Source organism: Acetomicrobium sp. S15 = DSM 107314, assembly GCF_016125955.1.
Classification (GTDB): domain Bacteria; phylum Synergistota; class Synergistia; order Synergistales; family Thermosynergistaceae; genus Thermosynergistes; species Thermosynergistes pyruvativorans.
The window spans coordinates 1-57671 of the sequence record NZ_JADEVE010000127.1 but is presented as its reverse complement, the minus strand read 5'-3'; the positions used below and the strand labels follow the sequence as shown (position 1 = coordinate 57671).

Genomic DNA, 57671 nt, shown 5'->3' with positions numbered 1-57671 from the left:
CCTCACCGTTGACAACAAGCGCGTTCACTTCGACCCAAATCCTGAGACCCATGCTCACTATCACTGTATTCACTGCGGCAGGATACATGACATTCCCCTCAGCGAACGAACGGTGGGAGATATATTACAATGCGCAAACTTCCAAGTAGATCAAATCCAGATCTATCTTTATGGCACTTGCCCCGAATGTTTAAAGCATTTGACCCAATAAAAAAAGGCCTTTGACGTTTGTCCTGTTTATTCCTGTAATTCTCGCTGCTTTGGCTGTGTTCTTGAGCCTATGGAGTGCTCGGCGAAGCACCCGCATCATAAAGTGCGCTTTCTGGTTCTTATTGGTGTCTATGCTCTTATCGGTCATCATAATTACGGCAACAATGGCGCCCTTGTGGGTTGCAGCAGCGCCATTGTTGCCATTGGCTTTGTTTTTAGTTATAGCTCATCGCCTTTTTAGGAGGACAAGATAGCTGCCTTTTTTATTCTACTGTCACACTTTTTGCCAGGTTGCGAGGGGTGTCAATTTCACAACCTCGCTTCTTTGCCATATGATAGGCAAAAAGTTGAAGAGGAACCACTGTCACAAAGGGAGAAAACTCCTCAATGGTATACGGAACGGAAAGTACGTAGTTTGCCTCCTGCGCCAGCCGTTCATCATCGTCAAAACCGACGGCTATGATGGGTGCATGTCTTGCTTTGGCCTCCTGAATGTTGGAGAGCGTTTTTTCATAGAGGCTGTCCCTGGGCGCAATCACAACCACAGGCACCTTGGGCTCAAGAAGCGCTATGGGGCCATGTTTCATCTCGCCTGCCGCATATGCCTCTGCATGAACGTAGGATATCTCTTTGAGTTTGAGAGCACCTTCCATGGCTATTGGGTACGATATCCCCCTTCCTAAGAAGAGGAAATTATTGCTATCGGCAAATCTGGAGGCCAACTCCTCTACAACAGGCTCCCTGTCGAGGACAGTTTCGATTTTATAGGGAAGTTGAATGAGCTCGTCTATCAGCTCCATCTCCTGTTCGACATGGAGAGTTCCCCTCAATCGCCCGATGTAGATAGCCAACAGATATAAGGCTGTGATTTGCCCCATAAACGTCTTCGTCGCAGCAACGCCTATCTCAGGACCGGCTTTGAGGAGAAGGACGTCGTCACAATCGCGGGCCAAAGTCGAGCCACGCACATTGGTAACGGCCAGACAATAAGCCCCCATCTCCCGCGCTTTCCTTTCGGCGGCTATGGTATCGGCCGTTTCGCCGGACTGGGAGACAAAGATGACGAGCGTGTCAGGCCCGATCTTGCCCTGACGATAGCGGTACTCTGAAGCGATATCTACCTTCAAATCCAGATCGGTCCAACGCTCAAAAACTCTTTCGGCCACGAGAGCCGCATAGTAGGAGGTGCCACAAGCTACGAGATGAACCCCCTCGAAGCGGCTCACAACTTTCTCGTCCAGAGAGATCTCATTAGAAAGGTCCACTCTACCGCCTATAAGCCTGTCTTTCAACGTGGAGCGGCATACTCCTCCCTGTTCGTGGATCTCTTTGAGCATGAAGTGAGGGTAACCGCCCTTTTCAGCCATAGACACGTCCCAATCCACGAAAAACGTCTTCTTTTGCAAGGACGATCCTGATTTATCCCACAGAGCGATTCCTTGGGGAGAAAGCTCCGCGATCTCGCCGTCGTCCATGTAAATAACGCGCCGCGTATAAGGAAGGATCGCCGGGATGTCGGAAGCACAGAACGATTCTCCTTCTCCCAAGCCTAAAACCAGGGGCGGACCATTGCGGAGGCAGTAAATGTGGTTAAAATCATCCCTGTCGATGATGGCAAGGGCATAAGATCCCTCAAGGCGTGCCTGCAAAGCCGTAAGTGCTCTGAGGATATCTCCGTCGTAGAGCTTGGACAGCAGTTGAACTATCACTTCTGTATCGGTCTCAGAGCTAAACGAGATACCATCGGCCAAAAGGGCCTCTTTCAACTCATGGTAGTTCTCTACTATGCCATTATGCGCAAGGACAAATCGCCCCATTCCGTCCACATGGGGATGCGCATTGACCGCAGATACGCCGCCATGGGTAGCCCAACGCGTATGTCCGATCCCCTGACGGCCCTCAAGGTCGAGCCCAACAAGGATGCGCTCGAGATCCGAAACCTTGCCCACTTCCTTTATGACTTTAATCCCTTCGCCATCGCGAACCGCCAGACCAGCCGAATCGTATCCCCTATACTCAAGTCGCTTAAGCCCATCTAAAAGCACACTGCAGGCCTTTCGATGGCCTACGTAGCCTACAATCCCACACATAAGTATCTTTCATCCTTTCTAAATCCTACCACACGGAAGAATTGCCGTCCCCTTTGTCCCTCAGATCGCTCCGCGGTTTTGTAGGACAGCTTAGTGGCCTATCTTCCATGGCCATGGGGGCACCCGCCGACAATTTCGATTATCCCCCAACCTCGTCAGCTGGTTAAGAGCCAGCCCAGGCGCTTACCATAACGCTACAAACAACCTCCGCCATCTCTTTTCTACACGTCCATCAACCCCCTTTGTCTCAAAAGAGAAAACAACGCCTCCCTAAGCGTGCCGTTCTCGAGCGCCATCGTGACTGTGGCCTTAAACCATCCCTCCTTTGTGCCGCAATCGAGGCGCAATCCATTATACCGCAGCCCCCACACTACCTCCTCGCCGAGAAGTGACTTTATGGCATCTGTAAGCTGTAGTTCACCGCCGGAGCCCGGACGAAGGTTGTGTAGGTGATGAAATATCCTGGGCGATAGCAGGTAACGACCTACCACTGCCAAACGGCTTGGAGCCTCATTAAGAGAAGGTTTCTCAATGAGATCGAGGATGCGATAGACTCCGTCTTCTTGAGGTTCAACTCTCGCTATGCCATAACGAGATACCTCTCCGGGCGACACTTCCTCCAAAGCGACGACCGACCCACCAAGCCTTTCGTGAAGCTCTACAAGTTGACGCAACACAGGCGTATCCGCAATCATGACGTCATCGGGCAGGATGACGCCAAAAAACCCGCTCTCGCAAAATTGCTCACCGCAGAGCACCGCATGTCCCAAACCTAAAGGTTCCGACTGGCGAACATAGGCGAAGCGCGCCATCTCGCTCACAGCCACAACCATATCGTAGAGTTCCTTCTGACCGCGTTCTAAGAGTATGTTTTCCAATTCTATTGATCTATCAAAGTAATCTTCAATGGCTCGTTTGCCGCGACCGGTCACGAATACAACATCTGAACAGCCAGAGTTTACAGCCTCCTCGACGCCGTAATGAATGATGGGGCGATCTATGAGAGGCAGCATCTCCTTCGGAATCTCCTTAGTTGCCGGCAAGAAACGCGTCCCCAAGCCAGCGGCAGGAAATAAACATTTCGTAATGGACCCCATCTCAATTCCTCCTTCTGTAAGAAGTGCTACTTCGCGTTCAACTTAGCGTCAACTTCTTCGATACAACGAGCTAGTTCATCGGCCAACGACACGAGATCCAGATCGCGCGCCTCCAAGAGTATGCGCACCATCGGTTCCGTTCCAGAGGGGCGAACGAATATCCTCCCTTTGCCCTTGAGTAATGATTCCGCCTCTTTTATCTTATCTCGTACGGCATCCTGCGATAGGATAAAGTGCTTATCACATACGCGGACGTTCTTCAAGAGTTGAGGGTAGCGACGAAAGCGATCTGCCAAACTCTCGACTTCTTCGCCCAGCGAATCGCACGCCCTTAAAAATAACAAGGCCGTGCCTATGCCATCGCCGATCGCTCCATAGCTGCGCACGATGACGTGGCCAGATTGCTCGCCGCCCAAAAGGGCTTTCTCGCACTCCATGACCTCGAATACGTAACGATCTCCGACGGGAGCGCGGAAACAGGGAATGCCATCTTCGGCCAATAGTTCTTCAAGAGCCATATTACTCATAACAGTAGCTACGACGCCCGAACCCAAACGTCCTTCCTTCTTTAGCCATCGGGCAAGCACCCATAATACTATGTCTCCGTCTAAGACTTGACCCTTCCGATCGACGAAGAGTACTCTGTCACCGTCACCGTCAAAGGCGATCCCCAAGTCGGCGCCCTCTCTTTGTACCCATCCTTTCAGGTGTTCCATGTGCATAACGCCCACACCTTCATTGATGTTCACGCCGGTAGGATCTGTCCCTACGAAAAACACTTCATCGCCCAATATATCCAAGACATTTTTTGCTATAACAGTGGTGGCACCATGGGCGCAATCTACGATTACTTTGCGCAACTTGGGTTTCCGCTCACCCATTAATCCTTTTAAGAAATGGACATAACTTTCGATGAACGAAGATTTCTCATCGACAACACCTATGGAAGCACCAGTGGGTCGCCATTCATCGAGGAGATTGTCACTCAAATACTCCTCGATAGCGGCCTCGTCGTCGTCGCGCAATTTGACGCCGCCGCTGTCGAAAAGCTTAACGCCGTTGTATTCGGCTGGATTATGAGACGCGCTCACTACAGCACCCCCGTTGGCGCCGACTGCCCTAACAGCAAAGCCCACTCCAGGGGTAGGAATAACTCCAAGGGCATAAACATCTGCTCCAGCCGAGGTAAAGCCGGCAAATAGCGCTGCCTCGAGCATAGGGCTCGAACGGCGCGTATCGCGCCCTACCACAATCTTAGGGCGAGGTGCCCCTCTCTCGGCAAGGAATAGCACGTGGGCTCTGGCTATGCGAAGGACCACCTCTGGCGTCATGACCCCTCTGTTGGCTACATCCCTAACGCCATCCGTCCCAAAGAGGCAACGCACCTTGTTCGACAATGTCCTCATCCCCACTTTCTGTCAGACTAAACGCTCAATCATCGGCATAAAGCATGACTTGCGGCGGTTCTATCTTTAGAACTCGCACGTTTACACCCTGGAGACGCACTTTTGGAGCTGTCGATATCTGCTTAGAGACGACATTGCTTGTATCAACATAGACCTCGATCGGCAGTTCTTTCGGATTTAGCTTCTCTATCACAGAGGGTGGACCCTCCAGGACAATATTTACCCGATCGGGATCCAATCGCCACTTTGAATATATCCCCTTGCCCGCTATTTTAACAGGTATATCGAAAAAGGTTCGGCTGACCGTGCGTTCTCGCAACTCGATCTTCACTTTCACTCGTCCTTCACCCTGTAGAGACACCCCCTTCGGAATCTCCAGCGTTACAGTTCTCTCCTCGGACTTGCTTAATCCTTCTACGGAAACGGGGGCAGTTTTTACGCTTGTGATTCCACTGAGCACATTGGAAGGGCCCTCCAATGTTACCCTCCCCGGAACTACGACAATAGATTCCACGGTGAAATCTGGATCAGGCGCTCCGCGCAGTTGCACCTCTACAGGCACCTCTTTTCTGGGGAAGCCCTTCTCCGCAGACACGGATATGTTTACCCATGACGGATCTATGCTTAAACCTGAAGGAATTTCGCCTTGCGCTTTGAGCTCTACAGAGGCCCTCGCGCTCTCTCCAGATGAAACCTTCTCCCATGGCAAGCGCACGACGGCGCCGGTCACCTTGGTGATCAATTCCTCCCGGCCCTTGACCACGACCTTGTCTGGAACCGCGTTGACTGAATGAACGATATACCCTTCCGGTATATTCGCTATCTCTACCTCTATCGACATCACGCGCTCAACCACTCTATGCAATTCGACTTCGATATAAGACGGCTTCACTGAAACGACGGAAAAACCAGGCGGAAGGGAAATTTTGATAGGCAATCGATGTCTTGAGGGGTTCTTCAAGCCTCTCAGATCAACCTCGCATATGATGTCCCTGGCATTAAGAGAACTCAGGAGGGCAGGCGGCGCGGAGACCTGAACCTCTACTTCTTCCGTTTGAGCTGTAACCTCTATCCCTTCCGGCACATTCCTGTATTCCACCGGCACGAAAAACGTTTTCTCCTTGTTGCGATCGCCGGAGGCGTACATCCACAAAAATATAGCGAGGGCTACGGATACGATTTTGAGGAACAAACTCGACGACATGAGATCGTCAATCCTCCTTTTCATCGCCATCCTCCTCGCTGCCGAGCCAAAGAGAGCCCATTTCCTCTTTCAGTCGTTCCCAGAAACCTTCCGAACGTTCTTCCGCTCCAAAATAATGCACCAATAACTGTCTGAGCTGCTTTTCCTTAAGGCCTCTTGAGAGATGCCCTCGCACGGCAAGCGCAATTTCCCCTCGCTCCTCTGACACGACCAAAGATACCGCATCGGAAACCTCCGTAACGCCGAGGGCGGCACGATGCCTTGTCCCAAACCATCTTGAGAGGTTCGTCTGTTCGGTGAGCGGCAGATAACAAGCTGCTGCTAAAACCTTTTCTTTATCTATAATAGTCGCGCCATCGTGGAGCGGATTATTGGGCCAGAATATAGAGACGATGAGCTCCTGGGAAATATCGGCATTAAGCCTGACAGCGGTGCGCCAAATATCGCGCAAGCCCACCTTGCGCTGCAGCACGAGAATGGCCCCGATTTTTTTCTCTTGGAGAAAGATAAGGGCGCGCACCACCTCATCTGCCAAAATGCTGGCTCTTTCTTTTGCAAGCCTGCTCCGCCATATCCTACCCTGTCCCAACTCTGCCAGCATACGGCGCAACTCGGGCTGAAAGACTATAGGGATAGCGATCAATATGACGCTGAAGAGTCTTCCCAAGAGCCATGACAGGGCCTCCAGCTGCAAAGTCCTCGCACCCACAGAGAGTAGCCCCAATATAAAAAGCCCTTTCACGAGCTGCATAGCCCGCGTATCTACGAGCAAAAGCAACAATTTATAAATGATAAAAGAAATTATAAATATATCTAAAAAATCCTGCCACCGCAGAAAACCGAACATTCTCTTCAAAACTCCTCGATATATACTATTCCTCTATAACTTTCTCCACATACTGAGATGTGGCCGCTGCCAACATGCACCCATAGTCCATATAAAAAGAGAGGATATCTCCCCACCGCACCGGAACAGCCGCTTCCTCTACGTCGAGCAGGAGATGATCGCTGGAAGCACCAATCACGAAGATCCCCTTTTCGGTGGGAAAGAGACCCTCAGGGCGCACATCCTGACGCCCCGCAGCAATTATGGCCCTCCTCCTCACTCCCCGATCGACCCACTTGGGAGCGTTGCCAAAAGCATCGGCCCCAAGTTCGCCCTTGGGAGCACTGGGTTTCGAGCGAACCTCTATAACCTGCGCCTCAAAGAGCATCGTATCCTGGCACAGATAGGGAATTAGTTGACCATGCGTGACGTCTCTGCCAAGCAGAATAGCTTCGCCTACCCTGAGTTGATTCACCTCTTCTGGCAGCTCTTCCTTCTCTAAGAGCTTGAGGGATGAAGTAGAACCGCCCGAGAAAAGCTCGAGTTTACACCCCAAAAGTCCCTCAAGATCATGCCCCACCTGCACCAATTCCCCAATGTTATCAGGCGACGGAAGGACGCCGCCGTAGCATCCTACGTTCGTCCCCACGCCCAAAGGCGCGACCCACCGGCACCTCTTTAAGCTTTTGCCTACGCTTTCTACTTCGCAGGGCAAAATCCCTTCTCTCAGATCCCCCACATCGACCATAACGATCACACCGTGGCTCTTCCTCTTCACGGCACATGACCGCTCCAGCAGCTCTATTGCCTCCACGGTCGAAACGAGCGTCACGGAGGCGAGATCGACAGCGCAATCGATCTCACAAGCCATAGGGATGCGAAGCAGCATAAACGGCCCCTTCACCCCGGCCTCTCTCATTAGCTGGATGTTCTTTAGGCGGCTGTCGGCAACCCACTTGCAACCGGCTTCGAGCATAACTTGCGCTACGCTCGGATGACCGCATAATCCTTTTGTGACGCCGGCCACACTTATTCCCCTGGCTTCGCATCGTGACACCACGGCACTGGCGTTTTTTCTTATCTTATCTAAATAAATCAAAAGTTTGGGATACAAGACCCACACTCACTCCCCTCGCAGCTTGCGCAAGATGGCAAGGTTGCCCTCGTCCCCAATTCCATCCTTCGGAGTTTCCAAAAGACAAGGAGTATCATTCCATCGCCTGTCGTTGAGTATAAACGAAAAGGCGTTGATGCCGAGCTTTCCCTCTCCTAAGTGGGCATGCCGATCTCTCTTGCTGCCCTTGTCAAAGAAGCTGTCATTCAGGTGCCAACAGCCTACCCTCTGAATACCAAAAAGGCGATCCACCTTATCGACGAGGCGATTATACCCTTCTCGGCTCCTCAACTCATATCCGGCAGAAAAAAGATGACACGTATCCAAGCAGATGCCAAGCCTTTTCGTGTCCTCTAAGGAAACCATAACCCAATGCAACTCTTCCAGCGTGCTGCCGACAGCATTTCCCTGTCCTGACATCGTTTCCAGCAATATACGAACCCGTAAATCGTCGCTTTCCTCCAGGACATGCGAAAGCCCATCTTTTAGCCTGTGCAAGCCCTTTTCTATGCCGTCTCCCTTGTGAGAACCCGGGTGGAGGACGAGGTCATCGATCCCCAGAAGGTCGCACCGTTTCACCTCTTCCGCCAGGGAGTCGACACTCTTCTTCCACAGGGTTCCGTCGGTCGAGAGGTTGATCAAATATGAAGCGTGGGCCACGATCTTCCTAACAGAACTCCGCCGCCAGCGTCTATAAAACTGTTCACATTGATTCATAGAAAGGGGAGAGGTGCGCCATTGAAGCTGATTCTTCGTAAAAATCTGGGCCGCCTCACATCCCAATTCCTCTCCCCGCTCTATGGCCTTCCACAATCCCCCGGCAATGGAAAGATGCGCACCTATAAGGGCCATTTACCTGTATCCATCTTCGCGCAAGCGTTTTGTGATGCGCCATAATATGCGAGCCGTAACTCCCCAAATCCGCATCCCCTTAGGAAGGTCATAAACCGGATAAGATATCTCAACACCGTTCCTGATGGCTCGCTCGATCTTTGGTTCGATATCGAGGCGATCGAGATCCAAAAATATCACCTCAACCACCTCTTCGGGACTCGGGCGAAATTCCTTGACGCCTTCTATCCAACCCAAGACAGGATAAACTGCGTAAGAACTGGCATAGGTGTGTTCTACCGGCATAAGAGATAGAGGAACGACACAATGTCGGGGCAGCCCTAACTCCTCTTCGGCTTCGCGAAGAGCCGTGTCAACAGGAGAGAGGTCTTCATCCTCCACTCCTCCACCAGGGAAAGAAATCTCGCCACCGTGGACTCTGAGGTTGTCTGGACGCTTAACCAAGATCACCCGCGCACCGTCTGAGTGGCTTATAAAAGGGACAAGGACAGCGCTCCATTTAAAACCGCTATCGCCGCCAAAGATGAATTCATCCCATGACGGCACACGTTCAAGCGGTGGGAAAGCACTGCGTAATTTTTCAATACTCAACTGATCTCGATGGCATAATCCATCGACTTCTTGCGTCATCCCCATACATTATCCTTTCTGGTCAACCTTCGATTAAGAATATCATTTGGATCGCCTTCACGAAGCCGTTTTTAATGCAATTTCACCTCGCCTTTATAGATGATGCCCCTGTAACCGTCCACAGTGACCACCATGCCATCTTTCAGCAAACTCGAAGCGCCTGTAGCCCCCACTACACAGGGAATGCCAAGTTCCAAAGCCGCCATGGCAGCATAACTGGCAAGGCCACCCTCTTCGGCAATTATCGCCGCGGCTTTTTTAAAAACCGGCATATAACTTTTAACGCCTTCCTTGACAACTATGATGTCGCCAGGGCACACCTTTTTTTTAGCCTCTTCGACCGTAGTCACAAGGCGGACCGGACCAGTAGCATTGCGCCTTATAAGGCTCATCCCCTTTAAGAGGATCCGACCCACGGTATGCACTTGGACCATGTTAGTGGTCCCAGGGATGCCCACCGGTACGCCCGCGGTCACAACCACCATGTCTCCTTCTTCAATTAGACCTTCGTCGAGGGCTGCCGAAAAAGAGGACTCGACAGCCTCATCTACGCTTGAGCTGTCTTCTTTATAAATGGGATAAACCCCCCATACGAGGCTGAGTTCGCGCCACGTGCGACTTGATGGGGTAATGCCAATTACAGGGCAAAGCGGGCGGTACTTGCTGACCATCCTGGCAGTGCTACCGCTGCTGGTGAGAGATATAATGGCCTTCGCTTTCATCCCCTCAGCAATGGATACAGAGGCGTGCGACACCGCATCCGGCACCGTGGATGTCCTTATGGGAACGGTTGCCGGACGCTGCCAAAGGCGCATCTCCTGCTCGGCGCGAAGTACGATAGTGCTCATAGTTTTTACAGCTTCCGCTGGATATTTACCGCTTGCCGTCTCGCCAGAAAGCATCACCGCATCGGCTCCGTCGAGCACGGCGTTGGCAACATCACTGGCTTCAGCCCTCGTGGGGCGTGGGTTGCGAATCATGGAATCGAGCATCTGCGTCGCCACTATCACTGGTTTGCCTTCGGCGCGAGAGAGATCGATGATCCTCTTTTGAACGATAGGCACGTCTTCCGTGGGCATCTCGACCCCCAAGTCACCACGCGCAACCATCACCCCATCTACGACCTGGACGATCTCTTCGAGATTGTTTACAGACTCCTTCGTCTCAATCTTGGCGACCACCTTCATAGATCCGCCTAATTCCTCCATGGTCTTCCTAACGTTCATGATGTCGTCACGGGTGCGCACGAAGGAGACTGCTACATAGTCCATATTTCGCTCAATCCCCCAGCGAATGTCCTCCTTGTCTTTAGTGGTCAGAGCCGGCACTGAGAGGTGAGCTCCAGGGACGTTAACCCCTTTCTTCTCGCCCAATTCTCCACCTACGATGACGGTGCATACTACGTCATTTTTGCTGATCTCTACGACTCTTAAATGTATAGAGCCGTCATCTATGAATATCTCTTGCCCAGGCGAAACCTCCTTGGGAAGATCTTTGTAGCTGATAGATACCCTTTCGGCGTTGCCTGAGCATTCATCTGTGGTCAAGACAAACGTTTGGCCGCCTTCCAGAAACACGGGCCCGCCGCCTTCGAGTTTGCCGGTCCTGATCTCGGGGCCCTTGGTATCCAACATTGTGGCAATGGGACGCCCCAGTTCCTCTTCTGCGAGCCTCACAAGGTCAAGGTTCGCTCCGTGGCTTTCATAGTCTCCGTGACTGAAGTTCAAGCGAGCCACGCTCATGCCGAATTCCGCCAAGGAGCGAAGCACGTTATACTTCGAGGAGGCCGGCCCTATCGTGCATACGATTTTAACCTTCCTCACGCCTCTTACCTCCGCTCTCTACCCTGCCGTGTTTCGTTAGTATCTCAGCGCTACCTCTTACCTTGATAGCTGATGTATGCTCGGTAAATTGACAGATCCAGACTTCTCCGGCATCGAGCTTCTCAGTGTGGGAAAATCGCGTCTCTTCGCCCCGTGTAAGACCTATCACGGTCACTCCGTTTTCTAAGGCTTTTATCACGATATAATCGCTCAAAACGGAATAATTGACCAATTCCTCCTTCATCGTACATCCCTCCAGATATGCTCCTTCATACTACTTCTATGACATCATTTGCGAACCCATTTAGCTTTTCGAAGAGCGAAGGAGCTGGATCAACGCGGATTTCCTTCAGCTGCATCAAGACGTTGAGCGACTCTTTGCTCAACTCCAATAATACTGGCGCCTTGCCAGGGTGTCTCTTCAATTCGCGATATAAGTCCCTGACCAACGGCTCCTGGCACCGTTCCAAGTTTACGCGCAACTTCACCAGCGGAGTGAGTTCTCTCTCGGCCCTTTCCAATGGGAGGACGTCCTCGGCTATCATAGAGAGTTCTGATCGCTCTCTGGGCTTCCCAACAGCTATCACTACCCTTCCGGCTGAAGCTATTTCCTTAATTTGTTGCCACAAGCGAGGGAAGCATACGACCTCGGCCTTCACCTCCCCATCCTCTATCTCTAAGATTCCCATCGGATCCCCCTTCTTGGTGTAGCGCTCTCTTGCGCCAACGATAACTCCTCCCACTGTGGCCATGACCTCGCCAGATCTCCAATAAGGGAGATCCGCCAAATTGCATGTGATGTACGGCCTTACACGGCTTTCGTATCCTTCGAAGGGATGCCCCGAGATATAAAGGCCGAGGGCCGACTTCTCGAACTCCAATCTCTCATAAAACCCGAAGTCCTCCACATCGGGAAGCTTCGGTTCCTCGACATCCTCGACAAAGGCAAGGAGCGACTGTTGGCCACCTTCAAGGCCACGTCGCGAAGCGGATTCCAGAAAACCGGGCAGGGCTTCGAGCATGGCACGCCTGTTCCCGTGAAGAGAATCGAAGGCACCAGCCTTTATGAGGTTTTCGATGACAGCCCTATTGACTGTCCTGAGGTCCACTTTGGTCATGAAATCCCAAAGGGACGTGAAGGTTCCTTTCCCCTCGCGCGCTCGGAGGATGGCCTGAACTGCGCTTGAGCCGACCTTAGCTACAGCGTTGAGGCCAAAGCGAATCACGTCACCTACCACAGTGAATGAAGCGCCTGACTCGTTCACGTCCGGAGGGAGGACGTCGACGCCTGCATTGCGAACGTCTCGAACATAACGCCCCAATTTATCCATGCGGGAACCTATATGACTCGATAGGAAAGCGGCCAGGAATTCGGCTCTATAATTAGCCTTCAGATAAGCTGTTTGATAGCTGATCAAAGCATATGCAGCACTGTGGGATTTGTTGAAACCGTAACCGGCAAAAACCTCTATAATGTCAAATAACTCTTCGGCTTTTTTGCGATCGATCCCGCGTCCTACGCATCCGCTCACAAAGCGCTCCCGCTGCATCTCCATCTCGCTCGCCTTTTTCTTGCCCATGGCGCGCCGCAATATGTCCGCCTCGCCCAGAGAAAAACCTGCCGCTCTGGCGGCTATCTCCATAACCTGCTCTTGGTACAGTATAACGCCGTAGGTTTCCCTTAATACTTCTTCAAGCTCTGGAAGCGGATATTCCACCGGCGTTCTGCCGTGCTTGCGTTCTACGTATTGATCTACCATGCCACTACCCAGGGGGCCAGGACGATACAGCGCAAGGACGGCTACGAGGTCTTCGAAGCAATCAGGGTGCAGCTTCTTCAGAAGTTGTACCATGCCGCTCGATTCCAACTGAAAGACGCCCATCGTGTCTCCCTCCTGGAGCAGCTCGTAAGTAGCCGCATCGTCCAAAGGGAGATCGTCCAAAGACGGAACTTCCTTTCCGTTGGCTGCGATGTTGGCCAAGGTATCTTCGATCATAGAAAGCGTACGAAGACCCAAAAAGTCCATTTTGACCAAGCCAAGCCTCTCGATCGGCTCCATCGAAAACTGCGTCACGAGCTGGTTGTCACCTATGCGCTTTATGGGGACGATCTCTACCAGCGGTTCCGGGGAGATGACCACTCCTGCGGCATGCTGAGAGCAGTGCCTGGCGAGCCCTTCAATATGGCTGGCTATATCGAGCAGCCTCTTTACCTCAGGTCGCTCTTCGTAAAGCTTCTTGAGATCTGCCGATAACTCCATGGCGTTGGCGATGTCGTGGGCATGCATGGGGATCAGCTTGGCGACCCGGTCTACCTCGCCATAAGACATGTTCAGAGCTCTGCCCACATCGCGCACAGCCGCCCTGCTCTTCATGCGGTCGAAGGTGATTATCTGGGCTACTCTATCTCGGCCATACCTTTCCACTACATAATTTATAACCTCATCGCGCCTCTTGTCGGATATGTCGGTATCGATATCGGGCAGCGTCACCCGTTCGGGGTTCAAGAAGCGCTCAAAGAGCAGATTGTAGCGCAGCGGATCCAGCTCGGTTATGCGCAAAGCGTACGCGACAAGGGATCCAGCCGCAGAACCTCGGCCAGGCCCTACTGGAATGCCCCTCTCCTTCGCAGCGCCTATGAACTCCGCCACGATCAGGAAATAACCGGCAAAACCCATGCGTTTTATCACCGAGAGCTCATATTCGAGGCGGTCGACATAATGCTTTGGAACAGGGTTGCCCTTGAAGCGGGCTGTCAATCCCTGACGGGCTGCTATTTCCAGCGCTTCTTCCACCGTTTGCCCGTTTGGCAGGTTGACCTTGGGCAGGCGATATTTGCCGAATTCGAACGCCACATGGCATCGTTCCTGTACTTCCAATGTGTTATTCAAAGCCTCAGGCACTTCGCTTCCTAACAAATTCCACATCTCTTCAGGCGAGCGCAAATAGAAGTCCTTGCATCCGAACTTGTACCTGTTGGGATCGTCGACAGTGCTGTTGGTTTGTACGCAGAGGAGCACCTCGTGCCAGTCTGCATCCTCTGCCCTGAGATAGTGTGCATCGTTGGTGGCGATGAGGGGTATGCCCGTGCTGCGGGACATCTCTACCAGGGCTGTGTTGGCAATGGCCTGCTCGGGCAGAGAGTTAGGCATGATCTCGAGGAAGAAATTGCCCTTCCCCAATATTTCGTTATACAGTGCCGCCTTTTCTGTGGCTTCTTTTTTCTTCCCCTCCAGGATCAGAGAGGGAACCTCACCAGCAATACAGGCCGAAGAGCCAATCAGCCCCTTGGCGTAGCGGGAGAGGAGCTCGTAATCTATGCGCGGTTTATAATAAAAACCATCTGTATTGGCTATGGAGACCAACTTCACCAGGTTACGATATCCCTCTTGATTCTCCGCTAACAAAAGGAGGTGGTAGTTGCGTTCCTTGCCTTCTCTGCGCGTGTGACCCTGGGGTTCGACATACACCTCGCATCCTATTATCGGCTTTAAGCCCAGCGCCGTGCATTGCTCATAAAACTCTACCGCCCCAAAGAGCACGCCGTGATCCGTGATGGCAACCGCCGGCGATCCCCAATCTGCCACCTGGCGTGCCAGTTCGTCTAATCTTATGGCGCCGTCGAGCAAACTATATTCCGAGTGAACATGGAGGTGAACAAAGGGTTTATTCAACGTTAACCTCTCCTCCTTCCAATCCTCTTATCTCCTCTTCCTCTTCTGTCTTTTTGACGAGAAGAATCTCGCCGTCAAACCAGCTCAAGATTTGCTGAATCTGTCTTTGTCCGTCGGGTTGCTCAAGTCTATGCTTCTCGCGCGGCGGACGACCTTTCAAGGCTTCCGGCATGGCGAAGGTTGGCGCCAGCAGAGTAACACTGCTCACTTCCTTTGCGGGCGAGCTTGGAGATAAAGGAAGATCGGGAGCAAGCGCTACCCCTTGCCCCTTCCATCGCAATTCCACCGATTCGGCGTTCAATTCTTCCTTGCAGAGGGAAATCAGTTGTCCAGCACAGCGCGCCGCTGCAGCCGCATGAAAGTCAAAGGGGTGGTCATCGGGGAAGGAGATGATGACTGCCCCCAAAGCCAGTCCTACTTCCGCAGATAGCATGGCGCAATACAAGGGAAAGTTGTCCGTCGAAAGGCGCTCCATGACCCTTTGCCAGCCGGCAGTTGCATCCTTCACACTGGCGCTTGCAAGAGGAAGAGAGGACTCTTGATCCTCAGTCTCTTCGGTTTCCCGACCCCCTGCGACACTTAACTTTAATGTATCAGAAAACAAATCGAGGAAGATGCCTAAAAACACGTCGTCCCTAAGGCCCATGCGTACCTTGGGCATGATATTAGCGCAAAAGCGCATGGCAGTGCGCAAAAAGGCTGAATCCCACATAGGGGCTTCGTCCAGCAGGAAGCGCATTTCTTCTTCGGACAACTCAAGCCCCGCTAAGGCTGCGTCGCCCCACTCGTGGGTTATCCAGAGGTCCCTAAAGAGAAGAAAAAGCCCTTCGGAAAGCTTCTCGAGAGAGAGGCCCTTATTCAACATTTCTTTAAACTTCTTGAGCGCCGAGATCGGCCTATCCCGCAAGGACATGACCAGCTGTTCCAGCTCAAAGCGACTGCCTCCCCCTAAAAGATCGTTTATGACCTCTACCGTAAGATCTCCCTCGCCCAAGGCTACCGCCTGTTCCAAAAAAGAGAGGGCATCGCGAAGTGAGCCGTCTGCCTGACGCGCCATTTCCCACAATGCCTCTTCCTCTACGGATATGTCCTCAGAGACGCAGACTTGCCGCAGGCGCTCCACCATAAGAGAAGCAGAGATACGTTGAAACGGCAGATGCTGACATCTCGAACGTATCGTAACCGGCACCTTATGAGGCGCAGTCGTGGCGAGGGTGAAGACCACATGAGCCGGAGGTTCTTCGAGCGTCTTCAGGAGAGCATTAAATGCAGCCTCCGTAAGCATGTGGACCTCATCGATGATATACACCTTATACCGTGAAGAGAAGGGCGAGAGGGCCACATGGCTTTTCAGCTCCCTCACCTCGTCAATGCCGCGGTTGGAGGCACCGTCTATCTCCATCACGTCCAGATTTTCTCCCCTCGCTATGGACTGGCATGAAGGGCACGCATTGCAGGGCTCGGCGTCATCGCTTAAGCGCTCACAGTTGAGCGCCTTCGCCAGCAGGCGGGCCATCGTAGTCTTTCCAGAACCCCTCGGACCGGATAACAGATAAGCATGGCTCACCTTTTTGCGCCTCAAAGTATTCTTCAAAACCTTCACTACGCTATCCTGTCCCACTACCTCTGAAAAACGTTGCGGGCGGTATTTTCTGTATAAAGCTATATACATGAACGAAGGCCTTCCTCTCTCAAGGCTTTGTCTTCTATTTTATAGCAGCTGCGGATGAAAAGCGGCAGGTTCACTTCAAATAGTTCGCGATGGGATGCTGCGCGCGGCTTCGCTGAAGGGCCTCCACAAGAGAGTTCCTGAAATCTTCTAAGGAAGGCATTCCCGGTAATAATTCATCTTCGCTTGCCACGAGATCTCGACCCACCTTGAGATGAGAAACGCCTTCCAGTTGAATGACCTGGACGTCATATGGTTGCGTCTCAAGCTGAAGCGCCCGGTTCAGTCGAGAGGCCGTCTCGTCTAATAGCGCCTTTGCTTCTGGATTTTGAGGTCCCTTCCAGACTGGGAAATTATCGATCGTCATTATATACTCGCTGCCTTCGGCACGCACTTGAACGCGCAGAAGATGGAGGGCTTCCTTTCTTCTAATGGGCCACCCTTTGCTCCTCAAAAAGTCGATCAGATACGCTACGCGCTCGCTTACTCTGGGGTGATCCAGATAAATGCCGGGATCGAAGTAAGGGCGCTTCCACTCTTCAGCCTCTAATCTCTCAAGAGTGGTGACGACGGCAATAGGAGGATAACCCCTCTCAGCTAACAAAGTAGCTGCGCCAAGGTCGGCCTCCCGTTCCAAGTCCCTGCTGTAGGCGTTCATTATGGCCACTTGAGCTACGTTGCCCAAGACCAGCGCTGCTATCTCTCCCCCACCTGCAATCGCTACACCCAAAGCGAGGAGGCTCAGCCGCTGATTTCTGGCTACCTGAATCATGACGTGGCGATTCTCGGCGTGAACCAGTTCATGAGCTATAACGCCAGCCAGTTCGGCATCGCTCTTCACGAAATCGAGCATGCCCGACGTTACATAGATTATGCCCCCGGGCAGGGAAAAGGCATTGGGTGAGTCTTCTTTTATTATCCTCACTTCATACGGGAGGTCCCTTTGCAGAGAAGGCATGAATCGTTGCAAAATCATGGCTACGCGCGCTTCAAGTCTTGGATCAGCGATCCGTTCCCACTGCCGCTCTATTTGAGTAGCTACTTTCTGTCCCAGTGCTATTTCCTTAGCTAATTCCTTGTCCGTCTCAGCAAAAGCTACTATCGCGGGCAATAGGACGCACAACAAAACTAACGAAACCGCAGAGATCGAAATAGCTAACCGGAGGCTCCGTCGTGTTTTATATAGCCACGAAAAGCCTGGCGGCCCTTTTGCAAAGTTAAAAGCTTTTGGCGCAATTCCCCCACTTGACCTTCTAAACGTAACTGGATCTCCCTTTCGCGTTCAAGCAATCTGGACACGAGATTGCGAATCTCTTCGACTTTCTTTACTATCTGACGATAACCTTCCTCTCCCAACCTCTGAGCCAGAGCGTTCCAAAACGATATGCTTTCTCTTCCGTCTTTAATACCCATAGCCGAGGCCACTTCTGCCCATAGCCCTTGCAGCATCTCTTGCTCGGAGATGATGCGCTGCTTGCGCCTCAAAACATCCATCAACCCTTCAACATCTGAAAGATCCACGCAACGCTCCTCTTCGTCGAGGAGGGAATTAAGATCAATATACAGCTTCAGTTCCTTTAGGGCAAGCTCTCGGATTTTTTCCTCGTCAACCTGCAACGTTCAACCCTCCGGTAGGGATTTGCCGCACTTTGGAACTTGCAGCTTCGCGAACCTCCCCTTTTTCTTTCCGCAATATTTCTATCGCTTTTTCCCAAGAAAGCCGCAGCTCTTCGAGCATGCCGCGAACTGTTTTGACTTTGTTTGAGTCAAGATAGATATTGGCTTCGACAAGCTGTTCATGCATAAAGCTATAGAGCGAAAGCAACGTCTTTGCCAGCTTTTCATCCGCCTCTACATTCAGCGTTACCATCAGCTCTCTGATGACACGCTGGGCCCTTTGGAGATGAGTGTTGGCTGATTCGCGATCTTTCTTAGAAATAGCTTCCTCTGCAACCGCACAAGAACGAATGCCGATGTCGTACGTCAAAAGCAAAAGTTTCTCTTTCGATGCTGTCATTATCTGGTTTTGTAGGTAAATTTCTTGGGCCGAGGCGTGCGCACTACCGCCCATTTATATCCCCTCCCCCTTTTCTTAGTTTCGGTAACAAGGCGAGGGAAAATTACCCCCTTCGATCATTTCCACAAGACGCTTGCCGTAATCCCAGAGTTGACGCGCCACGATACGATAAAGCTCCTCATCCCCTCCGTAAGGATCGATCACCTCGTAATCCTTGTACAAGAAGGGATGGGGCAAATCCTCATGGCATTGAGACTCCTGTATTTTAATCTGCCGTTTGGGATCTACAAGTGCTCCGTAAAGATAGACGCGATCGACATGAGCGGGAAAGAGCCGTTTTATCTGCTCTACCTGGCTTACGGTCATTGCAACGATCAAACTCGCTGCTGCCAGATCTGACTCTGTGAGTTGAGCTGCCCTGTGAGAGCTGATGTCTATGCCGTATTCCTCAAGCAATATTTTGACCGCCAGATCGCTCGGCGGCGCTCCATCTTCCGCCATTAAGCCTCGCGATGACGCGCTCCACAAATTGGCGAGCCCTTTCTCTTCCAACAAAAATCGCACTATACCAGCTGCCATCGGGCTTCTACAGGTATTGCCGGTACAGACGAACAAAACCTCAGGCATCGTTCTTACCTTCGCTCATGAGGTGCTGCAGCAGATCTGCGCGGTTTATCATGCCCACCAACGTGCCATCTTGGACCACAGGGGCACGTTTGATATTGTTCTTTATCAGGATCATGGCTACATGAAAGTCGCTGTCGTTTTCGGTGAAGGCGATGACCTTCTTAGTCATATACTTCTTTACGGCCTCACGGCTAACCCTTCTCAGCCTAAAGCGGAATTGTCCAAGGTCCGGAATGAATGTCGGATCTTGCAGCAATTCGAAATACCCCGGCAGAGCGGCCCTCACTATATCTTTTTCACTCAAGATGCCCACGACTTTGCCATCGGAATCCACCACTGGCGCGCTGGAGATGCGATGTATGGACAAAACCTCGATGGCCTCAGCTAAAGAGGTGTCCTCTGTCAAAGCCGTAAGATCTCGATCAATCAGTTCCTCTATAACCATTGCCGTCACTCCTAATCCAACTTTTCGAGGCGAACCTGCGAAATGAGCGATTTCACCCTGTCTATGCCTCCAATGCCATGACCGGGGTGTGCGATCTCCTCCCAAAGGCAAGCCATGGCGAAGCGAACGGTCATCTCCGTATCCATGCCCTCTTTGTGCGCCACAATGAGGCCGGCCATCAAAGCGTCTCCGGCTCCTATCATAGAAACCGCCTGATCGACATCGGTCTCTGCCACATATATGCCATTGGGGGTATAAAATATATTGCCGAGACCATTGCGCGTAGCACACGCCGTGATCGCCCATCCCACGCCTTGAGCGTGAATCTGCGAAATGCGCTCTACGAGCTTATCCACGGAATCGATCGGATATCCCAGCGTAACCGATATAAAGCGATGGTCGATCCGAACGGCCGTGGGCACAAGTTCGAGGGCTGCGGAAAGCGGCGGCCCGGCGGCATCCAAGAAGACCGGCACCCCGACTGTTTTCGCCTTCTCGACCAGCGTGCGATAGTAATCCTGAGGAACGCCCGGAGGGAGAGAACCCCCTATAGCGACCAAACTGGCCCGCTTGAGCATGCGATCGTAATTTATGGTAAATCGAGAGAGCGCTTCTTCCGATATATAAGGTCCCATGGCAGCTATGCCGGTTTCCATATGCCCTACAGGATCCACAATATATACGTTCGTCCGCGTCTCGCCCTTTACATGAACGAAATTGGTGGAAATCCGCATCCTCCGCATGGCATCCCTTATATACTCGCCATTAAACCCCGCCAAAAAACCCATAGCGACGGAATCGTAATTGAGCTGCTTGAGGATCACAGAGACGTTGATGCCTTTACCCCCAGGCAGCTGCCTTACGCTCGACGCGCGAAACCAACCGCCCAAGTGAAACTCTGGCACCATGTACTCTTCATCCACAGCCGGGTTCAGAGTTACCGTAACTATCAACCGTCCCACCTCAATCCTCTAAAAGAGCGAAGATACATCTTCAAGAGTTTTAACAGGCCTCATTTCCTTAGCTTTTCCACCCTCCAATACGATGATAACGGGCAGTTCGTCTATCCCGAGTCTATCTTTAATCTTCGCATTTTTATAGGCGTCAACTAAAATCACTTCTTTTTTGTTCTCAGCGCTCCACTGCTCAACATCCGCAGCCAATTTAACTTGAGGCTCATCGATGGCAGAATAAAAGAGCGCCGCTACGTGATCCCGCCCGAAGAGCAGCTTCTGCCAGTAAAGCTGTTGAGATATATAAGAATATGCTGCCATGGCAGCAGTGGCTCCGTCTCCAGCAGCAGTGACGGCTTGTCTCAAATATTTATGACGCACGTCACCGGCTGCGAAAACCCCCTCTGCCGATGTCTCCATCGCCTCATTTGTGATGATCCATCCTTCTTTAGTCTCGACCAGATCTTTGACGGCTTCAGAACTCGGGATGAGACCCACGAAGACGAAAACACCTGCAACCGGCAATTCCCATGACGACCCAGCCTTGAGATCCTTGACGACGACCCCTTCGACCATGTCTCCACCTTTTATCTCTTGCACGACGCAGTTCCATAAGACCTCTATTTTAGGGTTTGAGAGTGCCCTTTGAATCGCTGCCTTGTCGGCGCGAAAGCTATCCCTGCGATGTATTATATAGACCTTCGAGGCGAATCTGGTCAGGTAATCGGCCTCTTCCACGGCCGTATTGCCTCCGCCAACTACCGCCACAGGCACATCCTTAAAGAATGGCCCGTCGCAGACTGCGCAGAAACTTACCCCTCGGCCCGAAAACTCTACCTCTCCGGGGACCCCGAGCTTGCGAAAGGTGGCGCCACTGGCTACGATCACGGCTTCCGCTTCGATCTCTCCCTTCGAAGTGAGCACTACCTTGGCCCCATTTCGGGACTCTATTTTGCTCACCTCAGATTCCCTGAACTCAGGCCCAAACTCTTCTGCATGTTTCCTGATAGATTCGGCCAACTCTCCGCCGGATACGCGCCTCAAGCCTGGCCAATTGTCCACGTCAACAGTGAGCGTTATTTGGCCCCCGACCACTCCCTTTTCCAGCAACAACACATCAAGGCCGGCGCGCCTGGCATAAATAGCTGCCGTGAGGCCTGCTGGTCCGGCTCCTACGATAACGAGCTCGCGTTTTTCCATTTCGTTCAATCCTCCCATCTAAAGATCGGCCTTGCGCCACAAGCACACCCTGGGGATGCCGCCGTAGTCGCTCATGCAGTCGACGAACTCCAGAACCCCAGCACCAATTTCCATCAAGGCATCCGCCTGTTCCTTATCGCCTACCTCAACGACCAGAAAACCGCCTCTTCGCAAAAACCGCGACGATGCTCTCAACAAAGGCCTGTAAGCGACGAGCCCGTCTTCCCCACCATCCAGTGCCTCTTTCGGTTCATAAAGGGAAACCTCGGGCATGAGGCCTTTTAGCTTTCCGGTAGGGATATAGGGAGGATTGCTCACGATCAGCTCCAAAGAAGCATCGTCTAATTGCAAGTGAAGCGGATCGCTCTCACAGCATAGCGCTATCCTATCGATTAATCCATAGCGGAGAAGGTTTTGCCGCGCAAAGGCCAACGCACGAGAACTGACATCGGCAGCAATACCGCGGGCCGACGGCCTTTCCGTAGCTATTGCTGCAGCTATGCACCCGCTTCCCGTGCCCCAATCTAAAAAGAGCCCCTCCTCAAAACAGGAAAGGGCCACTTCGACCAAAAACTCAGTCTCCGGACGCGGCACAAGGCAACCAGGCCCAACAGCTAACGGCATTCCCCAAAACTCCCATTCTCCCAACACATACGCGAGCGGCTCGCGATTCGCCCTTCGTCTGGCCAGCGCGATCAACCTCTCCGCCTGATGTGACGACAGGGAGTATTCCGAGTTTAGAAAGAGGCGATCTCTCTTCCAACCCAACTCGTGGCACAACAGTAGATCCGCTTCAAATGCAGCGTTGTCTATTGCGCCATCTCGTAATAATGTCGTCAGGGAACGCCTAATTTCCGCTACTGTCACCAAAGGGTTAAGCCTCTAACCGCTTGAGCCTCTCCGACTGGTCGGCCATTACGAGGGCCTCGATCAGCTCATCGAGGTCTCCGTCTAAAATTTGGTCCAGTTTATAGAGCGTAAGCCCTATGCGATGATCGGTAACGCGATTTTGAGGGTAATTATAGGTCCGTATCCGCTCGGACCGCTCGGCCGTGCCGATCTGACCCTTCCGTTCGGCGGCAAGCTCGTCCTCCTGCTTTTTCGTTTCCATCTCGTAGAGTTTCGCCCTCAGAAGCTGCATGGCTTTTACTCTATTTTTGAGCTGGGATCGCTCATCCTGGCAAGTCACGACGATGCCTGTCGGCAAATGCGTTATCCGAACGGCGGAGTCTGTCATGTTCACGTATTGTCCGCCTGCACCGCTGGCACGGAAGGTGTCAATCTTCAAATCGTCCGGATCTATGTGGACATCCACTTCTTCCGCCTCCGGCAGAACCGCAACAGTGGCGGTCGATGTATGGATGCGACCGCTCGCTTCGGTCACAGGAACGCGTTGAACGCGATGCACGCCGCTTTCATATTTGAGCAAGCTATACGCGCCTTCTCCTTCGATACGAAATATGACCTCTTTGAAACCTTTAAGGCCCGTCTCACTCGAGCTGAGCATCTCCGTAGTCCATCCTTTGCGCTCAGCGTAGCGCATATACATGCGGAACAACACAGCCGCGAAGAGGCTAGCCTCCTCGCCGCCTGCGCCTGCCCGTATCTCCACTATGACGTTTCTATCGTCGTTCGGATCCTTGGGAAGCAAGAGGAGCTTGATCTGTGCCTCCAACTCCTCAAGTTGGGGCTCCAGAGTACGAAGCTCCTCGTGCGCCAACTGACGCATCTCCTCGTCACTCTCGGACTCGAGAATTTCGCGTGCTTGGCGCAATTTAGAGGCAACCTCTTTGTATTCCCTATACTTGCTCACCACATGGCCGAGCTCTGCATATCGCCTGGCCAGTTTGGATACCTCAAGCGGATTAGAAGCCACGCTGGGATCGCTCAAGCGCTCCTCAAGGTCGCGGTAGTTTTTTTCCACCTCATTCAGTTTGTCTTCCAAATCCATCGTCGTCTACTCTCCCGCATATACCAAGCTTCATTCTTCACTCAACAGCGCTTCTATATCCCCATGCGCGTAGGGGCGACCACAAGGAAGCGCTTCAGGACATTTGCCATAAAGCAGGCAAGGTGGGCCGGCTAACTCAAACAGAAGCGGCGCCACCTCTCTGACCAAAACGAGCATTTTCCTGGCCACTTCTCTGATCTCCCACTGCGCCCTGCGGCACAGCCTGAGCTCGAAGAAGTGAAGGAGCTCCCTTGCATTCATCGTCACTACCATGCGGGTCTCCCACGCCTGGGGAAGCACAAAGCGGGCATCTTCTTTAGGGATCCCCATCTCGACCAGCTCCCTGTAAAGGACACTGGAACGGGACATATGCTCCTCAAAAACGCTGCGAGCTGCTTCCGAATCTCTTATAGACAAAGGCATGACATATTGTGCTTCCCTCATGGACACGTAGCGTTGGCTCTGCTGGCTGAAGCTTGCGATGCGGTGGCGAACCAGCTGGTGAGAACACGTGCGACTGATCCCTCCCAAGGCGAAAGAAAAGGAGGCGTGCTCAAAAGGGGACAGATGTCCACTCTGCCGCAGTTGGCAGATAAGCTTTTTCTCCTCCTCCACCCCCATCCCCTCGAGGAGGTTCGAGGCAGAGGAGGAACTATAACACAACCGCGCAGCCGCAGCCACCAGCTTATCCGGTTCAGGCGTATGACTTAACAACGATACACAGCTATTCCCTTGCGCTGCCCTCTTCTGCATCTTTCTTCTGACCGTAGTCTATGCCAGCATATTTCTTCTGGAACTTCTCCACTTGCCCGGCCTCGGCCATACGGCCTCGCTTTCCCGTATAAAATGGATGACATTCAGAGCAAACGGAAACCCTTATCTCCGGCAACGTAGACCTTGTCTCAAAGGTGTTGCCGCAAGCGCATACGACTGTGCAGCGATCGTATTTGGGATGAATATCCTTTTTCAAGAGCGTCACCTCCTTCATATATGCATTATACCCAAGCCGCTTCGCTCGTGATGAGCCATCGCATGATAAGCCGCGTCGCCGACGACTGCCACAGCCAACCAACCGTCATTTCTAACTATAGCGAGTTTAACGCCTACGCTGGATTCCAAGAGGCTCATCGCCATAAAACTGCCGATAGCCTCCGCGGTAGCGTGCATTAAGGCATGCATCTCTCCGCTGCTCTTGCTCACAACCCCCCCGTTCAAAGCAGCGCCCACCACCGCCCTCGTCAGCTTATGCGGGACCTCTCCGGCCAACCCCCCTACCTCTGTAGCCACAGAGCGCCACCCCATAGCCGCTATTTGATCCTTGCACTCCTCCTCTGCTTCCGGAGAGGTGGTGGAGGCCAAAAGCAAGGCCACTCGCCCAACTTGACTCTCGTCGCCAATGTGAAAGGTGAGAGAAATTTTGCCCAGCTCTCTGTTCTCTTTTAACCCACTCGGTTTCTCCTCAGGCGGCAGATCCTTTTGCTCATCGTCCTCGGCCTCGGCCCTCTCGCGCCTCCAAAACATGCCATACTCCCTCCTCTTTATATATCGAGGCTTGTCCTTCAAATCCTCTATGTGTGCACCTTTGTGTTTTTATTTTAACATAAGGATCCCCGAGGCGATGGGGTTTCGCTAAAACGGCACAAATGGCGTCGTGCTCAAAGGGATCCTCAGCAATGCGACGTGGACACAATATCGGCAATCGCACGCTCTGGTCGGTAAAGATAGATCTCGTGCAAACAAGACAGCCGATTGACGACACGGCGACAAAGATGTATATAAAAAGTGCATCGGGGGAGTCGAATAAAACCGACTGAGAGGAGGTAGCCAACCTCGACCCCTGGAACCTGATCCGGGTCATACCGGCGCAGGGAAGGTGCACCCTCTCGACAAATCCTTCCTACCGCCGACATGCCCGGCACAAAGGGAGGTCGGCAATATCTTAAAAGTGACTCATCTATCCAAAAGTTTCGCAGACTTATCGGTCTTTAAGGATCTGAATTTGGAGGTTCCGCGCGGCGCTTTCTGCGCCCTCGTCGGCCCTTCTGGTTGCGGCAAAAGCACGTTTTTCGACGTGCTCATGGGGGTGCTGTCCATGGATTCCGGAGAGATATCTTGGGGCGGTCAAACCGTAAACGACCTCAAGCATGTTGCCGCCTATATGCAGCAAAAGGACCTGCTCCTTCCATGGCTTTCTCTCGAAGAAAATGCGCTCCTTCCCATGAAGATTCTCAAGAGGCAAAAAGAAGATGACCGCAAAACCGTCAGGGACCTCTTTGCGCGCTTCGGCCTGTCCGGCTTCGAAAACTATCTGCCGCATCAGGTTTCGGGCGGAATGCGCCAGAGAACCGCATTGGTGAGGACGCTCGCGTTCGATAGGGAATTGGCCCTCCTCGACGAGCCGCTCTCCGCCCTCGACGCATTGACGAGGAGCATACTCCAGGGAGAGCTCTTGAACCTGCAACTCGAGTTCGGGAAAACCGTCTTGATGATCACCCACGACGTCGAAGAGGCTCTCCTTCTGGCCGACGACGTCGTCATCCTTTCGTCCTCTCCAATGAGGCCTCTCGAGCACATCCACATCACCTCGCCGAAGCCGCGCAGACCCTCTGATCCGGAGATAGGACGCTACAAAGAGGTTGTGCTCTCTGAGCTGAAGAGGGAGTTGACAGTTGCACAATAGATCAGCAGCATTCGTTCCGCTCTGTGCGTTTTTCATAGTCTGGGAAGTGGGATGCCGTCTCTTCAACGTTCAGCCCTTCATACTACCTCCGCCATCGCGCGTCTTCGCAGTTTCCTTTTTACAGGCGTCAATCTTGTTCACTCATGCCATGACCACGGCAGCCGAGATCCTCCTCGGGTTAGCGTTGGCTTTAGCTGTGGCTGTGCCGCTTGCTATTTCCATGTTTTATCACAAGATTGTAGAACGTGCTCTTTCCCCGCTGCTTGTGGCCTCTCAGGCTATCCCAGTCTTTGCCCTCGCACCGCTCCTCATAGTATGGCTCGGTTACGGCGTCACGAGCAAGGTGGTGATGGCAGCGGTGATTATATTCTTCCCAATCACTGTATCGCTCTTGGAGGGTTTCAAAAATTGCGATAAAGACTACGAACTGCTCTTCGATTTGATGGACGCCTCCTTCTGGCAGAAGCTGCGGTTGCTCCACTGGCCGTGGGCATTGCCGTCATTCTTCGCCGGGTTAAAGATGGCGGTCGCCGTAGCCACCATAGGCGCCGTCATAGGGGAGTGGGTAGGGGCCCAAAGGGGGCTGGGCTATCTCATGATTCAGATGAACGCCAGACTTCGGGCTGATATGGTCTTCGCATCGATCCTTTGGCTCACGCTGATAGGCATGGGCTTATGGGGACTGGTGGGGTTGGTGGAGAATAAGGTGCTCTACTGGAAGAAGGAGGGTTAAAAAGATGAAAAAATTGGTCGCGATCTTGTCTGTGATCTTCGCCATAGCAGCTCCTGCGAGCGCAAAAGAAGTGCGCTTGATGCTCGATTGGTTTCCCAACGTGGATCACCTCCCCCTTTATGTGGCTCGCGAAAGGGGATATTTCGCAGGCGAAGAATTGGAAGTGGAGTTTTTATCCCCCTCAGATACGTCAGACCCGCTGAAACTCGCAGCAGCGAAAGCGGTGGAGCTCGGCATATCTTATCAACCCCAGACGATAGTGGCAGCATCGGAGGGAATACCGATCAAGGTCGCCGGACGCCTCATAGGGCATCCGCTGACCACCTTGCTATACCTTGAAGATAGAGGGATTAAAAAGCCGAAAGACCTCGAGGGCAAAAAGATAGGATATACGGTGCCAAGCGTAATGGACGTGCTCACGGAGGCTTTCGCTAAGATAAACGGCATCTCGCGATATCAGCTCATCCACGTGGGATTTACCATAGTCCAATCGCTCGTCTCGGGCAAGGTGGATGCTGTCTCTGGAGGTTACAGGAACTACGAGTTCGTAGAATTAAGGCAAGAAGGATACAAGCCTGCCTTTTTCGCCTTCGAAGAACATGGCATACCCGAGTTCGACGAGTTAGTGATGGTGACCAGCGCTGAATACGCTGCTCAAAACGAGGAGGCCCTGCACAGCTTTAGGCGTGCCATCCAAAGGGCCATAGACGACGTTAGGCGCGACCCCGAAGAGGCGCTTTCTCTTTACTTTAAAGCCCTTCCTGAGGCACCAAAGGAGCTTGAACGGGAGGTCTTTATACTAACGCTTCCGCTTTACGCGCAGAGCCAACTGCTTGACATCGCGAGATGGCAGCGCTTTGCCGATTTCGCCTCAGAATTCGGGCTGATAAAGAGCCCGATCGACGTGAATAAACTTTTATGGAGTGGGGGTGTAACTAAATGAACCGCGAGGCGATACGAAAGCTCGCACTGGCCGGGGTGCTCGCAGCGACGGCCGTGTTGCTTTCCGGCATATCTTTTCCTATAGGCCCTACGCGTTGTTACCCCTTTCAGCATACGGTAAATGCCGTGGCGGGCGTACTTTTGGGACCGTGGTGGGCGGCCGGGGCAGCGCTCGTAGCCAGCGTTATTAGAAATGCGATGGGCACGGGCACGATCTTCGCCTTCCCCGGAAGCCTGCCCGGAGCGCTCGTGGTGGGTTTTGCATCTCGTCTGCCCATTTTCGGCAAAGGACGCCGACACTGGGCTACTCTCCTCGAGCCGCTCGGCACCGGGCCTATCGGCGCGAGCCTTTCCGCTTACTTGATAGGACCTGCAGCCGGAAAAGTTGCAGGCTTCGGCTTTTTGCTCTCCGCATTCCTTGCGAGCAGCATACCAGGAGCGTGCCTAGGTTTTGTATTGCTATGGGCAATGAGGCGCATCAAAGGTTATTAGCGCAAACTCCGTTAGTCGGCGATATGCGCAACCTTTCAAGTGGTCTGCGAGTTGGCCTATATCTCCTCGGTAGCCTCGTCATCATCGGTGGCAAGCCATCTACCCCAATCGAAACCGATGATGCCGCTTGCCACGTAAAGCGAGACGGCAGCGAGCGGCATGGCGTTGCGAAAGATCACAAAGAGGATTACGAGCAGGATCGCCAAGGCCGATGTCTTTGTTTTGCTCAAGTTCCTCGCGTGAAGCATCTTGAAGTTGCTGTAGCGGAGGTTCGATATCATCAAGCCTCCCGTGCAAAAGACAATCGCCGCTGCTGCTAAAGGAGGAAGAGCATAACCAGCCACTACAAAAGCTGCAAGGAAGGTCCCAGCTGCAGGTATAGGAAGCCCTTGAAAGGCCGAGCAAAAAGACGTGACATTAAAGCGAGCCAAACGCAAAGCGCCGCACAAGACGTAAAAGGCGATGACGAGCGCCCCTACGACCCCCCAAAACCCCTTCATATATGCGGAATAAAATATCATGGCAGGGACGACGCCGAAACTCACCACGTCAGCCAGGCTGTCCAGCTCAACCCCGAAAGAGCTGCTCCCTCCTAAGGTGCGGGCGACTTTGCCATCCATGAAGTCAAAAATACCCGCCACCGGAACGAGCCAAGCGGCGGGCAAGATATGACCATGCCAGGCCAACACCAAAGAAAGGACGCCCGTCAATATATTGCCACTCGTGATCATGTTGGGCAAAATTTGCTTAAAAGTTATGTACTTGCGTCGTTTCTTGCGCTTTCTGCTCATTATCCATCACCCCAATCGGCGTTTCCCCCGCCATAACTTTTGCTCCAACTCCGACCAATGGCCTCACACCTTCAGGCAAATACACATCTACCTTAGAACCCAATTTTATCATACCAAAAGGCTCACCCCGCTCCAATCTGTCTCCCTCTTTCACCCTGCAAGCTATCCGCCTCGCCAAAATGCCGGCGATCTGGACCAACTGCGCTACTCCCGAGGGGGTATCGATCAAAAGGTAGAGGCGCTCGTTCTCCTCCGAAACCTTAGGAGCAAAAGCAAACCACTTTTTGCCCGGCACATATCTCGTCGAGATCACTCGCCCGGAGAAGGGGGCCCTGTTTACGTGGACGTCGAAGATCGACATAAATATTCCCACCTTCGTCGCTTCCCCCAAACCTTGACAGAACTCTCTTTCCACCTCGACGACCTTCCCATCTGCGGGACTTACCCATAGGGCGGGATCGGACGGCGGGTTGCGATCCGGGTCGCGGTAAAACCATGCCACTAAGAGCGCGAAAACGGCAATTGCCACACATATTGGCAGGCTCACAAACCAACTCGCCATAGCGAGGAGCGCCAAAATGCCTATGCCTTTGCGCCCTTCAGATGCTATTCGCATCCTCAATCCCCTTCGGCGACATTCTCATGGATGACTGACACATCGGCTACGACGTCTCCCTCGTCTAAGCGGACTAAAATATAACCTGTAGCAGACCGGCTCATCACCGGCATGCCGTTGATGGGTAGCCTGATGATGCGCCCCTTGCCGGTGACCACAAAGACCTCGTCTTGCATTCCAACTCCCCACGACCCAACCAGCGAGCCAGTGCGGCTTGTGAGCCTCATGGCGCGGACGCCCATTCCGCCGCGATGATGACGGGAAAATTCGTCATATTCCACCAGCTTGCCCACGCCCAGCTCGGATATTAAAAACATCCTTCTGCCGGTCCTTACGACGTCGCACCCGACGACTATATCTCCTTCGGCGAGGCGCATAGCCCTAACTCCGCGCGCTGCCCTGCCCTGGGGAGGGATTTCTCTCTCGTCGATTCTGAGCGCTTGTCCCGAGGCCGTCACCAAGACCAACTCGTCCTCGCCAGAGGTAAAACGGACGCGAGCGATAGCATCGCCATCTTCAAATCCCATTACCCTACGACCTACGCTGGTAAGGTCTTCGAGCTCGGAGACAGGAAGCCTTTTCGCTTTTCCGAGCTTAGTGGCGAAGAATACAAATTTAGCCCTCTCTGTACAACTGTCGCCGAGGGTAACGATCTCTTCGTTCTCCCCCAGAGATAGGAAACGGCTCACGTTTTTCCCCTTGCCACTCTTTACTTCTGGGATAACATATCCGCGGATCGCAAAGACTCGCCCTTCGCTCGTAAAGAAATATACGTTGCGGTGTGTGGTTGTGACGATGAGCCTCGCTATCTCGTCTTCGCTCGAGAGGTTTACGCCCTTTACGCCTTTCCCCCCCCTCCCCTGCGAACGATAATCGCCAAGGGGCATCCTGCGCAAGTAACCGTCACGTGAAAGGACCACTACGATTTCAGACTCGGGGATCAGCTCTTCCTCGGCAAGGATTTCTAATGAGTCCGAAATTTCCGTGCGACGACTATCGGAATAGCGATTCTTTAATCCAACAAGTTCATCTCTAACTACACTATCAAGCAGTTTAGGTGAAGTTAATATTGCGTTATATCGGCTTATATCCTGGAGAAGACTTGCCAGCTCTTCCTCCAATTTATGCCTCTCCAAATTGGTGAGGCGCTGGAGGCGCATGTCCAGTATAGCCTTAGCCTGCGCCTGGGTGAACTCGAACTCCTGGACCAGGCCGGCTTCGGCACTTCTGGTATCCTTCGATGACCGAATCAGCGCGATGACCCGATCAATCATATCCAGCGCACGAACCAGCCCTTCGACCAGATGAGCTCTCTCTTCAGCTTTCTTGAGACGAAAGGCGGTGCGCCTTCTTACCACAGACCTGCGGTGTTCCACAAACACTCGGAGTAGCTCGAGAAGCGGGAGCACAACCGGTTTTGCGTCCACGAGGGCCAGATTTATGACGCCAAAGGTGGTCTGAAGCTGAGTATGGGTATAAAGCTGGCGAAGTGTCAAATCAGGATCGACATCGCGCTGCAGCTCAATGACGATCCTGAGCCCCCTGCGGTCCGACTCGTCCCTTATGTCGGTCACGCCGTTGATGCGCCCTTCTTTCGCCTCTCGGGCAATCGTCTCCACGAGGCTAGCTTTGTTGACCATGTACGGGATCTCGGTGATGACGACGGCCTTTCTGCCTCGTCCCGATTCTTCCTCGTGCGCCTTGCCCCTGACGATGATCTTTCCCCTTCCGGTCTTGTAGGCATCTACGATGCCTTCCCTCCCCATGATAATGCCGCCCGTGGGGAAGTCCGGCCCCGGCAGGACGCTTAAGATCTCGTCGAGCTCCACATTACCGTCCTTCTCGACAAAAAGGCACAGGGCATCGATCACTTCGCCGAGGTTATGAGGCGGGATATTCGTGGCCATACCGACGGCTATGCCAGAAGAGCCGTTCAACAGCAGATTGGGCAGAAGCGCCGGCAGCACGAGAGGCTCGCGGAGCGATTCGTCAAAGTTGGGGCCCCAATCTACGGTGTCTTCGTCTATATCAGCCAGCATCTCTTCCCCGAGAGAAGAGAGCCTGGCCTCCGAGTAGCGCATGGCAGCCGGCGGGTCGCCGTCTATGGAGCCGAAGTTCCCCTGTCCATCGATCAGAGGATAGCGCATGGAGAAATCTTGAGCCATACGGGCCAGCGCATCGTATATGGCCGCATCGCCGTGAGGGTGGTATTTGCCCATCGTCTCTCCAACTATGCGCGCCGATTTCTTATACGGCTGGTTGGAGCGCAGCCCCAGCTCGAGCATGCTGTAGAGTATTCTCCTCTGAACCGGCTTGAGGCCGTCGCGGGCGTCCGGTATTGCGCGCCCTACTATGACGCTCATAGCATAGTCGAGATAGCTCTGTTTTATCTCTTCTTCCAAAGTCAAAGGAAGGACCTTCCCAAGTCCTCCACTTTCTTCTGCCATTTCAAAACCTCCGCACGTTTTCAATCGTAAGGCGACGGACCTTCCGTCGCCTTACGAGATCTTGTCTGTTATTTTAACACAAACCCAGCGCGCGGCTTGTAGCATCCTTGATGGATCTACAAACTGTCCTGCACTATCGAGGCCGGATAGCCTATCTCCTCCAAAGCATCCATGACGACTTTTATGTCGGGAGCCTCCACCTCTACCACTTTATCCTCCAGGCTCACGCTGTGTTTTGAGAGGCCCAACCCTGCCAATGCCTTGGTAATGCGATTTACACAATGCTGACATGACATATCGGGCACACTCAACGTGAACTTCGCCACCGCAAACACCTCCCTCATTTCATGCGCCGCTCGATTTCTTCTTTTGGAATGCGCGTGAGTTCGCCCTTGGGAAGGACTTTTAGCAGATCCCACGCCATATCGAGCGATTGCCCTATATCTCTGTCTTCATCGTAGGATTGTCTTACGAAGCATTCCTCGAAGGCCTTCCCGAAGTCCATATAAGCAGCATCGACCTGTGAAAGCTCGTCTTCTCCTACGACGCTGGCTAAGGCCCGCACGTCTTGGACTCGGCTGTACGAGGCGAAAAGTTGGCTTGCCACATCTGGATGGTCTTCCCTGGTGTATCCTTTGCCTATGCCGTCTTTCATGAGACGAGAGAGGCTGGAAAGAACGTCTATAGGGGGATATACTCCCTTGGCATCCAGTTCCCTCGACAGCACTATTTGTCCTTCCGTTATGTAACCGGTAAGATCAGGTATCGGATGAGTGATGTCATCGTTAGGCATGGTCAGTATAGGAAGTTGTGTAAGACTTCCTTTGCCGCCGTGTATTACGCCAGCTCGCTCATATATTGAGGCGAGATCGCTATACATATAGCCCGGATAGCCTTTCCTGCTCGGCACCTCTCCCCTCGCCACACCCAATTCCCTCAGCGCCTCGCAATAGCTCGTCATATCCGTCATGATGACCAGGACGTGCATGCCCATATCGAAGGCGAGATATTCAGCGACAGTTAAGGCGAAGCGCGGCGTAGCAATGCGCTCTATCACCGGATCGTCAGCCAAGTTCAAAAAGACCACGATATTTTTGGCGCGCCCCTTCTCAAATAACTCGTCCATAAAGAAAGCCGCGTCATCGCGCTTAACTCCTATTCCGGCAAAAACAACGGCGAAGTTTTCCTCCCCCACCAAGCGCGACTGGTTAGCTATCTGCGCAGCCAATCTGTTGTGGGGAAGGCCGTTGCCGGAAAATATGGGCAGTTTTTGACCCCTTATGAGCGTGGACAGGATGTCCAATGCGGAGATGCCAGTATGGATGAAGTTTCGAGGGTAGGAACGGGCCATGGGGTTGATGGGCATCCCGTTGACGTCACGGCTCAAGCCGCCAAAAACCGGACCGCAGCCGTCTCTGTCTTCTCCAAGGCCTGAAAGGACTCTGCCCAAAATGGAAGGAGAGAGCTTCATCTCTAGCCCCTTGCCTAAAAAGCGCACTCTCGCGGCCTCAGGTACGAGCTCCTGAGTGCCAGCAAAAACTTGAACCAGCGTAGCTTCCTCACTCACGAGCATGACTTGCCCCAAACGAGTGGTACCGTTTGAATCTCTAACCTCGGCCAGCTCTCCATAGCCCACCCCCTCCGTCTCGCCCACCAGCACGAAAGGGCCGTATATCTCTTCTACCCCTATATGCTCTGCCAACGCCATTTCGTCATCTTCCTCTCGTGGCCAGACGTTCGCTACCCACCCGATCGAGGTAGCCGTCGAGCTCTTCGGTGAGCTTAGAGTAGTCGGATTGTATTTCCTCTAAAGAAAGCTCCTTCAGATGGGACAGGTTCGTCACTGCTTCTCCCTCGCGAATGAGGGAGAACGGCACGCCCTGTTTTATCAAGCCCAACGTTTTTTCGTAAAAGTGCAATATCAGGCTCAATATGAGAAAACCTTTGGCCGGCGGCGAGTAGGCGTCGGGGCCAAAAGCGCTCTGCTGCAAGTATCCGTTCTTAACCAAGTAAGCCGTAAACGTCAGAAGCCTTTCTTCGTCGGGCAGCACGTCCTCCCCCACTAAGCGCACAACTTGCTGAATTCTCTCATCTTCGGCCAAGATCGAGCGCATCCGTTCCCTCAGCTCGCCCCATCGCGGATCCACATTGGTCTCAAAATATTCCTCCACTTCCTTCGCATATTCACTGTAAGAATCGAGCCAACTTATGGCAGGGAAGTGTCTGGCGTTGGCCAAGCTCTTGTCGAGTGCCCAGAAACAACGGATAAAGCGCTTTGTGTGCCTGGTGACTGGCTCGGTAAAGTCGCCTCCTGGAGGGGAAACGGCACCTATTATGGTGATGCTTCCAACGTCGCCGCTCAAGGTCACAACGCGACCAGCACGTTCATAAAACTCCGCAAGCCTGGTTGGCAGATAGGCAGGAAAGCCCTCTTCGGCCGGTATCTCCTCCAATCTGCCGGATATCTCCCTGAGCGCTTCAGCCCATCGTGACGTCGAATCGGCCATAAGAGCGACATCGTAGCCCATGTCCCTATAATACTCTGCCATGGCTATCCCCGTATAGATGGACGCCTCCCTCGCGGCCACAGGCATGTTCGAGGTATTGGCCACTAAGATCGTCCGCTCCATCAACGGCCTGCCAGATCTTGGATCCTGAAGCTCAGGGAATTCCTCGAGCACCTCCGTCATCTCGTTTCCTCTTTCGCCGCAGCCTATGTAAACCACCACATTCGCCTCGCTCCACTTGGCGAGTTGGTGTTGAGTTATGGTTTTGCCAGTCCCGAACCCCCCCGGAATGGCCGCAACGCCGCCTTTGGCAATCGGAAAGAGCCCATCGATAACGCGCTGTCCCGTCACAAGCGGCTCTTTGGGAGGGAGATGTTCCCTGCACGGGCGCGGCAGTTTCACGGGCCAGCGACACGATAGGAAGATCTCGATCTCTTTCCCGCAACGGTCTCTCACCTTAGCTATCACCGCGTCGCCGCGGTAAGAGCCAGATGGGACGACGAACGAAACTTCCCCTTCTATTTCTGGAGAGGTCAAGAGCTTGTGTATCACCAGCGGCGTCTCCTGGACCTCAGCTATGGGCATACCAGGCGTAACCACATCGCCAACAGCAAGGAGCGGCTTCACTTCCCACTCTTTATGCGGATCGATCTGAGGAACCTTAACCCCCCTCGGGATAAAAGCCCCCTCGCGCTCGAGAATGGCGCCCAAGGGGCGACCTATGCCGTCGAAGATGTTTCCGATCAAACCAGGACCCAATGATACGGAAAGCAGCTCGCCGGTTCCGCGGACGGGTTCGCCCAATTTCAACCCCTGCGTATCCTCATACACCTGAATTGTGGCCCTGTCCTCACTCAGGCGAATAACCTCGCCTATCAAACGAAGGTCGCCCACTTCTGCCATCTCTCCCATTGCAAAAGAAGACGCGCTCTTGGCTACTACCACAGGACCGTTGATCAGCGATATGATTCCTTCTTTTTCCATAGCATTTCACTTCCTCTTATGACAAAAGCGGCATGATGCGGCTCGCCAACACATCGGCCAGCTCATTGACCTTCGTCTGCCAGTCGGCGCTCACCTGTCGCCTTCCGTCTTCCGTAGCAAGCCACAACCCACCCACGATGGGAGCTGGATCTGGATCAAACCTAACAACCACCTGAGGCCTTAATATAGTCGCCCTCTCTACGATCCCGCTTCCCATAGAAGCGTCAGCACCTGAGAGCCTGAATTTAAAAGGGCCAGTACCCGGCAAGGCGTCCTCTGCCTCCAAAAGCAACCCCACCAGTATCAACTGATAGTCATCCCTTTCTCTGAAAGAAATGAGCTCATCGAGCAACATCGTCTTGGCCTCGGAAAGCAAGCGGTTTTGAAGCCGCAATTTTTCTCTTGCGACTTCCCTTTCTGCTGCTATAATTTGACGTCTCCTCACCTCTTCAGCCCTCGAGCGAGCTTCGTTTAGGATCAGCTCCACCTCTTGATCGATGCGAGAAAGTTCCTCTCTGAGTTTGGAATCGGCCTCTTCCTGAGTTTTTCTGACGATGAGGTCGGCCTCGGCCTCAGCCTTATCGAGGATTAAATCCCTCAAAGCGATGAGCTTCTCGTCCTGTCCATCGCTCACTCTATCTTCACCCCTATCGCCTCGCGGACGTAGCGCGTCAGGAAGTCCGGCCCCCTTTGCGTGCCATGGCGGTCAGGAATTTCTACCAGAAGAGGAAGCCCTCCGCGTTCCCTCATATCGAGCACGACCCCAGGGATGAGAGAGGCAACTTTCTCGGTTATCACCAGCATGCCAAGCTCCTCCATATCCATAGCCTCGCTAACAGCTCTATTGGCCTCCTCTGCATCGTGAACCTCTACGCCCTCTATACCTGCAAGTCGCATACCTACCAGGGAGTCATGGTTATCGCTGACCAGAAATGCCTTCATATTACATCCTCCCCAAGATCAGAAGCGCCACGATGAGGCCGTAGATGGCTATTCCTTCCGCCAAGCCTAAGTATATGAGCGTGGATCCGAGCATTTCCGGCTTTTCGCCCACAACCCCCAACGCGGATGAGCCAACCACGGCCACAGCTATGCCGGCTCCCAGGCAACCCAGCCCTGCGGCTATCGCCGCTCCCAGGAAGCCCCATCCCGCGCCAGAGACAGCTGCCTCGGCCGCCATGCTCATCTTAGGTGCAATTACTAAGGAAAAACCGACAATCAGCGCCAAAAAGGCGCTATACATGCAAGAGCGCAGGACATTTTTGAAACTCTCCACCGATTTGCCTTTTCTAAAGTAAAAACCCAGCACCGCGAGCGACAATGCCGCAAAAACGATCAACTCCAAACCTATCATTTGATTGCCCCTCCTAAAAATTAGTCAAATTTAGGCGTTGGAACGGCCTCGCAACACCTTCAGGTCTTTCCGCCACTGAACCGGCCTGAAGGCGCTCCCACCGCCTTTATAAAACTTGCCGAAGAACTCATAGTATTCCAGGCGCAGCGTCTGTATGAAGACGATGAGCCCCTCGAGGGCGATGATCACAGCATTGCCAGCTATGAGCACAAGGGCTCCAAAAAACGGGCCGCCCGGAAGAGCATGGACCATGTGCGAAAGCATCAGCACCGCCAAAGAAAGCCCCACGTGGTTTAAGGCGAACGCTGCTAACCGCAGGAACGATATCGTATTGCTCAAAAAACTTAAGAGGTTGTGAAACACCTCAAAGACATTGAGCACGCCCTCGCCGTGAGCAAGACGCTCCTTCAGCAAATACCTGGCCAGCACGTCACGAAGCAACATAACTGCGAGCATCAGAGTTACGAGAGCCCACAAGGCCCACCGAGGTATGGGCAAATCCTTCCCCGAAAAGGAGGCGTAAATGGCGGCGGCGCAAGTCAGATAAAAAACGAGCCCCGCCAAACCGCGGCCATCGAAGAGCATCCCGCCGAAGTCGCGCCGCCTGAATGCGGAAATTATGTTTAAAACCATTCCCAACGTAACCATTACAACGCCGATCCCTACAGATATAGCAAGCAAGTTGCCCATGTCCTCCATGGGGGAAAGCCAAAGGGCCGGCAATACCCCCTCGACTCCGAACAAGCTCCCGTACAAAAAGCCGAAAAAGACGGAAGTTGCGGCAGCGGACTTCAAGACTATCGCCAAGGAACGCCTAATCATGTGCCTCCTTTGCATTAATTGCGCCGCCAGGAGCAATACTAAGCCGTGTCCGACATCGCCGAACATAAAACCGAAAAAGAGGCAAAAACTTACGGCCACGAAGAACGAAGGGTCTATCTCGCCATAAGCCGGCAGACTATACATGGCCACCACATCTTGAAAGGCCCTCACGAGGGGAAGATTCCTCAAGAATGTGGGCACTCTGGTGCCCCGATATGGGAGAGATTCGCTCTCCTCCACCAAGATGGCCGACTTAGGCGCCCTCTCTTCGACAACCTTTCTGACGTGGTCCAACAGATCCTCTGGGATCCAACCGGAGAGTATATACATATCGCCGACTTCTCCGCGTCCCCTGCAGAGGTCATATATGCGCTGCATCGTATAGATCAAAGAAAACAGCCTTTCCAATTCTCCCCTATTCTTGTCAAGGTAAGCCCTGGCGGCGGAAGCCAACCCATCTATAGCCCTCTTTAGGTTTTCGATCCGCCCCTCTAACCTCTCCAAGGGCCTATCGGAACCGGAGACGAAGCGCAACACATCAGTTAGAAAGAAGCGCTTAAAATATACGGAGTTCAAGAGCTTCTCGGCCTCATCTGCGTAGCTTGGAATCGTAAATGCCAAGATCCACGTCTCTTGGCGCCACGTGCCGAGCTTTATGACCAGAAGCGGCACGTCCTGACTGCTCTCCTCGAGGCGCTTATAGTTTTCCTCCGACAGCTTCCCAAAAAAGACCGTTAAACGCTCCACGGAGGCGAGCCCATCAAGGCTCATCCCTCGGCTTTCCAGCGCCTGGACACAAAGACGAGCTGCCTCAAGCGCCTCGAGCTCCTCCTCGAGGGCCATCCTGCGCTTAGCCCATAATTCCAGCCTTCCGGAGACCCTGTTGACCTCAAAGCGCGCCCTCTCCAGAGTAAAATCCTGAGGCACTGGAAGTGGCACCGGTTCAGGGATAGCCTCACCGGCAGCTTGCCAAATGGAGGCGAGTTTCATCAATAGCTCGTCATAAGGATTTTCGGTGACAGTCCTGACCCTGGAGCGCAAGCTCCTGTCCTCCAACAACAGGTCGAGTGACAGGGGTTGAAACCCTCCCATCAAGACCATCTGAGAGGCCACATATTCCATCTCATCTTTCGGGCCCACCAATGTCACGGCGAGCATCTTCACTACTGCCATGAGACTACACCTTCCGGTATAATTGGACGAGCCAAGAAAAGGGCTCCCATGCGCCTATCGTAGCCGTAACGCACGTCCTCCACTATAGTAACCAAATCCATCACCTCGAACTCGAGGAGCATCAGATATGCCACCATAGTATGAAACGAGGGGGAGCCGCTACGAAACGCCCTCAAGGAGGAGCGGTAAAAGAAACGCTTAAGGCTGCGCTCCAAAACCAACTCGTCTTGAGGGGGAAAATCTCCAAAGGCCGCTGTATACGGCGTTTCCTTCAAGAGCGACCAAAATTCGTCGAGGTCTTTAGCGCGGCTTAAACTCCTCAAGAGAGAAAACCTCGCCTTGTGTCGGACCGGGAGAAGCCGATTCAAAGCCTCCTCCCTTCCCATAGAATAAAAGCGCAAAGCTCTGTAAAGCCAATAAATATTCAAGAGGTCCACGAGACCGCCCACAAGTTCGAGCACATAATGCCGCTCGAGCAGGGGAAGCCCTAAGGCAGCTCTGTAAAGGCTCGCGATGATCAAGGCATCAATGGCTGTCTCTGCCGGGAAAAGGTTCATTCTGCCCTCGGACAAGGCCCTTAAAGGCTCTTTGAGCGGAGCGTAATATGCCGTGCCCTTCAGCGACTCCGAGACTTCGTCGAATGTTCGGCTCGAAAGAAGCGCGTCGAAGGGCAAGGTGATTAGCGGCATCTCCTGGAGGCTGGCTCTCATCTCCTCTCTATTACCGTGGCCGGAAAGAAGCCATCTCAAAACGCGCTTCAACTGTTCGGCTTGGAAGCGCTCTGCCCATGCCCTCAAAAAAATCCTCCTGGGGCCGGACAGATACGACATAAACGCCTCGGCGCGCCTGATTGGCACCGCTCTCAGGCGATCTTCAAGCTCAGCCCTATGCGCATTGGCAGCGATCAGAGTGGACAGGCCTTCCTTATACCCTTCAGCCTTCTGGAGGTAATCGGCTATCTCTGGAACCGTGTCACATTGCAAGATCTCCCAATAGTCCATGTCAGAGAGAAGCCTGCCGTAAAGGACGCAGGCCTTGGCCCCAACTGCGGTGCACTCGCCTGCCGACAAAGGAGAAAAGCTCACGCTTCTCCACTTCCCTTCCTCACATATGCCTCTGCTATCTCCTGGGCCAAAGCCTTTATCACCTGAGGCGCGCTCTCTCTGAAGCGCTTCTCGATTTGCGAGCGTTCCTGAGCTCCAAGGCTCGCTATCTGCTGCGCTTCAGCCTCAGCCGCACTCCTCGCAGATTCTACTATGGCTTTTGCCTGATCGCGAGCTGCCCTGAGGCGATCCTCCCTCTCGGACGCGGCCTTACCTTTGGCAGCATTCAAAATCGAGTCGGCTTTTGCCCTTGCCTCTTCCAAAAGCCTTTTAGCTTCGCTTTCGGCGCCCACAAGCACCGCTAAAGCTTCCTGCAAAGACGGCAAGGCTATCCCCTTCTTTCCCTTTCTTTAGCAAATTTCCCTTTTGCAATCTTCATGCGAACGAAGTCCTCCCTTTCCCCTTCCTCGAGGGCGCTTTCCATAGCAGCGATCGCAGAGCGGTAGAAGGGAATAGCTACCTTTTCCAAGGCGTTGACCCTGCGATGGGTCTTTCTGATTTGAAAGGCCAAGCGGTATATGCTCGTCTCTGCCTCAGCGAGACGGGAAAGCAGGTGTAACACTTGACGAAAGGCCAAATATGCCGCATCCAGCGCTCCTGAGGTCCCGAAGAAGGAGTAGCTCGGCTCCAATTTACCTTCCAGTTCGTCCACCTCAGGGACCTCAACGCCCACGACTGAGCGAAGCCTTATGACGAAACGCGCTTCTTCTGGTATAGCGTGAGCAACCTCTTCCACTGTATCTATGCCCAAGGAAATGTTGGCGCGTTCGAGAGCTTTATATGCGGAGGCGAAAACTTGGGCCATATCTTTCTGCACCGCCTTGGCCTCTTCAATATGCTTGACGAGCTCCATCATCAAGATTTGGCGTTTTTGTTCCAAGAGGTCGTGGCCCTTCTGGGCAAGGAGGAGGGAACGGTTCATCCGTATCAGATTTCCCCGAGTTGACGCTACTTTTCCATTCATCTTCGCAAACGCCTCTACGCTCTGGCGCTATCAAAACTCAAATTGCCCACCGCCGTAATCGTCATATTGTTATAGGAGTCTCGTCGTCTTTTGTCAATCGCACTTCATCGATGCACATTGGACGAGATCAAGGTAAATGCGATTTAAAACTCCTTCATAACAAGAGGCTTTCGAGCTGGTTCAGGCGGTTTGAAAAAGCAGCGAACGTTTCCTCAAATGGAGCCGGCCCGGTGAGATCTATCCCGGCAATCCTCAGGAGATCCAAGGGATAAGCAGAGCTTCCCTTCTTTAAGAAATCGACGTAGCGAACGGCAGCCGACTCGCCCTCTCTCAAGATCGCTTGCGATATCGATGTAGCAGCAGCATAACCCGTGGCGTATTGATACACGTAAAATGCGGAATAAAAGTGGGGGATGCGGCTCCACTCTAAGTCGTTTTCCGCATCGATCAAAAGAGGCGCATAATAGCGCTCGTTCAAGCTCCTCCACAGACGACAAAAGACTTCCTGTGTCAATGCCTCGCCTGATTCGATCAATCTATGAATCGCGAGTTCGAACTCGGCAAAGAGCAGCTGACGCCAGACAGTGGTCCTCACCTGCTCTAGGCCCATATTGAGCAGATAAGCCCTTTCACGATCGTCCCTGGCCTTTTTCAAGAAATGCTCCAAGAGGAGTGCCTCGTTCACCGTGGAGGCGACCTCAGCCGTAAATATAGAGTGACCGGAGTACACATATGGCTGATTTCCGTTTGTGAGATGAGAGTGGACTGCGTGTCCCATCTCGTGAGCCAGCGTGAAGACATCTCGGAGCGTGCCCTTATAGTTCAAAAGCACGTAGGGATGAACGCCGTAAACCCCCCAGGAATAAGCGCCGCTGTGTTTGCCGTCGCTTTCATATATATCTATCCACCCGCCGCCAAAGCCTTCTGCCAAGGCGCGGCGATATTCCTCGCCGAGAGGCGCAAGTCCGTCGAAGACCGCGGCTTTCGCCTCCTCGAAAGGTATGCCCTCGCGCGTTTCGGGCACCAAGGGAGCATAAAGGTCATACATGTGCAATTCATCGAGCTTCAACGCCTTCTTCTTAAGCCTTAGATATCTGTGGAGGAGCTCGAGATAGCGGTTGGCCAGCTCGATAGCCATTTCATAGACGGAAGGAGGAATGTTTTCGGGGAAAAGCGCAGCTTCGAGGCACGAAGGATAGCGCCTGGCCTTTGCGAAGAAAAGATCCTTCCTGACGCTCCCGAAAAGCGTGGCCCCTAAGGCATTTTTGGCGCTGGCATAAGTGCTGAGCAAGCCTACATATGCATCTTTCCGCACTCTGCGATCTCTTGAATATATGTACTTGCCATAGCGCTCCTCGCTGAGCTTAACCGTCCGGCCATTCTCGTCTTTTATTTCAGGAAATATCAAGTCTGCGCCGGTGAGGAGTGTAAAAACATCGCGAGGGGAGCCCGCCAGATGCTCCGCCAAAGCTAAAAGATCTTCCTGCTCGGGCGGTAGGATATGTCCTCCCAGGCGCCTGACTTGCTCAAGGGCAAAGCGATAGACCTCAAGATCTTTCTCAGCTTCCATAAACCGTTCGATCGTGTGGTCATCTATACATGAAATTTCGGGTCTCACGAAGGCCATGGCCTTGGATACCTCTACGGCAAGCATCGAGGCTCTCCCCGCCATAACCTGCGAACGAGCATCTTTCAAGTTTTCGTGGCTCTTCATCGTGGCGTAAGCGTAGACGCGCCCCAAAAGTTCCCCGATCTCATCGCATTTCTTCAAGGCGGCGAGGAGCACATTCGGCGAGCTCCCAAGCTTTCCCTTGAAGGTCTCCATTTCTTCGAGCAATGCTTTAAGCTTACCGCAATTGGCTTCCCAGAGCTCATTTTCCGAATAAATATCCTCCAGGCGCCATTTATACACCTCATCGATGTCATCCCTTGCGGGAAGGTCCGCTCTGTCGACCACTTCCATATGAAATGCCCCCTCTTGGTTGAAATACACGTCCTAAGGCTTGCCTGCCCTGGTGGAGTTTAGCACCACCGATATAGAACTGGCTGCCATAGCGCCCTCGGCTATGGCCGGATGCAGAAGCGCCGCCATGGCCAGAGGGATGGCTATCACGTTGTAAGCGAAGGCCCAGAAGAGGTTCTGCTTCACCACTGAAAACGTCCGCCTCGAGATCGCGATCGCATCAACTACCTTCGAGATCCCGCCCTTCGCTATGATCACGTCGGCGCTGTCAATGGCCAAATCCATACCTGAACCTATGGCCACGCCGACGTCAGCCCCTTTCAGCGCCGCAGCGTCGTTTGCACCATCTCCTACCATCATGACCTTACGCCCTTGGGCCTGATACCGCCTGACTATATCCAGTTTATCCTGAGGACGCACGCCGGCGAAGACTTCATCTATGCCCACCCTGCGGGCCACGGCCATAGCTGTGCGCTCGTCGTCGCCCGTCGCCATAACCGGCGTTATTCCCATCTCCTTCAAACGAGCGATAGCGCCTGCCGAATCCTCGCGTATGGAATCGGCCACAGAGATATAGCCCAATATAACGCCATCACGGCGCACCTCCACAACGCTCATTCCTTCGCTCAAAAAGTCGAAATAGGGCTTTGGGTCGCTCGGTCGCCCTACGAAATATTCTTTCCCCTTCCAACGACCCTTTATCCCTTCGCCGCTTGTTTCTTCCAGCTCTTCAGGTTCGCCAATGTCCTCATCCAGGAGCGCCGATATCGCCTTGGCGAGCGGATGGTTCGACTTGCGCTCGATGGCAACGACAGCCTCGAGCGACTCGGCATCGAGGTTGTGCTCTACGACCGAGGGTTTGCCCTCCGTGATCGTCCCAGTCTTGTCCATTATGATCGTGCTTACGTCTTTGCTCGTCTGTATGGCTTCGGCATTGCGTATAATCAAACCGGCCCTGGATGCCGCACCGGTGCCAGCGACGAGCGCCATCGGCGTCGCCAGACCCAAGGCGCAAGGGCAAGCTATCACGACCGTGGTCACGAAGGCGAAAACGCCGAGCGAAAGCGGGTCTCTCACATCGGCAATCCACGGAAGAAACCCGCCAGCCCAATCTAAAAAAGAAGCCCATTTTTCTGCATTGAGATACCAGGACACGCCGCTCGCCAAGGCGAGCGCAATCACAACAGGAACGAAGACGTTGGTCACCCGATCTGCCAGCGCCTGAATCGGAATTTTAGCGCCCTGCGCCTCTTGGATCAACGATATCATCTGGGACAAAAAAGTGTCCGCTCCGACTTTTGTCACCTTGACCCTAATCAGGCCGGTGAGGTTGAGGGAGCCTCCCACCACAGCATCGCCCTCGGTCTTGCTCACCGGAAGCGACTCGCCGCTGATCATGGACTCGTCCACAGAGGTACGACCTGACTCCACTGCCCCGTCCGCCGGTATGCGCTCGCCAGGTTTGACGAGCAGGACATCTCCTTCCTTTACCGCTTCCAGCGGAATCGTGATTTCATCTCCGTTTTCCCTAAGGACGCGCGCCTCTTTCGCCTGAAGCCTCAAGAGGGACTTTATCTCCTTCGAGGCCTTATCGCGCAGGTGCGATTCTATAAAACGCCCGGTGAGATGAAGCGCCACGATCATTGCACCTATCGTGCCGAAGGAGGCTACGTTGATGCCTGACAAAGCGAGGATCGCCGTTAACCACGAAGCCACGGAGCCAAAGAGGATGAGCACGTCCATGTTGGTATGCCCGTGCGTCAAGGCGATCCACGCACCGTTTATGCCCTTCCTGCCGGCGATGAATATCACGACCGCCCCGCCTACGATTTCCATCCATAAAAAACCGGGCAGATGCCTCCCCGCCATGTGGATGAACATAAAAACCATGAGTGGCAGTGTGATACACCAGGCCAGGATGAGATTTCCCTTCGCTTCTCGGTAACGCCGTGCCTCCAAGTCTTCTTCTCTTTCATAGGAAACGCCGTATCCCACATTTTTGACCGCTTCCTCCAAAACCTCCTGTGGCACGCCCTCGTCCAAGATGACAAACGCCGTCTCCGTGGCTAAGTTGACCGCCGCAAAATCCACGCCTTTCACTTTCTTCAGCGCACGTTCAACGGTACGTGCACAAGTGGCACAGGTCATCCCCGTCACGCGAAAGCTTCGCTTTTCTTTTGTCTCTTCCATAGTACTTGCTCACCTCTCAATTAAAAACCGCGTTACATTATACAATAAAAGCTTATCAAAAGTTAGGCGTCCCTAAATTTACGGACAATTTAAAAGGCGGCAAGGCTGCCCCGCCACCTTTTATCGCCTCAGATTCACCGCTCTCTAATCTCTTTCACGTATACATAGACCTCTCCGCTTCCCCGAGACGAACGGAGCTCCCCTTCTACCAAAACCGGTGTGCCCTCTCTCTTAGAAAGAATCCAATCTTTTATGGCGTTGTCGTAAGCCCTCAGGATTATAAAATCGTGGCGAAGACTCCCATCGACATCCTGATACTCCCGCTTCAGAGCGAAACGCAGGTATTTCCCCTCTTTGTTTTCCCCACGATCGTCCCCTTGGATGAAGTGCAGGTTGCCATCGATGCGAACAAAACTTTCTGTCTCCACTTCGCCCCCTCCTTCGCGCCTTCGGCAGTATTTTTAACATTATTGTTACACATAAGCCCTCTTTAGGCAAACGCCATCTCGGGCTATGTGGCATGGGAGGGCTTGCTTATGCAGGGATAAAAGCTGGAGGTGCCTTTCTAACTCCATTCGAAAGCAAATACACCTGAGTTCTCTATGAGGCAAATCTACAAAAGAAGAGGCAGGAAAAAATTCCTGCCTCTTCTTAAAAATAGCCGACAAAAACACTTCAGCGGCGCTTCACTGCTGGTCCTTTTGCTCTTCAAGATTCTTGGAGCGCCACTCCAAAAATCGCTCGAGCTGCTTTCTGGCCAGTTCGTCGTGGAGCGAAAGCACCCTCTCGTGAAGTTGCTTCACCTTGGTGGTGTCGATCTGCTCATCGCTCAAGGCCAGCTGAAGCTCGAGCTGCGCCCTATAGAGCTCGTTCATCTGACTTCGGAACTCCGAAGAAGTCTCGAAACCTCTCCCATAAGGTCCTGCGCCTCGTCCCATCCAGCGGGGCATATAACCAAACCCTCCACCATAGCTAAAAGGCATCCTATAGCCGTAACCAGCACCAAGACCACCGCAGCCGTAACCGCCCCAACCTGGACCCGCGTAAGCCAATGCAGAACCAGCCAGCGCCAACACGGCTATTGTTGCAACTACTGCCGCTGTTCTCTTCATTTTCAGCCACCTCCGCAACTTTTCTTTGTAGCTTTAAGTATAGCGGGGGGTTGGAAATGGGTATCGTCAATTTTACTCATTTTACTTTAACACTATTCAGCGCTTTTGACTGAGGGGGAAATGGCACGCCACAGCATGGGCATTGCCATCGAGGAGCGGCTCCTTGACCCTACAAAGCTCTTTCGCAAAGGGGCAACGCGTCTGAAATCGGCAACCCGGAGGAACTTCGAGCGGGCTCGGGATCTCACCCACGGACGAAAGGCGCCTTCTTCCCCTCGCGCGAGGGTCGAGAACGGGCACCGCAGAAAGGAGGAGATGCGTATAAGGATGACGCGGCGAATCGAATATCTCCTCTGCGCTACCGGCCTCCACGATCTTGCCAAGCAGCATCACGAAAACTCGATCGGCGATATGCCTCACGACGCTTAGATCGTGAGTGATGAAAAGATAGGTAAAGCCGAAGCGCTCCTGGAGCTCCATCAGCAGGTTGAGGATTTGAGCCTGAATGGATAGGTCTAAGGCTGACAGGGGCTCATCGCAAACCAAAAACTCAGGCCTTAAAGCTAAAGCCCTCGCTATGCAAATCCGCTGGCGCTGACCGCCACTGAATTGATGAGGGTATCTGTTGAGGGCCTCTCTGTCCAAACCGACAAGATCGAGCAAATGAAGGAGCTTCCTTTCCGACTCTTCGTCATCGTCCCACAGACCATGCGCCTTAAAGGGTTCTGCAAGGGCTTTCCTCACCGACATGCGCGGATCCAAAGACGCATATGGGTTTTGGAAGATTATTTGCATACTTTTGCGGATCTCGTTCATCTCTTTTACCGAAACAGAGAGCAAGTCTTTACCCTTGTAGTAGATGTTCCCGCTCGTCGGCTCGACCAGGCGCATAACAAGCCTGGCGAGCGTGCTCTTGCCGCAGCCGGACTCACCAACCAGGGCGTACGTCTTGCCTTTATATATATCCAAGTCAATTCCATCGACGGCATGGACCGTTATACGCCGTCGTCTAAAGATCCCTGATTTACTAAGGAAGCTCTTCCTCAAGCTACGCACCCTTAAAAGCGGGAGGCCATTCATGACTTCATCTGGCCTTCGAAGAGCCAGCAGCGCGTAAACCTATCTTCATCCACTTGAAAGATGGGGGGTTCTTCGCTAAGACACCTTTCCGTCGCATGCTTACACCGAGGGTGAAAGCGACACCCCTGAGGAAGCTCAATTAAACTCGGCACAGCGCCGCCGATGGCCTCAAGCTTTCCTTGCTTTCCCTTTGCCCTGGGCATGGAACGGAGGAGGCCTCGCGTATAGGGATGAAGCGGGTCGTCAAAAATATCTACGACATTTCCCTGCTCCACAATGACCCCGGCATACATGACGTTCACCGCATCGCAAAGCTCTGCGACTACGCCGAAATCATGAGTTATCAGAAGCACTGCCATGTGCAAGCGTTCTCTCAATGAATGTAACAAACTTATGATCTGAGCCTGTATCGTGACATCCAGCGCAGTTGTGGGCTCATCGGCTATGAGGAGCTTCGGCTCGCAGATGAGTGCCATGGCTATCATCGCCCGCTGCCCCATACCTCCGGAAAACTGATGGGGGTATTGATCATACCTGGACGCCGCATCGGGTATGCCCACTTCCTCAAGCACCTCGATGGCGCGCAGTCTCGCCTCGCCGCCGGACAGACCGACATGGATTTTAAGCGGCTCTGCCACCTGCTCACCTACTGACCGCACAGGATTTAACGCACTCATCGGCTCCTGAAAGACCATAGATATCTCCTTGCCCCTGATTTGGCGCACCTCCTTGGGCGAGAGCCTCAAGAGATCTTCGCCCTCGAAGTAGACGCTGCCGCTTATAGTTTTTCCTGCCGGACCCAAAAGGCCCATGATTGAAAGGGCCGTGGCGCTCTTGCCGCAGCCGGACTCACCGACCAGGCCGATAATGCTTCCATCGTCGACGTCGAAAGAAACGCCGTCTACGGCGCGCACCGTGCCCTTTCTCGTGAAGAAACGAACCACAAGCCCTTCGACGGACATCAGCTTTTGTATCATCGCTTTAGGTAGGGATCCAAAGCCTCTCTGAGGCCGTCACCGATGAAATTGAAGGCCAGTGCGACCAGAAAAATCGCCCCTCCTGGAAAGGCGACAACCCACGGCGCGGAGAAGATGAACTCTTTCCCCTGCGACACAAGCAGTCCCCAGCTCGGGACGGGCGGCTGTGCCCCAACTCCCAAGAAGGAGAGGCTGGCCTCCGCTAAGATAAACTCGGGCACCTTGAGCGTAAAAAGCACGACCAGCGACGGCAGGCAATTGGGAAATATATGCCTCGCCATGATAGCGCACCTTCCCACGCCCATTGCCTTGGCGGCCTCGACGAACTCTTGTTCTCTGAGCGACAGCACCTGCGATCGCACCACCCTCGCAGCCTCTGCCCACCCGACGAAGCTAAGGGCTATAAATATGTTGGAAAGCCCAGCCCCGAGGGTATACATCACGACCATCGCCAAAAGGAGGGACGGAAAGGCTATCACAATGTCTGCAATCCTCATGAGGATAAAATCAACCTTGCCGCCGAGATAGCCGCTCGTTACGCCGACTGCAGAGCCTATACCCATGGATATAAAGCTCGGTACGAGGCCGACAAGGAGCGATATCCTTGCGCCGTATATTATGCGCGAAAACAGATCTCGGCCGAAGGCATCTGTGCCGAGGATGTGGACCCCCGATGGAAGGAGCAGCCGCTGGCGCAAATTTATTTCGTATGGATCATGAAAAGAGATCAGTGGCGCAAATAAAGCTACGATGACGACGCCAGCGATTACATAAAAGCCGATCATCGCCATCGAATTTTCCCTGAAACGTGCTAAGGTTTCTTGCCACAGGCCAACGCGGACCTTTTGCCTCAAAGCGCAGGGAATGCGATTTCTACCCTTACCTGCCATAGCGTATCCGCGGATCCAGGGTAGAATACAAAATGTCCGCCACCGCATTGCCCATCACGACGAGGAACGTGGCGAACAAGACCGAACCCTCAAGAAGCGGCATGTCCCGCGTTCTTATCGCGTCGATGGCAAGCCTCCCCAAGCCTGGTATGCCGAAAACGCTCTCCGTTATAACCGCGCCGGAGAGGAAGCTCGCTACCTGAATTGCCATTACTGTGACTACCGGCAAAAGGGCGTTCTTCAGTGCGTGACAGATGATGACCTGCACTTCGCTCAAACCCTTCGCCCTCGCGGTTCTGATGTAGTCTTTCTGCATCACGTCCAAGAGACTCGACCGCGAGAGTCGCGCTATAATCCCGGCAGCGCTCCATCCGAGCGCCAGGGCCGGCATCAACAGATATTTGGCTCCGTAAAAGCCGGACACTGGAAGCCATCCGAGTTTGAGGGCAAAGAGATATTGCATGAGCAAGGCAGACCAAAATATCGGCATGGAGATGCCTGCCACAGAAAAACCCATAAAGACTCTGTCTACAATCGTATTCGGCTTCAAGGCCGAAAGGACCCCCGCGGGAATGCCGATGAGCCAAGAGACGAGCGCGGCCGCGAGGGCAAGGGCGAGGGTGTTGGGAAAAGCCTGTATGATCAACTGGCTCACCGGCCTGTTGAGCTTATATGAAAGCCCGAAGTCGCCGCGAAGGGCGCCTCCGATGAAGCGAAAGTAACGCACTATCAAAGGATCATCGAGGCCCATTTGAGCCTTCACTTTCTCTACAACGTCCGGGCTTATGCGCTCCTTCATCATTACGGTTACAGGATCGCCAGGTATGATGTTGAGCATTACGAAAATAAGGATCGAAACGCCTATCAGGACCGGAACGGTCGCCAACAGCCTCTTCGCCACATATTCCATTGCCCTTTATGCTTTAATCCTCCAAACGTATATCGTAGTAGGACATATCACTCCAGCCGTTCCACGGCGCCACGAAATTTTTGACCCTAGGCTGGAGGACGTAAACGTGTTCCAGGGAGAAGAGCGGCACCCATGCGGCATCCCTTTGAACGATCACTTGCTCCAACTTTCTGTAAAGCTCGCAGCGCTCTCCTTGATTTGAAAGGGAACGCCCCTTTTCGAGCGCATCGAATACCTCCTGGCTTTCGTAGTTAAACGAGCGAGCGACAGTGTTCCTCGGAGCGAAGAAGGTATAGAAGAAATTGTCGGGGTCGTTGAAGTCAGCAGACCATACTTGGACATAAGACGGCAGATCACCAGCGCTGCGCGTGGCGTAAAAGGCGGCTTCGTCCATCTGTTGAATATGCGCCTTGAAGCCCGCTTCCCTGAGCATCGCCTGGACCACCTCATTTATCCTCAGCCACTGCCTGGCTCCGCTCACTTGGGCTATCTCCATCTCCACCCCATCGGGGTAACCAGCTTGAGCCAATAATGCCTTAGCCTTTTCGGGATCATATTCTATAACGGGCAGATCCGGATTATGACAAATCAATCCCCTCGGCATAATGCCGTTTTCTAAATGACCTTTCCCGTAAAACAGCTCATCCAAGATGAGTTTCCTGTCGATGGCCATCTGAAGCGCCTTGCGAACGCGCACGTCGTCGAAGGGCTTTATCCTCTGATTTACGCTGTAGTAATAAATGCCCACCCTCGGACTGCTCGCCACGTAATCCTTCCACCTGGGATGGTTCGTAAAATAGGGTATCTGAGAGACAGCGTAATCGCAGTCGAATATGTCGATCTCGCCGGCTTCAAAGAGCATCCTGAGCGTCTCCGGATCGGGGGTTATCCTCACCAGGATCTCATCCAACTGAGGTCTCCCCCTGTAATAACCCTCGTTTGCCACGAGGAGCAGATGATCGTTCAATACATACTCTTTCATTACGAAGGGACCCGTGCCGGACGTCGTTTCGGGAGTGAGGCCGAACCTGCTGCCTGACTTGATGGTAAACTCCCTGTTATAAATGCTCGCCTGAGGGCTTGCCATGACGGCCAAAAACGGCGCGTATGGCCCTCTCAATGTTATCTGAACAGTGTAGCGGTCTAAGGCCTCCAACCCCTTGGTGTATATCGCCTTGCCGTCCATCCTCTCCTTGGCCCCCTCTACCCAGTCGAGGATGTCGGTGTTCAAAGCCTTGGTATCGGGATCGAGCATGCGATCAAAGGTATAGACCACATCGTCCGCTGTGAGCTCTTTGCCGTGATGAAAGAAGACCCCTTTCCTTAAATAAAAAGTATAGACCCTGCCGTCGTCTGAGATCTCCCATCTTTCCGCCAAACCTGGGACGATCTTCGACTCTCCAGGTCCTACGGTGATACATTCCACCAGCCTGTCGAAGCAGTTTAACGGTAAGAGATACGATATCGTTTGGGTCTGACAATCCGCAGTCTTCGGATCTTCCAAGTACGGTACCCGTAGTGTCTTGCTGCCCTGCGCCAAAGCCGTCCCAGCACCATTGGCGATACAAATAAAAGCGACACCAACCGCACACAGCCACTTAGAAAATCTCACTCTTATCCCTCCTTCATTAAACGTAAAACGGAAGACAACACAGTCAGTACGCCATCGCCTGCATATTTTAATCCGTAAGCATCCGCTCGCAACCGATTTGGGCAATTATAAAAGCTCGGTCCCGGAATGGCAAGGCGAGGCTTTTCTTTCAGCATCAAATTAACCATGAGGGATAGAAGGTCGCCCAGTTAGACAAAAAGTGATATGATTTTTATAAGGAAACGTTTTTAGAAAAAAGAGGAGGTGTCGTTATGGCCAACGTTAGTTTGGAGATAAACGGAGATACCTACGAGGTGGACGTCGAGCCAGACACTCCGCTTTTATGGGTCATAAGGGAGCACCTTGGGCTCACCGGAACCAAATACGGCTGCGGCATAGGCAGATGCGGGACGTGCACGGTGCTCGTGGACGGCAAGGCCAGGCGTTCGTGCCAGATGCCGGTGAAACAGGCCCAGGGAAAGAAGATCGTCACGATCGAAGGCATCCCCGAGGACCATCCTATAAAAAGGGCATGGGTGGCCGAGCAAGTGCCTCAGTGCGGATATTGTCAACCAGGACAGATCGTTCAGGCTGTGGCTCTCCTTTCGGAAAACCCGAACCCGAGCGATGCCGATATAGAGCGGTCCATGCGGGGGGTGCTCTGCCGCTGCGGCACTTACCGGCGCATAAAACGAGCAATCCGCCGGGCGGCGGAGGGCGACTTGCCTCTCTCCGAGGGCGTTATTTCGAGCAAGTCTGTCGGGGCGGATAGCCTTTTCATCGGGCTTTTGCCGACTCCTCCGGGTGGTGTGCCCGTGATGGCAAAGACGAAGGATTCGTGGATAAAAATCTCGCCGGACGGCATTATAACGGTAGTCATACCAAAATCCGAAATGGGACAAGGCGTTGCAACTTCCCTCCCCATGATAGTAGCTGATGAGTTAGGCGCCGAGTGGGAAAAGGTTAGAGTGGAGTTCGCCCTTGCCGGAGACAGCTACAAAGACCCGGTTCGGGGCGTGCAGATAACCGGCGGCAGCACGTCCGTTCGAAATCTCTTTGTCCCTTTGAGGAAACTCGCGGCGGCAGCGAGAACTATGCTCGTTAGAGCCGCAGCGCAGTCGTGGGGGGTGCCAGAAGGAGAATGCCACGCATTTGGCGGTAAAGTGATTCACAAGCCAACGGGACGCGCGCTCTCTTTTGGCGAACTCGCCTCAAAAGCTTCTAACCTTGAGGTGCCTCAGGACCCAACCCTCAAAGGCGAGGGAGAGTTTATCTTTATAGGCAAAGGTGTTCCTCGCGCAGACATACCAGACAAGGTAAACGGCAGGACGCGTTTCGGCATAGACTCCTTCCACGACGGGATGCTATACGCTTCGGTGGTACGCCCACCAGCTTACGGCGCCAAGCCCGCATCTTACGATCCCAAGAAGGCCGCTGACATTCCGGGCGTGCGATCAGTTGTGCCGATAACGAGCGGAATCGCGGTATGCGCCGATTCCATCGAGGCGGCATGGAAAGGACGCAAGGCCTTGGAGGTCCAGTGGAGCGATGGCAACTGGCCCCAGTGGAACGACGATCACCTAAACGATGCACTCATGAAGCATCTTGAGTCCAACGGAGTCATCGCTAAGAACGAAGGCTCTGTCGATGAAGCTATCTCCGGTGCGCGCAAGAAAGTGGAAGCGACGTATATCCTTCCCTATCTCTCGCATGTACCTCTCGAGCCTATGAACGCCTTGGCTTACGTCAAAGAAGACAGGTGCGACGTATGGGCGTCAACCCAAGCACAGAGCCTATCTCATATCGTAGCTGCCGAAGCCTCAGGGCTCAAAATGGATCAGGTTTTTATCCACACGACCTACCTCGGAGGCGGCTTTGGCAGGAGGCTTGAGGCCGATTTCGTCCGCGAGGCGGTAGAAATTTCAAAACTCGTCGGGAAGCCGATTAAACTCATATGGACACGGGAGGAAGATTTCAAAAACGACTTCTACCGCCCGGTCAACGCAACTTCCGCCGTAGGGGCCTTGGATGCCGACGGAAAGCTCATCGCCTGGGACCACAAAATAGTCGCGCCCTCCATTTATGCCCGCGTTCGCCCGCAGGAGATGGCGGGCGAAATCGACCCGCCGGCTGTCGAGGGGCTCGTCAATATGGACTACCAGGTGCCTAACTTCAGGGTGCATTACGTGCCTTTTGAAGCACCAGTGCCGGTGGGTTTCTGGCGTTCGGTGGGCAGTTCTCACAACGCTTTCACTGTGGAGTGCTTCGTCGATGAGCTGGCTCACGCATCGGGCAAAGATCCGCTGGAATTTCGTCTCGAGCTTTTGGAGGGAAATTACCGAGTCCAGAGGCTTCTCAAGGCGGTGGCGGAAGATTGCGGGTGGGGTAAGTCCCTGCCCGAAGGCGTGGGGCGCGGGCTTGCTTATCACTTCTGCTTCGGCACTCACGTAGCACAAGTCGCGGAGGTTTCAGTCGATAAGGGAACGGGAACGGTGAAAGTTCACCGCATCTTCTGCGCAGTAGATTGTGGCAAGGTGGTTCATCCCGATATCGCAAGGGCTCAGATAGAGGGAGGCGTGCTCATGGGGCTCTCCGCGGCGCTCAAAGAAGCCGTCTCGTTCGATGGTGGCGGAGTTGCCACTTCCAACTTCGATAATTACGACCTCTTGAGGATCCATGAGGCGCCAGAGGTGAATGTGCGCTTTGTGGAGAGCGATGCCCCTATGGGCGGCCTTGGCGAGCCCGGCCTACCCCCTGTGGCCCCGGCTGTGGCTAACGCGATATTCGCTGCCTCCGGAGCGCGAGTGCGCCACTTGCCAATCACGCCCGAAGCCGTCCTTGAAGCTTTAAAAAAGAAGTAGCCAAAACGAACTTAATTTGGTATAATTTAAAAGGGTTTCAAGGGAGGTGCCGATTAATGGCAGAAAAGATCAACCCCCAAACGGCAAGGGAAGCTGTGCAATCCGGCAAGGCACTATTGGTATGCGCTTATAGCGACGAAGAGCGGTGCAAGAGCATGCGCCTCGAGGGTGCTATGTCTCTTAAGGAATTGCGCGCCAAAGAAGCCGAGCTAAAGAAGGACCAGGAGATCATTTTCTACTGCGGTTGAAGGAGCGAAGCCACTTCTGCCCGTGTGGCGGAAAATTACGAAAAGCTGGGCTTTTTCAACGTAAAAGTGATGGCCGGAGGCGTAAACGCCTGGAAGAAGGCCGGTTATCCGCTCGCATGAGCGAAAGGGAGGTCGTAGCGATGTCTCAAGAGAAAGACAAAATTCAGGCAGGAACAGAAAAGAAAGCTGAACTGACGCAAGAGGAAAAAGAGAGGCTTATGGAGGAGCTCTTTAGGCAGTTGGACGGATGTGCAGGTTGCCCAGGCTGCTGCGGCGAAGAGTAGAGCTCCATTCCCCCCTGACCCGTTGACAAAAACACCTTGAGTTAAAGAGCAAATTCAGGGGTGAGGATTTGTTCTAATCCTCACCCCTGAATTTTTGTATTATTTTGCAATTCCATCCTTCCCGCGGCAATCGCGGTCCACATTTCGCTATTTGCGTTTAGCTTCCTCAAGGTGTCTCTTATAGAGATCATAGTTTCTCTTTATGACCTGAGGTATGGATAGATTATAGGGACAGCGCTCTATACACGTACCGCACTCTATACAATTCTGCACCGTTTCCATAGCCGGGCCGGAGAAGGAAAGTAGCGTCTCCGGCGGCATCTTTCTGGACACGAGCTCGTATTGCATGGCAGAGGTTATCTCAACCCCTTGAGGGCACGGTTGGCAGTATTCGCAGCGGCGACAGAACTCCTTGCCCAGTTCCTTTCGATATCGCTCTATAGCGTCGAGCTCTTCTCCGGTAAACTCGCCAGGATTTTCCTGCGAGGTTGAAATTGCCTGATCAACCTGCCAAGTGGCATCGAAACCGGGAATCGGGACGACACCTTTACTCTGTAGAATGAACTTTATAGCCAGCTTCCCGTCGTCCAAGGCTCCTCCGCCGAGAGGTTTCATGGCGAGGATCCCCATGTTGAGCTCTCTTGCGAGCGGGAAGAGCTCCTTCTCTGGATCGCTCTCTATAAGGTTGAAGGGAAATTGAACTGTGGCAAACTGCCCCGTCTTTGCGATCTTGATCGCAATATTCAGGTTATGAGACGTAAACCCGATGTGGCGGATCTTCCCCTCATCTTGAGCCTTCAATATAGCTTCCATTGCTCCGTTCGGCCCGGTGATCTCCTTCCATTCGTTCTCCTTAGATACCTGGTGAAGCTGATATATATCAATATAGTCGGTGCGCAACTTCCGCAAAGATAGCTCCAAATGTTCCATGGCTCCTGCTGCATCCCGCTTTGTGGTCTTAGTGGCTATGACTACTTTGTCGCGCATGCCATGAAATGCATCTCCAACCTTCTCCTCGCTGTCGGCATACGCATTGGCCGTGTCGAAAAGCGTTACGCCATGGTCATAAGCATAGCGAAGCAAAGCCACCGCTTCCTCTTTTTTCAAGCGCATGATCGGTATACAGCCAAAACCCATCCGCGACACCTCAAGACCCGTCCGCCCTAAGACGATTTTGTCCACGATATGCCACCTCCAAATGCCGATTTACCCTGTAGGAGTATAGCGTCCGTTTGTTACAGATGTCAATCCATACCTCCCTTTAAACTTCGACGCCATGTTTTTGCACATCCCTCCATCGCCGCCGACAATAACCTACAACGCAAACAGCTTAAACGTTCGATGCAGGTTTTCCATAGCTCACGAGCTCGGGCACTACGTGCTCAAACACAGGCCCATATCGTTTTCGGAGTTGTTTAACGGCGACCTATCGCGCGACGCGAGGCAGGAACGCGAGGCGTGCGCATGCTGTTCTTTTATATCGTCTTGCGTGTATGCTACGTAACGCTTGGTCATGGTTAAGCCTTTGTGTCCGAGCGTGCGCTATAAAGACAATGTATTTGTCGGAAGCAAGCCTGAGAAAACAGCCTGCTATGATTGAATGCAACCGGGACGTCTTTTAGGATATAATCAAGGCGTTGGGGCATCTTCAAAAGAACCGTAAGTTAAAAACAGAAAACACAGTGGAAGGAGGCGAAACTTATAATTCGAGGGAGTTAATTTTCGGGGTAGCTTAAGTTATGGTAAAAATAAAGAGGCTGTCGCTCCTAAATCGAGCATAAAAAAATCCCGACGCAGCACAAAGCCGGTCGGGAACTAAACTTGGCAGGCCCGGCAGGATTCGAACCTGCAACCCCCGGATTTGGAGTCCGGTGCTCTAGCCGTTCGAGCTACGGACCTGTATATATTTATTTTACTCTATTTCGTATCCTTGTGCAAGGTATGATGTCCGCACCAAGGGCAATACTTTTTCTTCTCAAGCTTTTTGCTTTTTTTCTTGTTGATGGTAGTTGTATAATTGCGCCGCTTGCACTCAGAACACTGCAACCCTATGATATCTGCCATTCACATTCACCCCAGTCCATTTAATCCAATATCTTCGTTACCACACCAGCACCTACGGTGTGACCGCCTTCTCTGACTGCAAACCTTAAGCCTTCTTCGAGGGCT

58 protein-coding genes, 1 tRNA gene and 1 riboswitch (1 of these 60 running past the window's edge) are annotated in these 57671 nt (G+C 53.2%); of the genes, 9 read left to right on the top strand and 50 right to left on the bottom strand.

The annotated features are described in order from the left end of the window. On the top strand, positions 1–211 hold the 3' portion of the coding sequence (locus tag EZM41_RS03395; RefSeq protein WP_232619030.1) for a Fur family transcriptional regulator. The gene continues 206 nt to the left of window position 1, outside the view; 211 of the gene's 417 nt are visible here — the last part of the coding sequence; its start codon lies beyond the left edge, outside the window; its stop codon occupies positions 209–211. Positions 212–473: 262 nt separating this feature from the next. On the opposite strand, the gene glmS is transcribed toward EZM41_RS03395, so the two are convergent. From glmS to EZM41_RS03275, 24 genes are all read right to left on the bottom strand, one after another. After that, positions 474–2300 carry a glutamine--fructose-6-phosphate transaminase (isomerizing) gene (gene glmS, locus EZM41_RS03390; protein WP_198469525.1) on the bottom strand — a complete coding sequence of 609 codons (1827 nt, stop codon included), beginning with the start codon at positions 2298–2300 and terminating at the stop codon, positions 474–476. A 221-nt stretch (positions 2301–2521) separates the two neighbouring features. Beyond that, positions 2522–3397: a UTP--glucose-1-phosphate uridylyltransferase GalU gene (galU, locus tag EZM41_RS03385; protein ID WP_198469523.1), complete on the bottom strand. Its 876-nt coding sequence runs from the start codon at positions 3395–3397 to the stop codon at positions 2522–2524. 26 nt (positions 3398–3423) lie between these two features. Then, the gene (glmM, locus tag EZM41_RS03380) at positions 3424–4803 is read right to left on the bottom strand and encodes a phosphoglucosamine mutase (RefSeq protein WP_198469522.1); all 1380 of its coding nucleotides are present in this window, start codon (positions 4801–4803) and stop codon (positions 3424–3426) included. Positions 4804–4828: 25 nt separating this feature from the next. Further along, positions 4829–6031, bottom strand: a complete 1203-nt coding sequence (locus EZM41_RS03375; RefSeq protein ID WP_198469520.1) for a CdaR family protein — start codon at positions 6029–6031, stop codon at positions 4829–4831. After that, positions 6015–6854 (bottom strand): diadenylate cyclase CdaA, encoded by an 840-nt coding sequence (cdaA, locus tag EZM41_RS03370; RefSeq protein ID WP_198469518.1) that lies wholly within the window; start codon positions 6852–6854, stop codon positions 6015–6017. Before cdaA ends, EZM41_RS03375 begins: the two co-directional genes overlap by 17 nt. Positions 6855–6879: 25 nt before the next feature. Then, complete coding sequence (locus EZM41_RS03365) at positions 6880–7956, bottom strand: alanine racemase (protein ID WP_198469516.1); 1077 nt, start codon at positions 7954–7956, stop codon at positions 6880–6882. Further along, positions 7957–8799, bottom strand: a complete 843-nt coding sequence (locus EZM41_RS03360; RefSeq protein WP_198469514.1) for a deoxyribonuclease IV — start codon at positions 8797–8799, stop codon at positions 7957–7959. Further along, on the bottom strand, positions 8800–9429 hold the full coding sequence (locus EZM41_RS03355) for an NUDIX hydrolase (protein WP_198469512.1): 630 nt from the start codon (positions 9427–9429) through the stop codon (positions 8800–8802). 71 nt (positions 9430–9500) lie between these two features. Next, positions 9501–11252, bottom strand: a complete 1752-nt coding sequence (gene pyk / locus EZM41_RS03350) for a pyruvate kinase (RefSeq protein WP_198469510.1) — start codon at positions 11250–11252, stop codon at positions 9501–9503. Next, positions 11239–11496: a trp RNA-binding attenuation protein MtrB gene (gene mtrB, locus EZM41_RS03345; RefSeq protein ID WP_198469508.1), complete on the bottom strand. Its 258-nt coding sequence runs from the start codon at positions 11494–11496 to the stop codon at positions 11239–11241. Before mtrB ends, pyk begins: the two co-directional genes overlap by 14 nt. Positions 11497–11521: 25 nt before the next feature. Further along, positions 11522–14926: a DNA polymerase III subunit alpha gene (gene dnaE, locus EZM41_RS03340; RefSeq protein WP_198469507.1), complete on the bottom strand. Its 3405-nt coding sequence runs from the start codon at positions 14924–14926 to the stop codon at positions 11522–11524. Beyond that, a complete protein-coding gene (gene dnaX, locus EZM41_RS03335; RefSeq protein WP_198469505.1) occupies positions 14919–16598 on the bottom strand; it encodes a DNA polymerase III subunit gamma/tau in 1680 nt (559 codons plus the stop codon). The genes dnaE and dnaX overlap by 8 nt, the downstream gene beginning before the upstream one ends. Before the next feature lie 70 nt (positions 16599–16668). After that, positions 16669–17706, bottom strand: coding sequence for a M48 family metalloprotease (locus EZM41_RS03330; RefSeq protein ID WP_198469504.1), 1038 nt, complete (start codon positions 17704–17706; stop codon positions 16669–16671). A 44-nt stretch (positions 17707–17750) separates the two neighbouring features. Next, positions 17751–18212, bottom strand: a complete 462-nt coding sequence (locus tag EZM41_RS03325) for a flagellar biosynthesis protein FlgN (protein WP_198469502.1) — start codon at positions 18210–18212, stop codon at positions 17751–17753. Then, positions 18202–18666: a flagellar export chaperone FliS gene (gene fliS / locus EZM41_RS03320; RefSeq protein ID WP_198469500.1), complete on the bottom strand. Its 465-nt coding sequence runs from the start codon at positions 18664–18666 to the stop codon at positions 18202–18204. Before fliS ends, EZM41_RS03325 begins: the two co-directional genes overlap by 11 nt. A gap of 21 nt (positions 18667–18687) precedes the next feature. Continuing rightward, entirely contained in the window at positions 18688–19239 is a 552-nt protein-coding gene (locus EZM41_RS03315; RefSeq protein WP_198469498.1) for a low molecular weight protein arginine phosphatase, read from the bottom strand. Continuing rightward, positions 19232–19684, bottom strand: coding sequence for a CBS domain-containing protein (locus EZM41_RS03310; protein ID WP_198469496.1), 453 nt, complete (start codon positions 19682–19684; stop codon positions 19232–19234). Before EZM41_RS03310 ends, EZM41_RS03315 begins: the two co-directional genes overlap by 8 nt. Positions 19685–19695: 11 nt before the next feature. Further along, positions 19696–20646 carry a 1-phosphofructokinase family hexose kinase gene (locus EZM41_RS03305; RefSeq protein WP_342449219.1) on the bottom strand — a complete coding sequence of 317 codons (951 nt, stop codon included), beginning with the start codon at positions 20644–20646 and terminating at the stop codon, positions 19696–19698. Between the two features lie 9 nt (positions 20647–20655). Next, complete coding sequence (trxB, locus tag EZM41_RS03300; protein WP_198469489.1) at positions 20656–21837, bottom strand: thioredoxin-disulfide reductase; 1182 nt, start codon at positions 21835–21837, stop codon at positions 20656–20658. A gap of 18 nt (positions 21838–21855) precedes the next feature. After that, positions 21856–22704: a peptide chain release factor N(5)-glutamine methyltransferase gene (gene prmC / locus EZM41_RS03295; protein ID WP_342449221.1), complete on the bottom strand. Its 849-nt coding sequence runs from the start codon at positions 22702–22704 to the stop codon at positions 21856–21858. A gap of 7 nt (positions 22705–22711) precedes the next feature. Next, a complete protein-coding gene (gene prfA, locus EZM41_RS03290) occupies positions 22712–23788 on the bottom strand; it encodes a peptide chain release factor 1 (protein ID WP_198469485.1) in 1077 nt (358 codons plus the stop codon). Positions 23789–23818: 30 nt separating this feature from the next. Further along, on the bottom strand, positions 23819–24541 hold the full coding sequence (gene thyX, locus EZM41_RS03285) for an FAD-dependent thymidylate synthase (protein ID WP_198469483.1): 723 nt from the start codon (positions 24539–24541) through the stop codon (positions 23819–23821). After that, the gene (gene rpmE / locus EZM41_RS03280) at positions 24513–24758 is read right to left on the bottom strand and encodes a 50S ribosomal protein L31 (RefSeq protein WP_198469481.1); all 246 of its coding nucleotides are present in this window, start codon (positions 24756–24758) and stop codon (positions 24513–24515) included. The genes thyX and rpmE overlap by 29 nt, the downstream gene beginning before the upstream one ends. Positions 24759–24772: 14 nt before the next feature. Continuing rightward, positions 24773–25309 carry a HutP family protein gene (locus tag EZM41_RS03275; RefSeq protein ID WP_198469479.1) on the bottom strand — a complete coding sequence of 179 codons (537 nt, stop codon included), beginning with the start codon at positions 25307–25309 and terminating at the stop codon, positions 24773–24775. A gap of 258 nt (positions 25310–25567) precedes the next feature. After that, positions 25568–25677, top strand: a riboswitch (TPP riboswitch). Here EZM41_RS03275 and EZM41_RS03270 point away from each other — a divergent pair. The 4 genes from EZM41_RS03270 to thiW all read left to right on the top strand — a co-directional run bounded on the left by EZM41_RS03270 (position 25662) and on the right by thiW (position 28635). Then, a complete protein-coding gene (locus EZM41_RS03270; RefSeq protein WP_342449218.1) occupies positions 25662–26468 on the top strand; it encodes an ABC transporter ATP-binding protein in 807 nt (268 codons plus the stop codon). (Overlaps the previous riboswitch by 16 nt.) Then, positions 26458–27201, top strand: coding sequence for an ABC transporter permease (locus EZM41_RS03265; RefSeq protein WP_198469477.1), 744 nt, complete (start codon positions 26458–26460; stop codon positions 27199–27201). The genes EZM41_RS03270 and EZM41_RS03265 overlap by 11 nt, the downstream gene beginning before the upstream one ends. Before the next feature lie 4 nt (positions 27202–27205). After that, a complete protein-coding gene (locus EZM41_RS03260) occupies positions 27206–28144 on the top strand; it encodes an ABC transporter substrate-binding protein (RefSeq protein WP_198469475.1) in 939 nt (312 codons plus the stop codon). Next, entirely contained in the window at positions 28141–28635 is a 495-nt protein-coding gene (gene thiW / locus EZM41_RS03255; RefSeq protein WP_198469473.1) for an energy coupling factor transporter S component ThiW, read from the top strand. The genes EZM41_RS03260 and thiW overlap by 4 nt, the downstream gene beginning before the upstream one ends. 56 nt (positions 28636–28691) lie before the next feature. Here thiW and pssA read toward each other — a convergent pair whose 3' ends face one another. The 22 genes from pssA to EZM41_RS03145 all read right to left on the bottom strand — a co-directional run bounded on the left by pssA (position 28692) and on the right by EZM41_RS03145 (position 52130). Next, positions 28692–29426: a CDP-diacylglycerol--serine O-phosphatidyltransferase gene (gene pssA, locus EZM41_RS03250; RefSeq protein ID WP_198469471.1), complete on the bottom strand. Its 735-nt coding sequence runs from the start codon at positions 29424–29426 to the stop codon at positions 28692–28694. After that, positions 29383–30042, bottom strand: a complete 660-nt coding sequence (locus tag EZM41_RS03245; protein ID WP_198469469.1) for a phosphatidylserine decarboxylase — start codon at positions 30040–30042, stop codon at positions 29383–29385. The genes pssA and EZM41_RS03245 overlap by 44 nt, the downstream gene beginning before the upstream one ends. A 2-nt stretch (positions 30043–30044) precedes the next feature. Continuing rightward, positions 30045–32489: a DNA gyrase subunit A gene (gyrA, locus tag EZM41_RS03240; RefSeq protein WP_198469467.1), complete on the bottom strand. Its 2445-nt coding sequence runs from the start codon at positions 32487–32489 to the stop codon at positions 30045–30047. A 116-nt stretch (positions 32490–32605) separates the two neighbouring features. Further along, positions 32606–32815 (bottom strand): cation transporter, encoded by a 210-nt coding sequence (locus EZM41_RS03235; protein WP_198469465.1) that lies wholly within the window; start codon positions 32813–32815, stop codon positions 32606–32608. 14 nt (positions 32816–32829) lie between these two features. Then, positions 32830–34197 carry a V-type ATP synthase subunit B gene (locus tag EZM41_RS03230; RefSeq protein WP_198469463.1) on the bottom strand — a complete coding sequence of 456 codons (1368 nt, stop codon included), beginning with the start codon at positions 34195–34197 and terminating at the stop codon, positions 32830–32832. 4 nt (positions 34198–34201) lie between these two features. Continuing rightward, positions 34202–35980, bottom strand: coding sequence for a V-type ATP synthase subunit A (locus EZM41_RS03225; protein ID WP_198469461.1), 1779 nt, complete (start codon positions 35978–35980; stop codon positions 34202–34204). A 16-nt stretch (positions 35981–35996) separates the two neighbouring features. After that, positions 35997–36614 (bottom strand): V-type ATP synthase subunit E family protein, encoded by a 618-nt coding sequence (locus tag EZM41_RS03220; RefSeq protein WP_198469459.1) that lies wholly within the window; start codon positions 36612–36614, stop codon positions 35997–35999. Next, positions 36611–36922 (bottom strand): V-type ATP synthase subunit F, encoded by a 312-nt coding sequence (locus EZM41_RS03215; protein ID WP_198469457.1) that lies wholly within the window; start codon positions 36920–36922, stop codon positions 36611–36613. The genes EZM41_RS03220 and EZM41_RS03215 overlap by 4 nt, the downstream gene beginning before the upstream one ends. A 1-nt stretch (position 36923) precedes the next feature. Next, complete coding sequence (locus EZM41_RS03210) at positions 36924–37334, bottom strand: ATP synthase subunit C (RefSeq protein ID WP_198469455.1); 411 nt, start codon at positions 37332–37334, stop codon at positions 36924–36926. 30 nt (positions 37335–37364) lie between these two features. Continuing rightward, complete coding sequence (locus EZM41_RS03205) at positions 37365–39329, bottom strand: V-type ATP synthase subunit I (RefSeq protein WP_198469453.1); 1965 nt, start codon at positions 39327–39329, stop codon at positions 37365–37367. Then, complete coding sequence (locus EZM41_RS03200) at positions 39320–40414, bottom strand: V-type ATPase subunit (protein WP_198469451.1); 1095 nt, start codon at positions 40412–40414, stop codon at positions 39320–39322. The genes EZM41_RS03205 and EZM41_RS03200 overlap by 10 nt, the downstream gene beginning before the upstream one ends. Next, the gene (locus EZM41_RS03195; RefSeq protein ID WP_198469449.1) at positions 40411–40758 is read right to left on the bottom strand and encodes an ATPase; all 348 of its coding nucleotides are present in this window, start codon (positions 40756–40758) and stop codon (positions 40411–40413) included. Before EZM41_RS03195 ends, EZM41_RS03200 begins: the two co-directional genes overlap by 4 nt. Positions 40759–40760: 2 nt before the next feature. Beyond that, positions 40761–41396, bottom strand: coding sequence for a V-type ATP synthase subunit D (locus tag EZM41_RS03190; RefSeq protein WP_198469448.1), 636 nt, complete (start codon positions 41394–41396; stop codon positions 40761–40763). A gap of 154 nt (positions 41397–41550) precedes the next feature. Continuing rightward, positions 41551–43359: an oligoendopeptidase F gene (gene pepF / locus EZM41_RS03185; protein ID WP_198469446.1), complete on the bottom strand. Its 1809-nt coding sequence runs from the start codon at positions 43357–43359 to the stop codon at positions 41551–41553. Positions 43360–43392: 33 nt separating this feature from the next. Next, the gene (locus EZM41_RS03180; protein WP_198469444.1) at positions 43393–45549 is read right to left on the bottom strand and encodes a heavy metal translocating P-type ATPase; all 2157 of its coding nucleotides are present in this window, start codon (positions 45547–45549) and stop codon (positions 43393–43395) included. Positions 45550–45683: 134 nt separating this feature from the next. Next, complete coding sequence (locus EZM41_RS03175; RefSeq protein WP_198469442.1) at positions 45684–45977, bottom strand: hypothetical protein; 294 nt, start codon at positions 45975–45977, stop codon at positions 45684–45686. A gap of 258 nt (positions 45978–46235) precedes the next feature. Then, positions 46236–46661, bottom strand: coding sequence for a hypothetical protein (locus EZM41_RS03170; protein WP_198469440.1), 426 nt, complete (start codon positions 46659–46661; stop codon positions 46236–46238). A gap of 96 nt (positions 46662–46757) precedes the next feature. Then, positions 46758–47717 carry an ABC transporter ATP-binding protein gene (locus EZM41_RS03165; RefSeq protein WP_342449220.1) on the bottom strand — a complete coding sequence of 320 codons (960 nt, stop codon included), beginning with the start codon at positions 47715–47717 and terminating at the stop codon, positions 46758–46760. A gap of 20 nt (positions 47718–47737) precedes the next feature. After that, positions 47738–48718 carry an ABC transporter ATP-binding protein gene (locus EZM41_RS03160; protein WP_198469436.1) on the bottom strand — a complete coding sequence of 327 codons (981 nt, stop codon included), beginning with the start codon at positions 48716–48718 and terminating at the stop codon, positions 47738–47740. Continuing rightward, the gene (locus EZM41_RS03155; RefSeq protein ID WP_269778847.1) at positions 48715–49608 is read right to left on the bottom strand and encodes an ABC transporter permease; all 894 of its coding nucleotides are present in this window, start codon (positions 49606–49608) and stop codon (positions 48715–48717) included. Before EZM41_RS03155 ends, EZM41_RS03160 begins: the two co-directional genes overlap by 4 nt. Next, entirely contained in the window at positions 49598–50509 is a 912-nt protein-coding gene (locus tag EZM41_RS03150) for an ABC transporter permease subunit (protein ID WP_198469434.1), read from the bottom strand. The genes EZM41_RS03155 and EZM41_RS03150 overlap by 11 nt, the downstream gene beginning before the upstream one ends. A gap of 22 nt (positions 50510–50531) precedes the next feature. Further along, the gene (locus EZM41_RS03145) at positions 50532–52130 is read right to left on the bottom strand and encodes an ABC transporter substrate-binding protein (RefSeq protein WP_198469432.1); all 1599 of its coding nucleotides are present in this window, start codon (positions 52128–52130) and stop codon (positions 50532–50534) included. Between the two features lie 251 nt (positions 52131–52381). On the opposite strand from EZM41_RS03145, the gene EZM41_RS03140 reads away from it, so the two are divergent. The 3 genes from EZM41_RS03140 (at position 52382) to EZM41_RS03130 (ending at position 55502) form a co-directional block, all read left to right on the top strand. Beyond that, a complete protein-coding gene (locus EZM41_RS03140) occupies positions 52382–54970 on the top strand; it encodes a molybdopterin-dependent oxidoreductase (RefSeq protein WP_198469430.1) in 2589 nt (862 codons plus the stop codon). 56 nt (positions 54971–55026) lie between these two features. After that, the gene (locus tag EZM41_RS03135) at positions 55027–55218 is read left to right on the top strand and encodes a rhodanese-like domain-containing protein (protein WP_198469427.1); all 192 of its coding nucleotides are present in this window, start codon (positions 55027–55029) and stop codon (positions 55216–55218) included. Positions 55219–55358: 140 nt separating this feature from the next. Beyond that, positions 55359–55502, top strand: a complete 144-nt coding sequence (locus EZM41_RS03130) for a hypothetical protein (protein ID WP_198469425.1) — start codon at positions 55359–55361, stop codon at positions 55500–55502. A gap of 147 nt (positions 55503–55649) precedes the next feature. On the opposite strand, the gene EZM41_RS03125 is transcribed toward EZM41_RS03130, so the two are convergent. Next, positions 55650–56684 (bottom strand): aldo/keto reductase, encoded by a 1035-nt coding sequence (locus EZM41_RS03125; protein WP_198469423.1) that lies wholly within the window; start codon positions 56682–56684, stop codon positions 55650–55652. 94 nt (positions 56685–56778) lie between these two features. Here EZM41_RS03125 and EZM41_RS14580 point away from each other — a divergent pair, with 94 nt between their 5' ends. Then, positions 56779–57006 carry an ImmA/IrrE family metallo-endopeptidase gene (locus tag EZM41_RS14580; RefSeq protein WP_198469421.1) on the top strand — a complete coding sequence of 76 codons (228 nt, stop codon included), beginning with the start codon at positions 56779–56781 and terminating at the stop codon, positions 57004–57006. A gap of 318 nt (positions 57007–57324) precedes the next feature. Here EZM41_RS14580 and EZM41_RS03115 read toward each other — a convergent pair. The 3 genes from EZM41_RS03115 to EZM41_RS03105 all read right to left on the bottom strand — a co-directional run. Continuing rightward, positions 57325–57401, bottom strand: a tRNA-Trp gene (locus EZM41_RS03115). An 18-nt stretch (positions 57402–57419) separates the two neighbouring features. Further along, positions 57420–57566 carry a 50S ribosomal protein L33 gene (rpmG, locus tag EZM41_RS03110; RefSeq protein WP_198469419.1) on the bottom strand — a complete coding sequence of 49 codons (147 nt, stop codon included), beginning with the start codon at positions 57564–57566 and terminating at the stop codon, positions 57420–57422. 20 nt (positions 57567–57586) lie between these two features. Beyond that, positions 57587–57671: EF-Tu C-terminal domain-related protein (locus EZM41_RS03105; RefSeq protein WP_198469532.1), on the bottom strand; the 85-nt coding region annotated here is incomplete at its 5' end.

Excerpts from the sequence above, each read along its gene's own strand:
- glmS (WP_198469525.1), bottom strand. The coding sequence starts at position 2,300 with ATGTGTGGGATTGTAGGCTACGTAGGCCATCGAAAGGCCTGCAGTGTG.
- galU (WP_198469523.1), bottom strand. The coding sequence starts at position 3,397 with ATGGGGTCCATTACGAAATGTTTATTTCCTGCCGCTGGCTTGGGGACG.
- glmM (WP_198469522.1), bottom strand. The coding sequence starts at position 4,803 with ATGAGGACATTGTCGAACAAGGTGCGTTGCCTCTTTGGGACGGATGGC.
- EZM41_RS03375 (WP_198469520.1), bottom strand. The coding sequence starts at position 6,031 with ATGAAAAGGAGGATTGACGATCTCATGTCGTCGAGTTTGTTCCTCAAA.
- cdaA (WP_198469518.1), bottom strand. The coding sequence starts at position 6,854 with ATGTTCGGTTTTCTGCGGTGGCAGGATTTTTTAGATATATTTATAATT.
- EZM41_RS03360 (WP_198469514.1), bottom strand. The coding sequence starts at position 8,799 with ATGGCCCTTATAGGTGCGCATCTTTCCATTGCCGGGGGATTGTGGAAG.
- EZM41_RS03355 (WP_198469512.1), bottom strand. The coding sequence starts at position 9,429 with ATGACGCAAGAAGTCGATGGATTATGCCATCGAGATCAGTTGAGTATT.
- mtrB (WP_198469508.1), bottom strand. The coding sequence starts at position 11,496 with ATGAAGGAGGAATTGGTCAATTATTCCGTTTTGAGCGATTATATCGTG.
- dnaX (WP_198469505.1), bottom strand. The coding sequence starts at position 16,598 with ATGTATATAGCTTTATACAGAAAATACCGCCCGCAACGTTTTTCAGAG.
- fliS (WP_198469500.1), bottom strand. The coding sequence starts at position 18,666 with ATGGGCGGTAGTGCGCACGCCTCGGCCCAAGAAATTTACCTACAAAAC.
- EZM41_RS03315 (WP_198469498.1), bottom strand. The coding sequence starts at position 19,239 with ATGCCTGAGGTTTTGTTCGTCTGTACCGGCAATACCTGTAGAAGCCCG.
- EZM41_RS03310 (WP_198469496.1), bottom strand. The coding sequence starts at position 19,684 with ATGGTTATAGAGGAACTGATTGATCGAGATCTTACGGCTTTGACAGAG.
- trxB (WP_198469489.1), bottom strand. The coding sequence starts at position 21,837 with ATGGAAAAACGCGAGCTCGTTATCGTAGGAGCCGGACCAGCAGGCCTC.
- prfA (WP_198469485.1), bottom strand. The coding sequence starts at position 23,788 with ATGGATTTGGAAGACAAACTGAATGAGGTGGAAAAAAACTACCGCGAC.
- thyX (WP_198469483.1), bottom strand. The coding sequence starts at position 24,541 with ATGCAGAAGAGGGCAGCGCAAGGGAATAGCTGTGTATCGTTGTTAAGT.
- EZM41_RS03275 (WP_198469479.1), bottom strand. The coding sequence starts at position 25,309 with ATGTTTTGGAGGCGCGAGAGGGCCGAGGCCGAGGACGATGAGCAAAAG.
- EZM41_RS03260 (WP_198469475.1), top strand. The coding sequence starts at position 27,206 with ATGAAAAAATTGGTCGCGATCTTGTCTGTGATCTTCGCCATAGCAGCT.
- thiW (WP_198469473.1), top strand. The coding sequence starts at position 28,141 with ATGAACCGCGAGGCGATACGAAAGCTCGCACTGGCCGGGGTGCTCGCA.
- pssA (WP_198469471.1), bottom strand. The coding sequence starts at position 29,426 with ATGAGCAGAAAGCGCAAGAAACGACGCAAGTACATAACTTTTAAGCAA.
- EZM41_RS03245 (WP_198469469.1), bottom strand. The coding sequence starts at position 30,042 with ATGCGAATAGCATCTGAAGGGCGCAAAGGCATAGGCATTTTGGCGCTC.
- gyrA (WP_198469467.1), bottom strand. The coding sequence starts at position 32,489 with ATGGCAGAAGAAAGTGGAGGACTTGGGAAGGTCCTTCCTTTGACTTTG.
- EZM41_RS03230 (WP_198469463.1), bottom strand. The coding sequence starts at position 34,197 with ATGGCGTTGGCAGAGCATATAGGGGTAGAAGAGATATACGGCCCTTTC.
- EZM41_RS03225 (WP_198469461.1), bottom strand. The coding sequence starts at position 35,980 with ATGGAAAAAGAAGGAATCATATCGCTGATCAACGGTCCTGTGGTAGTA.
- EZM41_RS03215 (WP_198469457.1), bottom strand. The coding sequence starts at position 36,922 with ATGAAGGCATTTCTGGTCAGCGATAACCATGACTCCCTGGTAGGTATG.
- EZM41_RS03210 (WP_198469455.1), bottom strand. The coding sequence starts at position 37,334 with ATGATAGGTTTGGAGTTGATCGTTTTTGCGGCATTGTCGCTCGCGGTG.
- EZM41_RS03205 (WP_198469453.1), bottom strand. The coding sequence starts at position 39,329 with ATGGCAGTAGTGAAGATGCTCGCCGTGACATTGGTGGGCCCGAAAGAT.
- EZM41_RS03190 (WP_198469448.1), bottom strand. The coding sequence starts at position 41,396 with ATGAATGGAAAAGTAGCGTCAACTCGGGGAAATCTGATACGGATGAAC.
- pepF (WP_198469446.1), bottom strand. The coding sequence starts at position 43,359 with ATGGAAGTGGTCGACAGAGCGGACCTTCCCGCAAGGGATGACATCGAT.
- EZM41_RS03180 (WP_198469444.1), bottom strand. The coding sequence starts at position 45,549 with ATGGAAGAGACAAAAGAAAAGCGAAGCTTTCGCGTGACGGGGATGACC.
- EZM41_RS03170 (WP_198469440.1), bottom strand. The coding sequence starts at position 46,661 with ATGAAGAGAACAGCGGCAGTAGTTGCAACAATAGCCGTGTTGGCGCTG.
- EZM41_RS03160 (WP_198469436.1), bottom strand. The coding sequence starts at position 48,718 with ATGATACAAAAGCTGATGTCCGTCGAAGGGCTTGTGGTTCGTTTCTTC.
- EZM41_RS03155 (WP_269778847.1), bottom strand. The coding sequence starts at position 49,608 with ATGGCAGGTAAGGGTAGAAATCGCATTCCCTGCGCTTTGAGGCAAAAG.
- EZM41_RS03140 (WP_198469430.1), top strand. The coding sequence starts at position 52,382 with ATGGCCAACGTTAGTTTGGAGATAAACGGAGATACCTACGAGGTGGAC.
- EZM41_RS03135 (WP_198469427.1), top strand. The coding sequence starts at position 55,027 with ATGGCAGAAAAGATCAACCCCCAAACGGCAAGGGAAGCTGTGCAATCC.
- EZM41_RS03130 (WP_198469425.1), top strand. The coding sequence starts at position 55,359 with ATGTCTCAAGAGAAAGACAAAATTCAGGCAGGAACAGAAAAGAAAGCT.
- EZM41_RS14580 (WP_198469421.1), top strand. The coding sequence starts at position 56,779 with ATGTTTTTGCACATCCCTCCATCGCCGCCGACAATAACCTACAACGCA.
- rpmG (WP_198469419.1), bottom strand. The coding sequence starts at position 57,566 with ATGGCAGATATCATAGGGTTGCAGTGTTCTGAGTGCAAGCGGCGCAAT.